Raw genomic sequence first — 57,671 nt, 5'->3', positions numbered from 1 at the left:
GATGGCCGGTGAAAGCCCTCGACGAACTGACCTTCGACAACCGCTTCGCACGCCTGGGCGACGCATTCTCGACCCACGTATTGCCCGAGCCCCTCGACGAGCCGCGCCTGGTCGTCGCGAGCAAGGCGGCCATGGCCCTGCTTGACCTCGACCCGGCCGTGGCCCAAACGCCGGTGTTTGCCGAGCTGTTCGGCGGCCACAAGCTGTGGGCCGAGGCAGAGCCGCGTGCGATGGTGTATTCCGGGCATCAGTTCGGCGGCTACACGCCGCAACTGGGCGATGGCCGCGGGTTGCTGCTGGGCGAGGTCTATAACGAGGCCGGCGAGCATTGGGATTTACACCTCAAGGGCGCCGGGATGACGCCTTACTCGCGCATGGGCGACGGGCGGGCGGTGTTGCGCTCTTCGATTCGTGAATTCCTCGCCTCCGAAGCCCTGCATGCGCTGGGCATCCCCACCAGCCGCGCCCTGTGCGTGATCGGCTCCAGCACGCCGGTATGGCGCGAGAAACAGGAACGCGGCGCAATGGTTTTGCGCCTGGCCCACAGCCACATCCGCTTCGGGCACTTCGAATACTTCTACTACACCAAGAAACCCGAGCAGCAGGCCGAACTGGCCGAACACGTGCTGAACCTGCATTACCCCGAGTGCCGCGAGCAGCCCGAACCTTACCTGGCGATGTTCCGTGAAATCGTCGAGCGCAACGCCGAAATGATCGCCAAATGGCAGGCTTATGGTTTTTGCCACGGCGTGATGAACACCGACAACATGTCGATCCTGGGCATTACCTTCGACTTCGGGCCCTTCGCGTTTCTGGATGATTTTGACGCGCACTTCATCTGCAACCATTCCGACCATGAAGGGCGCTACTCCTTCAGCAACCAGGTGCCGATCGGGCAGTGGAACCTCAGCGCCTTGGCCCAGGCGCTCACGCCGTTCATCAGCGTTGACGCACTGAAAGAAGCCCTCGGCCTGTACCTGCCGCTGTATCAAGCGCACTACCTGGACCTGATGCGCCGCCGGCTGGGGCTAACCACCGCCGAAGAAGACGACCAGACGCTGGTGGAGGGTTTGCTCAAGCTGATGCAAAACAGCGGTGTGGACTACACGCTGTTCTTCCGCCGCCTGGGCGACGAATCGGCGACGTTAGCCGTGGCGCGGTTGCGTGATGACTTTGTCGACATGGCCGGGTTTGATGCCTGGGCCGAGCGGTACAAGGCCCGTGTTGCACGGGATGGGGATTACACCCAGGAACAGCGCCGTGAGCGGATGCATGCGGTGAACCCGCTGTACATCCTGCGCAACTATCTGGCCCAAAACGCCATTGCTGCCGCCGAGGCTGGGGACTACAGCGAAATTCGGCGGCTGCATGAGGTGCTGTCCAAACCGTTTGAGGAACAGGCGGGGATGGAGCAGTACGCGCAGCGGCCGCCGGATTGGGGCAAGCATTTGGAGATTAGTTGTTCGTCGTGACCCCTTAGATAAAGGTCTCCACCGACACCCCGAAACGCTCGGCCAGCCAACGAATCTGGCGCACGTTGAGCTGGCGCTTTCCGCTCAATATCTCTGAGACGACTGATTGCGCCCCAACGCCCGGGAGGTCGCTCTGGGTGAGGTTGTGCTCACGCATCATGTAGCGCAGCACATCGACCCCGCTGGCGACTGGCATTGGGCGATGCTCACGATCATAAGCTTCGATCCAGTCGCTCAGAATGTCGACCAGGCTCATCAGTGGGCTGTCCTCGTCTTCACCCACCAGACTCAATAGCTCGTCCAAGCCGCACACCAGTGCGTCGTAGTCTGCGTCGTTTTCCGGCTTGCGCAGCACAGGCGAAACGAACTGCCAGTGCTCTGCCGCCACTCGCATAAGTGCGCTCATCTGATTTTTTCCTTCCATTTGTTTTTCTCATAATCACGGTGGTCAAGCAGGTGTTTGATGTAAACGCGCTGCATTCGATACTGCACCGACGCAATCAACCTCAGCTTGTTACCGCCAATATCAAATACATGAAATTCACCTACCTTGTCGGTGGCGGGAAACATGGCTTTCATTGCGGCAAAGTCCTTGGGGGCGTTGCGCTTGATCACGCGATACCACTGATCCAGAGCCGTTGCAGAGCGCGGCCATTTTCCTTTTGCTTCCCAGATCCTGCTTTCACTGATGACTCGCATGCAACGTCCTTATCGCATCTTGCTATGGAGGTTAAACCTGAATTCGAGCTATCGCAATTTGCTATAGCCGCAAACAGACCGGTGGCGCACAACAAAAAGCCTAGCCACACCGCTCACGCTGGCGAGAACGAAAATGTGAGCGGATAAGTATCTATATCCTTGATAAACCTCTGTCTCGACACCAAATACCCAACTGGCCAAACCCAGGAGTCTCCGATGTCCGCACCTCTTGTAATCCCCTGCCCACATTGCAACGGCCTCAACCGCATCCCCGGCGAACGCCTGGGTGACGCGCCCAAGTGTGGGCGTTGCAAGCAGTCGGTGTTGCTGAGCAAACCCTTTGATTTGAAACAGGGTGACTATGCCAGCCAGATCAAGGGCGACCTGCCGCTTTTGGTCGATGTGTGGGCCGACTGGTGCGGGCCGTGCAAGTCGTTTGCGCCGGTATTCGAACAGGCCGCCGGGCAGTTGGAAGGCAAGTGCCGGCTGGCGAAGCTGGACAGTGAAGCTAACCAGCACCTGTCGGCGCAGTTGGGGATTCGCTCGATTCCCAGTTTGATTCTGTTCAAGAACGGCCGCGAAGTGGCGCGCCAGAGTGGGGCATTCCCGTTGCCGCAGTTGATGAGCTGGTTGCGTAGCCAGGGGGTGTAAACAGCCCCCCTCAAACAACTCGGTCAATGTGGGAGCCGGCTTGCCTGCGATGCAGGCGACTCGGTCTGCCTGGTACACCGAGGTGATGCCATCGCAGGCAAGCCAGCTCCCACATTAGATGCATTTCATGCGTTAGGTCAGCGGGGCTTCGTGGTCCATCATCTGGCTGACCAGCATGACGCCCAGTTCGCTTAACTGGTGGATGGCCAGCGCTACGTCGCGGTGTTCGCCGGTGAGGTCGTTGGACAGGTTGAGTAGCAAGGTGCGCACCGAAGAGAAGGTTTCGTAGCTGTTGAGCACGAGGGTTTCGGTGGGGAGGTTGGGTGAAACGGTATAGAGGTTAGCCATGGATCGTCTCCGGGTTGGGGAGCCGCAACCAGCCCGCTACTAAACGGAGGGTGGCAGCTGTACGCAGGTTAGTAGACCGGGGAGACGCAACCGGCGCGCTCGAAAGCGCCCTCCGTACAGCCACCATCGAATCCAGGAAGATCCTGATCGACGATTTGCCGTACGTCTCACCACGGGCTACTAAACCCGATCACTGAACATTCAGCGACCGGCAAACCTTAGAGACGCCCATCCAGACGCACAAGCCGGCGGATTCTGGCGTAGCTGTAGGCAAGGTTACAAGGCACAAGCCCAATTGCCAGACCCTTCCTACAGACCCTGTGGGACAAATCCAACTCACCTGCCGAAATGCAATCCAAACTGTGGGAGCTGGCTTGCCTGCGATAACGGTGTTCCAGGCGACACATTGACTCAATGTGCCGCCCTCATCGCGGGCAAGCCCGGCTCCCACAGTGTTCGATGTTGCCTGTGGGGTCAGGCATTTTCCAGCAAGTTATGCAGCTCCACAAACTGCTGCGTCAGCTTATGCCGAGGGTCCAGATGAATCAGCGGCTTGCTCTCCTGGTGCGACTCACGCATACGCACAGAGCTTGCAAGGTACACCGGCAGTACCGGCAGCCCTTCGGCAATCAACTCATCGAGAATCTGCTGCGGCAAACTCGCACGAGCCTGAAATTGGTTGACCACAATGCCTTCCACTTCCAGGCCTTCGTTATGGTCGTCCTTCAGTTCTTCGATCTCTGCTAGCAGGCCATACAAAGCCTGGCGCGAAAAGCTGTCGCAATCGAATGGAATAAGCACGCGATCAGCGGCAATCAGCGCCGAAACCGCATAAAAATTCAGCGCTGGCGGCGTATCCAGGTAAATCCGGTCGTAATCCTCGCTCAACTCATCCAGCAGCTTTCGCAGCTTGTTGATCTTGTGCTTGGCTTCGAGCTTGGGCTGCAGGTCTGCCAGCTCGGCGGTGGCGGTGATCACGTGCAGGTTGTCGAACGGCGTTTCGTAGATATCCACCTTGTTTTTCTTCGAAAACGGCCCGGAAGACAACGTCTGCTTGAAAAAATCCGCGATCCCCATGGGGATGTCGTCGCCCGTCAGCCCGGTGAGGTACTGGGTTGAGTTGGCCTGTGCATCGAGGTCCACCAACAGGGTTCGATAACCTTCGCTGGCGCTGACCGCCGCCAGGTTGCAGGCGATGCTGGACTTGCCCACGCCGCCTTTTTGATTGAACACCACGCGCCGCATGGAAAAACCTCCGTGTATCAATGAATGCCCGAGTGTAGAGCGCAAAAGCGCCCATTAGCTACCTCGTTCATCAGGGCGCCGCATCTGGCTAACAAACAAATAGGAGTGCGCCTATTCCACACTCGATCAGCCATGACCAAGAATCTGTAAGTTCTTCCAACTTAATTTGTGATCAATAGTGAACAAATTTTCACCACTATTTGCTAGAACTCCACGGCACCGGGATAATGCGCGCCATTCGGCCATTGCTCCCTGTCCCGGAATCCGGGGCCATTGGCCGCACATGGAAGCCCGCAGGGGCGGGATAACTTCTCAGTGATCAACTTCAACATCGCCCAATGGCGCGCCTGGGCTCCTGGCCTTGAGAGTGCGGACGACTGGCACGCCTGGTGCCGGGACCCGGTGTTGCTGCCTGCCAGCGAAGCGTCCCCCGATGTGTCATTTTTGCCAGCTATGCAGCGCCGCCGCTTGAGCCGGCTGGCGCGCATGGCGTTCAGCGTCGGCTGGCCGCTGGCCGAGGGCCTTGAAGACCTGCCGCTGGTGTTCATTTCCCGCCACGGCGAAACCCCGCGCACCCTGGACATCCTCAGCGACCTGGCCAACGAGCAGCCGCTGTCGCCCACTCAGTTCAGCCTGTCGGTGCATAACGCGGTGATCGGCCTGTGGTCGATCCTGCGTAATGAAACCAGCGAGATGACCGCCCTCGCCGCCGCCGGCGATGGCCTCGAACACGGCCTGCTCGAAGCCGCCGCGTTGCTCAACGAAGGCGCACCCGCCGTGTTGCTGGTGATCACCGAAGAACAACCGCCCCAAGCCTATGCCAGCTGGATCACGGATGTACCCTTCCCCTACGCCCTCGGCCTGTTGCTCACGCCGGGCGACGAGTGGCAACTGGAACTCACCACCGGCACTGTCCAACTCACTCAAACCCAGTGGCCCCACGCCCTGAACCTGCTGCGCACCCTGCTGACCGATCAGGGCGCCTGCCAACATGCCTGGAAGAACCGAGTATGGAACTGGCAACGCAAGCCCTGACCCACAAGCCACGGCAGGCCTATTACTGGCGCCTGTTTGCCACGGCCCTCAGCTTTTGCCTGTTTGGCATCGGCGGGCTGTGCCTGCGTTTGCTGGTGTTTCCACTGCTCAGTTGCCTGCCGGGCGACGCCAGCCAGCACCAACGGCGTGCACGCCACACCATCAGTTGCCTGTTCTGGTTTTTTATTCGCTTGATGAAGGGCCTGGGCATTCTCACGTACAGCGTCGAGGGTGCCGAAAAGCTTGGCCGCCCTGGCCAGATGATCGTCGCCAACCACCCGTCGCTGATCGACGTGGTGTTCCTGATCGGCCTGATGCGCCAGACCAACTGCGTGGTCAAGCAGAGTCTGTTCCAAAACCCGTTCACCCGCAGCCCGGTGCGCGATGCCGGCTACATCAGCAACGACGGCAGCGCCGACATGCTCGATGCCGCAGCCGACGCCCTGCGCGCCGGCCAGACGCTGATCATCTTTCCCGAAGGCACCCGCACCACGCCCGGCGCGGCGCCGGCCTTTCATCGCGGCGGCGCGGCCATTGCGCTGCGCGGTGCGACAATCATCACGCCAGTGGTGATCAAGGTCAGCCCCACCACCCTGACCAAGGCCGAACCCTGGTATCGCATCCCCCACCGTCGATTTCACTTCAGTTTGCGCGTGGGCGCCGATATAGAGCCACAAGCGTTTGCCGCAGTCGGGCCCGCGCCCCAGGCTTCACGCAAGCTCAACGATCACCTGCATCACTATTTCATTAAGGAGCTCGCCGAAGATGAGCGACCAACACCGCCTTGAGCACGACATAAAGCTGCTGATCATCGAGGCCCTGGGCCTGGAAGACATCAGCCCCGAGGATATTGGCAGCGACCAGACCCTGTTTGGCGAAGGCCTGGGCCTGGACTCGGTCGATGCCCTGGAATTGGGCCTGGCGATCCAGAAAACCTACGGCATCAAAATTGATGCCGACGCCAAGGACACCCGCAATCACTTCACCAACGTGGCCAGCCTTGCGGCGTTCGTCACGGCCCGACAGGCAGCTTGAGACCGTACCATGCAAACTCGTGACGATATTTTCAACACCCTGCGCGACGCCTTGGTGGAACTGTTTGAACTGCCCCCGGAACGCGTCACCTTGGACGCCAACCTGTACCAGGACCTGGAAATCGACAGCATCGACGCCGTGGACCTGATCGACCACATCAAGCGTCAGACCGGCAAGAAAATTGCCGCCGAAGAATTCAAGGCGGTACGCACGGTGAACGACGTGGTAGAGGCGGTGTACCGTCTGGTCCAGCCCGCCGCATGAGCCGGCTGATCGGCCTTGGCCTGTTATTGGCGGGGCTGCTGTACCCCTTCGCGGTGTATTACGGCACCGAGCACTTTGCACCCTGGCAGTTCGGCTTATTGCTGGGCAGCCTGTGGCTGCTGCGCGCGCTCACCGCTGCGCAGCGCCCGGGCAGCCGGTGGATGGCGGTGGTGGTGATCGTGTTTTGCCTGGCGCTGGCCTGGTTCGATAACCCGCAGTGGCTGCGCTGGTACCCGAGCCTTGTCAGCGCGTTTATGCTGGCGCTGTTCGGCCTTAGCCTGAAGTACGGCCCGCCGATGGTCGAGCGCCTGGCGCGCATGACCGACCCGCACCTGCCGCCCCACGCGGTGGTGTATACCCGCCGGGTCACCCTGGTGTGGAGTGTGTTTTTTCTCTGTAATGGCCTGCTCGCCGCCGCGCTCACCCTGTGGGCGCCGCTGAGCTGGTGGACGTTGTACAACGGCCTGATCGCCTACGGGTTGATGGGGCTGTTGTTTGCCGTGGAATGGCTGGTACGACAAAGGGTTCGAGGCCGCGTATGAAAGGGTTGAAACTTGAGCATTTGCTGCTTGAGCCACTGCGGGATCGTGGGGTGACTACCGAGCCCGCCATGAATCACGCGCAACTGTGCGAGCGCTCCTTGAGCCTCGCCGCAGGCTTGCAGGCCCAGGGCATCCGGCGCCTGGCCGTGCACCTGGAAGACGCCGGGCTGCTGGCGATTGCGCTGCTGGCCGCCTGGCGGGCCGGTGCGAGCGTGCTGCTGCCCGCCGACCTGCAACCCCAGACCCGCCAACGCTGGGCCGCTGCCGTGGATGCCTGGCTGGTGGACGCCAGCGACCTGGACGCGCTGTATCAAGCGCCCTTGAGCGCCGCCGCCCTCGACCTGGACAACTGCCAACTGAGCCTGTGCACCTCCGGCTCCAGCGGCGAGCCCAAGCGCATCGACAAGTCCCTGCGCCAGCTGGCCAATGAAGTAGAGGCCTTGGAAGCGCTGTGGGGCGCAGACCTCAAAGGCGCGTGCATCATCGGCAGCGTCGCCACCCAACACATCTACGGTTTGCTGTTTCGCGTGTTGTGGCCGCTGTGCGCCGGTCGCACTTTCGTGCGCAAGCAACTGGCGTTCCCCGAAGACATGCAGCGCGCCAGCCGTGAGCACCCGCAATTTGCCTGGGTTGCCAGCCCGGCGCTGCTTAAGCGCATGGGCGACAACCTTGACTGGCCGGCACTGAGCCAGGTTGCACGGGTGTTTTCCTCCGGTGGCGCGCTGCCGATTGATGCGGCCGGCAGCCTCTACGACCGCTTGCAGCAATGGCCGACAGAAATCCTCGGCAGCTCGGAAACCGGCGGCATCGCCTGGCGCCAGGGCGCGCAGCCCTGGCAGCCGTTTGCAGATGTGCGACTGAGCCAGGATGCCGAGGGCGCTTTACGCATCGCCTCAAAGTACCTGCCTGAAGGGCATATCGAACAAACCGCCGACGCCGCACGCATCCATGCCGATGGCCGGTTTGAACTGCTGGGCCGCCTGGACCGTATCGTCAAGCTGGAAGAAAAACGCATCTCCCTGCCGATGCTGGAACAGGCGCTGATCGCCCATGAATGGGTCGCCGACACCCGCCTGGGCGTGGTGCAGGAAAACCGCGCGTCCCTGGGCGCCGTGGTGGTGCTCAGCGAGGCGGGGCTGCATGCGCTGCGCAACCAGGGGCGCCGCACCCTCACCCAAACCCTGCGCCAGCACCTGAGCCAACATTGCGAAGCCCTGGCCTTGCCGCGCCGCTGGCGTGTGCTGCGCCAATTGCCGCTGAACAGCCAGGGCAAGCTGCCCCAGGCCGATATCGAAGCTTTGTTACTGGCGCCTCGCCCCAAGGGGCCTGAGGTGTTGGCGCAAGTCGAAACCGAAGGTGAATGGACCTTGCAACTGAGCATCCCACCGGACCTGGCGTATTTCAGCGGGCACTTCCCGGTCACCCCGGTTTTGCCGGGGGTGGTGCAGGTGGAATGGGCGTTCAACCTGGGCCAGCAATTGCTCGACCTGCCCACCCGGTTCGCCGGCATGGAAGTGCTCAAGTTCCAGCAACTGGTGCGCCCGGGCGATCACATCGAACTGCACCTGCGCTTTGATCGGGAGCGTAGCAAGCTGTACTTCGCCTATCGCAATGGGGTTGCTGCCTGCTCAAGCGGGCGGATAGTGCTGGAGGCCGCGCATGCATAACCCCTGCGCTTTAATCCCGGTGTACAACCACGAAGCCGCCGTGCCAGCCGTGGTCCACAGTGTGCTGAAAAGCGGCCTGCCCTGCCTCTTGGTCGACGATGGCAGCAGCGCCGCGTGCGCAGCCGTGCTGGCGCAGTTGGCGAGGCTGGACAACGTCACCCTGCTGACCCTGCCCAGCAACCAGGGCAAGGGCGGCGCCGTGATGGCCGGTTTCCGCGAGGCAGCGCGCCTGGGCTACACCCACGCCCTGCAAGTGGACGCCGATGGCCAGCACGACCTGCGCGAAGTCGAGACCTTTATCCACACCTCACGCCAGCACCCCGACGCCGTCATCTGCGGCTACCCCGAATACGACGACAGCGTGCCCAAGGGTCGCCTGTACGCACGTTACCTGACCCACGTTTGGGTGTGGATCAACACCCTGTCGCTTGAGATTCGCGACTCGATGTGCGGCTTTCGCGTGTACCCGCTGGCGCCGACCCTAGCGCTGATGGACTCGGCCTACATCGGCACGCACATGGATTTCGACTCGGACATCCTGGTGCGCCTGGCCTGGCGCAACCAGCCCATGCGCTGGCTGCCCACCCAGGTGTACTACCCCGCCGACGGCCTGTCGCACTTTCGCTTGTTGCGCGACAACCTACGCATCAGCGCCATGCACACGCGGTTGTTCTTCGGCATGCTCGTGCGCGCGCCGATGATCCTGTGGCGACGGTGGCAAGCATGAACGACAGCACCAAGCACTGGGCCGACCGCGAAGAACGCGGCAGCTTCTGGCTGATGAAGTTCACCGCGGTCGCGGTAAAAGTCCTCGGCCGTCGCCTGTTGAGCCCGTTGCTCTACAGCATCGTGTTTTACTTCTTCCTGTTCGGCCGCACCGCACGCCACAGCGCCTGGCAATACCAGCAGCGCCTGGCGCAGTGGAGCGGGCGCGACGACCTGCTGCCGAGCCACCGCACCGTCTTTGCCCAGTTCATGGCTTTTGCCGATTCGCTGCTGGACAAGCTCGACGTGTGGAACGGCAAGCTGCGCCTGGAGCAAATCGAGATCAATGACCCGGCGCAGTTGCGCAGCCAACTGCGTGGCGAGCGCGGGCAAATGCTGGTGGGCGCACACCTGGGCAACCTGGAAGTGTGCCGCGCCCTGGCGGAGATCGGTGAGCAGGTCACCATGAATGTACTGGTGCACACCAAGCACGCCGAGCGTTTCAACCGCCTGCTGGGCGAGGCTGGCGCGACCCATTTACGCCTGATCCAGGTCAGCGAACTGGACCCGGCCACCATGCTGCTGCTCAGCCAGCGCCTGGACGATGGCGAGTGGCTGGCGATTGCCGGCGACCGTATCCCGCTGCACGGCGGGCGCACGGTGCGCGTGGACTTCCTCGGCCATACGGCGGCATTCCCCCAAGGCCCATGGCTGCTGGCGGGCTTACTCAAGTGCCCGGTCAATCTGCTGATGTGCCTCAAGCACCAGGGTCGCTATCGCCTGACCATCGAGCCCTTTGCCGATTTGATCGAATGGAAGCGCAGCACCCGCGAGCAGGTTATCGCCCTGTGGACCGCCCGCTACGCCGCACGCCTGGGCCAGTTCTGCCTGCAAGCGCCCCAACAATGGTTCAACTTTTACCCTTTCTGGAAGACCGATGACCACGCCTCTTGAGCCCATCACCTTTGGTGAACGCCCCCTGCGCATCGAAGACGTGCTGGCCCTGGCCAACCGCCAGGTGCCCACTCGCCTGCAGGACGATGCCGCGTACCGCCAACGCATCGCCAAGGGTGCGCAGTTCCTCGACTCGCTGCTGGACAAGGAAGGCGTGATCTACGGCGTGACCACCGGCTACGGCGACTCCTGTGTGGTGGCAGTGCCGCTGGAGCACGTCGAAGCGTTGCCGCGTCACCTGTACACCTTTCACGGTTGCGGCCTGGGCAAGTTGCTCGACGCCCAAGCCACCCGCGCCGTGTTGGCGGCGCGTTTGCAGTCGCTGTGCCATGGCATGTCGGGTGTTCGCGTGGAGCTGCTGGAACGCCTGCATGCCTTCCTCGAAAACGATGTATTGCCACTGATCCCGGAAGAAGGCTCGGTGGGCGCCAGCGGTGATCTGACGCCGCTGTCCTACGTGGCCGCGACCTTGTCCGGCGAACGTGAAGTGCTGTTCCGCGGCGAACGCCGCCCGGCGGCCGACGTACACCGCGAACTGGGCTGGGAGCCGCTGGTATTGCGGCCCAAGGAAGCCCTGGCACTGATGAACGGCACCGCCGTGATGACTGGCCTGGCCTGCCTGGCCTTTGCCCGCGCCGACTACCTGTTGCAACTGGCCACGCGCATCACCGCGCTCAATGTGGTGGCCCTGCAAGGCAACCCCGAACACTTCGACGAGCGCCTGTTCGCCGCCAAACCACACCCTGGGCAGATGCAAGTCGCCGCGTGGCTGCGCAAGGATCTGGCCATCGACGCGCCCACCGCCCCCCTGCATCGCCTGCAAGACCGTTATTCGTTGCGCTGCGCGCCCCACGTGCTCGGCGTATTGGCGGACAGCCTGAACTGGCTGCGCTCGTTCATCGAGATCGAACTGAACAGCGCCAACGACAACCCGATCATCGACGCCGAAGAAGAACGCGTGCTGCATGGCGGGCACTTCTACGGCGGGCATATCGCCTTCGCCATGGACAGCCTCAAGACCCTGGTCGCCAACGTTGCCGACCTGCTCGACCGCCAGCTCGCACTGTTGGTGGATGTGCGCTACAACCATGGCCTGCCGAGCAACCTGTCGGGCGCCCCGGCTGATCGCGCGATGATCAACCATGGCTTCAAGGCCGTGCAGATCGGCACCAGCGCCTGGACCGCCGAAGCGCTGAAAAACACCATGCCGGCCAGCGTGTTCTCACGCTCTACCGAGTGCCACAACCAGGACAAGGTGAGCATGGGCACCATCGCTGCCCGCGATGCGATCCGCGTGCTGGAGTTGACCGAACAGGTGGCCGCCGCGACCCTGCTCGCCGCCAACCAGGGCGTGTGGCTGCGCGCCCAGGCCGGGGATGCCCGGCCACTGCCGCCGGCGCTGGCCGCGATGCATGCAGAGCTGGCCCAAGACTTTGCGCCGGTCATCGAAGACCGCGCCCTGGAAGGCGAACTGCGCCTGTGCCTGCAACGCATCGCCGCGCAACACTGGAGGCTGCATGCGTAGCCCGGGCGTGTTGCACAGCGACACTGAAATCCTCGTGCCGTTTTTCGACATCGACACCATGAACGTGGTGTGGCACGGGCATTACGTGAAGTACCTGGAAGTGGCGCGCTGTGCGTTGCTGGACAAGATCGGCCATAACTACACGGCGATGCTCGAAGCCGGCTACGCGTGGCCGGTGATCGACATGCAGCTACGCTATGTGCGCGGCGCGACCTTCGGTCAAACGATCAACGTGCGCGCCAGCCTGGTGGAATGGGAGAACCGCTTGAAGGTGAACTACCTGATTACCGACCGGGCCAGCGGCGAGCGCTTGACCCGCGCCAGCACCGTGCAAGTAGCGGTGGACATCGCCAGCCGCGAAATGCAACTGGCCTCGCCCAAGATATTTACCGACGCCGTAGAAAAGGCCCTGAAATGCTGACCCCTGTGGGAGCGGGCTTGCCCGCGAAGATCCTGAGAGCCCTGCTGAGTGTCAGGCAACCCGCGTTATCGTTAACGTCCTTCGCGGGTAAGCCCGCTCCCACAGGGTTCCTGCTCATCCTGTTGTTATGCATTCCCAACTTGGCGAATGCCTTCGACCTGCAGCAGTTGAGCGATCAGCTTGCCAAACCCTCCGTGATCCACGGCCACTTCACCCAGGAAAAACACCTGCGCGCCCTGCCCCAGCCGCTAGTGAGCAAAGGCACCTTCGTGCTCGCCAAGGATCACGGCCTGCTGTGGCTGTTGAAAACCCCGCTGCAACAGGACTACCGCATTACAGCTCAAGGCATTGCCCGCCGCGACGCCAATGGCTGGCAACTGCTGCCAAACAAGAGTGCCGGCGCCGAACAGAATCGTTTGTTCCTGGCGGTACTGCAGGGTGACAGCAGTGGCCTGCAACGCGACTTCGACCTGCAACTGCAAGGTGAGGCCCAACAGTGGAAGCTCACGCTGACCCCACGCTCGCTGCTGCTCAAGCAAGTGTTCACCCAGATCACTATCGACGGCGGCGCGCTGGTGCACAGCATTGAACTGCTGGAAACCCAAGGCGACAGCACGCTGCTGCGCATGCAGGACAGTACCGCCGACCAGCCGTTGAGCGATGCGGAGCAACACGACTTTGCCCAGTGAACGCCTGCTGCCGCGCCTGTTCCTGACCCTGCTGGTGGCCGTGCTGGCCCTGGCCGGCTGGCAGTGGCGTGATGGCGCGCCGTTGTCGGCCAACCTGATGGAGCTGGTGCCCGGCAGCACGCCAGACGCCCTGGAGCTGCAAGCCGAACAACGCATGCAAGAGCCGCTCAACCGCGAAATGCTGGTACTGGTGGGGCATGCCGACCGTCAGCAAGCGGTGGCCGTGGCGCAGCAACTGGGTGAACGCTGGCAGGCCAGCGGCCTGTTTGAAAAGGTGCAGTGGAACCTGCAAGCCGACTTGCCAGCATTGCGCGAGCAACTGCTGCGTGGGCGTTTGTCGATGCTCTCGTCCAAGGACCGCGAACAACTGACCCAACAGCCTGAGGCGTTCATCCAGCAACGCGTGCAATCGCTGTTCGACCCCTTCACAGGTTTCAGCCTGGTGCCCAGCCAGGACGATTGGCTCGGCCTGACAGGGCGCATCCAGAACAGCCAACCGCAACACGGCGCGGTGCAAATGGACATCGGCAGCGGCGCCTTGATCGCCGATGCCGACGGCAAGAGTTGGGTGCTGCTGCGGGCGCGCACTACCGGCAACGCCTTCGATATGAAACTGCCACTGCAAGTGGCGGACTTGCTGAAGGCCAGCCGCGAGCAAGCCGGCGCACACGGCGCGCAACTGCTCGCTGCCAGCGGTTTGCTCTATGCGGCCAACGGGCAACAACAGGCCACTCGGGAAATGACCTGGGTCGGCGGCGGCGCCACCTTGGGCATCCTGTTATTGCTGTTGCTGGCGTTCCGGCGCTGGCGGGTGTTGCTGGCGTTCGTGCCGGTGCTGGTGGGCATGCTGTTTGGCGCGGTGGCGTGCGTGGCGCTGTTTGGGCATATGCATGTGATGACCCTGGTGCTGGGTTCCAGCCTGATCGGCGTAGCGGTGGATTACCCGCTGCATTACCTGTCCAAAAGCTGGAGCCTGCAGCCGTGGCGCAGTTGGCCGGCGTTGCGCCTGACCCTGCCGGGGCTGAGCCTGAGCCTGGCCACCAGTGCTATCGGCTACCTGGCGCTGGCCTGGACGCCGTTCCCGGCGCTGACACAGATTGCGGTGTTCTCCGCTGCCGGTTTGGTCGGTGCCTATTTGTGCGCCGTGTGCCTGTTGCCCGCGCTGCTCAAGGGCGTGGAACTGCGCCCGGCGCAATGGCCGCTGCGTGTCGCCCAAAGCCTATGGCAGCTACGCACGGCCCTGCTCAAACACGTGCCCGGTTCGGTACTGCTGGTGTGGGTGCTGCTGTTCTGCACTGCAGGCCTGTGGCAACTGAACACTAAAAACGATATCCGCCAATGGATCGGTGCGCCGCCGCAGTTGCTACAGGAAGCCCAGGCCGTGGCGCGCATCACCGGGTTCCAGCCCACCAGCCAGTTTTTCCTGGTGCGGGCGGACAATCAGCAGCAGTTGCTGGAACGCCAGGCCGCCCTGGGCAAACGCTTGGATCAGTTGGTGCAGATGGACAAGCTCCAGGGCTATTTGGCGCTCAATCAACTGGTCAACCTCCCCGATGAGCAACAACAGCTGCGCGAGGCGCTGAGCAACCTGGCGCCATACTGGCAACCGCTACTGGACCTCGGCGTGCCCCTCACTGCCCTGCAAGCCGAAGTGGCGCAGTTGCAGGCGCTGCCCACCGCAGACATCGACGCCGCACTGCGAGGCCCGCTGGCCGAGCCCTGGCGGACGCTGTGGCTCGGCCCGGTGAACGGCGGCGTGGCGGCCATGGTCAGCCTGCAAGGCTTGAACAACCCGGCGTTGCTACGGGTGCAGGCGCTGGACTTGCCCGGCGTGCAGCTGGTGGATCGCCTGGGTGACTTGAACCGGGTGTTTGCCGACACGCAGATCAGCGCTGCCGAATTGAAGTTGCTGTCTTGCGTGCTGATCGTGCTATTGCTGATTGCGCCCTTCGGCGTTGGCGGCGCCTTGCGTATCGTCGCCCTGCCGCTGCTGGCCGCGTTGTGCAGCCTGGCCAGCCTCGGTTGGCTGGGCCAGCCACTGACCCTGTTCAGTCTGTTTGGCCTGTTGCTGGTCACGGCCATCAGCGTTGACTATGCGATTTTGATGCGCGAGCAGATCGGCGGTCCCGCCGTCAGCCTGTTGGGAACACTGCTGGCGGCGCTGACGACCTGGTTGTCGTTCGGCCTGCTGGCGGTCTCCAGTACACCGGCCGTGAGCAATTTCGGCTTGTCGGTCAGCCTGGGCCTGGCGTTCAGCTTTATGCTGGCGCCCTGGGCCGGCAGGCAGAAACACGCCTTATGAATGTGATTAGCGCCCATGCGGCAAGGAGCCCTCGTGCCCACAGTTGAAATGGAACGTCGCCAGGTGGTGGTGATCGGTGCCGGGCCTTCCGGTGCCATCGCGGCCGCGCTGTTAAAGCGCAAAGGGCATGATGTATTGATCATCGAGCGCGAGCATTTCCCGCGCTTCTCGATTGGCGAAAGCCTGCTGTCACACTGCATCGATTTTATCGAAGAAGCCGGCATGCTCGACGCAGTGCAAGCGGCAGGCTTCCAGGTCAAAACCGGCGCGGCCTTCGCCTGGGGCGAGCGCTACAGCGCCTTTGATTTCAGCGACACCTTCAGCAACGGCAAGCCCACCACCTTCCAGGTGCAGCGCGGCGAGTTCGACAAATTGCTGGCCGACCAGGCGGCGCTGCAAGGCGTGGAAATCCGCTATGGCCAAACCATTGTCGGCGTGGATTTTTCTGCCGAGAGCCGGTATTTGCATGTGCGCCGCCAGAATGGCAGTGAGTACCACCTCAAGGCCAGGTTCGTGCTCGATGCCAGTGGCTATGGCCGTGTGTTGCCACGCCTGCTGGACCTGGAAGCACCGTCGAATTTCCCGCTGCGCCAGGCCGTATTCACCCACGTCGAAGACCGTATCGAACACCCAGGCTTTGACCGCAGCAAAATCCTGGTGACCACTCACCCGACCCAGCGCGACATCTGGTTCTGGACCATCCCGTTCAGTAACGGCCGTTGCTCGGTGGGCGTGGTCGCGGCCAAGGAGCATTTCGAGGGCGCCGACAGCGACCTCGACGCCTGCCTGCGCTGCTTTATCGAGCAAACCCCAAGCCTGTCCGGCGTGCTGCAAAATGCCGTGTGGGACACCCCGGCGCGCACGATCGGCGGCTACGCGGCCAACGTCAAAACCCTGCACGGCCCAGGTTTTGCGCTGCTGGGCAACGCGGCGGAATTCCTCGACCCGGTGTTCTCTTCCGGCGTGACCATTGCCATGCGTTCGGCGAGCATGGCCGCGGGTGTGCTGCACCGCCAATTGAGCGGCGAAACGGTGGACTGGCAAACCGAGTTTGCCGAGCCGCTCAAGCGCGGTGTCGATACCTTCCGTTGCTACGTCGAAGGCTGGTATGCGGGCACGTTCCAGGACGTGATTTTCCATCCTGGCAGTTCACCGGAGATTCGCCGCATGATCAGCTCAATCCTGGCCGGTTACGCCTGGGATGAACGCAACCCGTTTGTCAGCGAGCCGAAGCGGCGCTTGCGGATGTTGTCGGATATTTGTGCGAGTGAAGCGGTATGAGCAGCCCTGGCGTTGAAAAAAACTACCTGAGTCAAAACTACGTCGAAGAAACCAAGTTCGGTTTCTGGTTCCTGCGCAGCCATACCTGGCAGCATCACGTGTTGCGCGTGGCGATCAATGACCTGCGCAGCCTGTTCAGCGAGCCGCTACCGGTGGCGCCGGTGTTGTTGGATGCTGGTTGCGGCCAGGGCAAATCCTTCCAGTTGCTGCATCAGGTGTTCGCACCTTCGCGCCTGATCGGCCTGGATGCCGACCCCCACAGCCTGGCACTGAGCCGCGAAGAAGCTGCGCGCCTGGGGCTGGACGTCGAACTGATCGGCAGCGACTGCGCGACCCTCAACGTGCCGGATGCCAGCGTCGATATCCTGTTCTGCCACCAGACCTTCCATCATCTGGTGGAACAACATCGCGCACTCAAGGAGTTCTATCGGGTGCTCAAGCCGGGCGGCTATCTGCTGTTTGCCGAATCCACCGAAGCCTACATCGACACCTGGGTGATTCGCTGGCTGTTCCGCCACCCGATGCATGTGCAAAAGAGCGCCGAAGAGTACTTGGAGATGCTGCGCGAGCAGGGCTTTGAGTTCGCTGCACAGAACATTTCGTACCCTTACTTGTGGTGGAGCCGTTCCAGTGACTTCGGCCTGCTGGAACGCTGGGGCCTGCGCAAGGCACCACCCGTGGGCCAGCGCGAGGAAACCCTGGTCAACTGCGTAGCGCGTAAACCTGTGGAGAATGCGGCCCCATGATGCGCCTGCTGTTGATAAGTTGCCTGCTGCTGCTCGGCGCCTGCGCCAGCCAGGCACCGTTGCCGGAAAAAACCCCGGCCCTGGCCTTGCCGATGCAACTGCATGTGCAGCGCCTGGCGGACGGCCAGAGCCAGGACTGGCTGCTGGTGATCCAGCGCGAAGGCCGCGCGATTCGCTGGTCGATGATGGACCCGCTGGGCATTCCCCAGGCCCGGCAAAAACTGCTTGATGGGCAGTGGCAGGCCGACGGGTTGCTGCCGCCCAATCCCCAGGCACGGGAGTTGTTTGCCGCGCTGCTGTTTGCCCTGACCCCGGCTGGTGATGTGCCCGCGTTGTATCCGCACGCTCAGGCGATGGACCTGACGCGCACGCTGCCGAGCCACTGGCAAATCATCTATCAGTCTTCCGAGGTGTTCAGCGTGAACATGGCCGGCCAGCCGCTGAGTTACCGCATCACCCCGCTGGGTGTGAGCCGATGACCGCCTACCTCAATGCCCTTGGCGTGATCTGTGCCCTTGGCCGTGGCCAGGCCGAGGTCAGCCGTAACCTGTTCGCCGGCGATTGCTCAGGCATGCGCGCCGAAAGCGGCTGGGTGCCGGAGCGCGTAGTGCCGGTGGCCGCCGTACAGGGCGAGCTGGCAAGCCTGCCCCCAGAGCTGGCCGAGCAAAGCAGCCGCAATAACCAGTTGCTGCTGGAAGCGGCGCTGCAGATCAAGGATGAGATTCGTCAGGCCATCCAGACCTACGGCCCTGGCCGGGTCGGGGTTGTGCTCGGCACCAGCACGTCGGGCATTGACGAAGCCAGCCGTGGCATTGCCCATTACCTGCAAAACACGCAGTTCCCCGCTGACTACGATTACCAGCAACAGGAACTCAGCGCCCCGGCCAACTTCCTCGCCGACTGGTTGAACGTGAGCGGCCCGGCCTATGTGATTTCCACCGCCTGCACCTCCAGCGCCCGTGCATTGATGAGCGCCCAGCGCCTGTTGGACCTGGGGGTGTGCGATGCGGTGATCTGCGGCGGCGTGGACAGCCTGTGCAAGCTGACGCTGAACGGGTTTACCGCGCTGGAAGCCGTGTCTGCGGAGCGCTGTAATCCGTTCTCGGTGAACCGCAACGGCATCAATATCGGTGAAGCGGCGGTGCTGTTCCTGATGAGCCGCGAGCCGGCCCCCATCGCCTTGCTGGGCAGCGGCGCCAGTTGCGACGCGCACCATATCTCTGCGCCCGAGCCCAGCGGCAAGGGCGCGTTGCTGGCCATGCGCAAGGCCCTGGCCAGTGCAAAGCTTTCGCCCGAGCAGATCGGCTACCTGAACCTGCACGGCACCGCAACCCAACACAACGACGCCATGGAAAGCCTGGCGGTCGCCAGCCTGTTTCCAGGCGGCGTCGCCTGCTCATCGACCAAGCCCATGACCGGCCACACCCTCGGCGCTGCCGGGGCACTGGAAGCCGCGTTCTGCTGGCTGAGCCTGACCCATCGCCTGCTGCCACCCCACGTATGGGACGGCCACCCCGACCCGGCGCTGCCCGCGTTGCAATGGGCGCGCAGCGGCGACAGCTTGAAAAAACCCTGCCTGATGAGCAACTCGTTTGCCTTCGGCGGTAACAATGTCAGCCTGATAATCGCAGAGGCCCCATGATCGATTGGCCACTTGCCGAACTGCTGCCCCATGCGGGCGACATGATCCTGATCGACCAGGTGCTGTCGTTCGATGAAGAGCAGATCCGCACCCGCGTCACCGTCAAGCCCGGCGGCCTGTTCAACCGTGCTGACGGCAGCCTGCCCGCCTGGGTCGGCATCGAGCTGATGGCGCAAAGCGTCGCCGCCTATGCCGGTTGCCATGCGCGCCAGCAAGGCAAGGCCGTGGAGCTGGGTTTCCTGTTGGGCACACGTAAGTTCGAGTGCAACGTGGAGCACTTTCCGGCCGGCCTCGAGCTGAATATCCACGGCCTGCGCTCCCTGGAAGACGACAACGGCATGGGCGTGTTCGAATGCCACCTCACCGGCGACGGTATCCAGGCCAGCGCGCGCTTGAACGTATTTCGACCGCCCCAGGCGGCCAACTATTTAGCTGAATCGAAGGACGAAACGCCATGACTGAATCCGTACTGGTCACCGGCTCCAGCCGTGGCATCGGCCGCGCCATTGCCCTGCGCCTGGCCCAGGCCGGCCATGACATCGTGCTGCATTGCCGCAGCGGCCGTGCCGAAGCCGACGCGGTACAGCTCGAGGTCCAAGCCCTGGGGCGCAAGGCCCGCGTGCTGCAGTTCGACGTGGCGGATCGCGCTGCATGCAAAGAGATCCTTGAGGCCGATGTGGAGCAGCATGGCGCCTATTACGGCGTGGTGCTCAATGCCGGCCTGACCCGCGACGGCGCCTTCCCTGCCCTGTCGGAAGACGATTGGGATGTGGTGATGCGCACCAACCTGGATGGTTTCTACAACGTGCTGCACCCGGTGATGATGCCGATGATTCGCCGCCGCGCCGCCGGGCGCATCGTGTGCATCACCTCGGTGTCCGGGCTGATCGGCAACCGCGGCCAGGTCAACTACAGCGCCTCCAAAGCCGGCTTGATCGGCGCAGCCAAGGCGCTGGCCATCGAGCTGGGCAAGCGCAAGATCACCGTCAACTGCGTGGCGCCGGGCCTGATCGACACCGCGATGCTGGATGAAAACGTACCGGTAGAAGAACTGATGAAAATGATCCCGGCCCAGCGCATGGGCACGCCGGACGAAGTCGCTGGCGCCGTGAACTTCCTGATGTCCGCCGAAGCCGGCTATATCACGCGCCAGGTGCTGGCCGTGAACGGGGGCCTGTGCTGATGAAGCGCGTTGTCGTCACCGGCATGGCCGGCGTGACCTCCCTGGGCAGCGACTGGGACACCATCGCCGCGAACTTTCGCGCCAACCGCAGCGGCATCCGGCGCATGGATGAGTGGGACCGTTTCACCGAGTTGAACACGCGCCTGGCCGGCCCTATCGACGATTTCGTCGTGCCCGCGCACTGGACGCGCAAGCAGCTGCGCAGCATGGGCCGCGTCTCGCGCCTGGCGGTGTGGGCAGCAGAGCAGGCCTTGCAGGACGCCGGCTTGCTCGGTGACGAGTCGATCAAGGACGGGCGCATGGGCGTGGCCTGTGGTTCGTCCACCGGCAGCACCGATGAGATCAAGGCGTTCGGTAATATGCTGCTCAACTCGGTGGCCGAGGGGCTCAATGCCAACTCTTATGTGCGCATGATGCCGCACACCACGGCGGCGAATATCAGCATCTTTTTTGGCCTCACCGGCCGGCTGATTCCCACCTCCAGCGCCTGCACCAGCGGCAGCCAGGGCATTGGCTACGCCTATGAGGCGATCAAGTTCGGGCGTCTGCCGTTGATGCTCGCAGGCGGCGCGGAAGAACTGTGCCCCACCGAAGCCATGGTGTTCGATGCGTTGTACGCCACCAGCCTGAAAAACGATGCGCCGCAAACCAGCCCGCGCCCCTACGACAGCGGCCGCGACGGCCTGGTGATCGGTGAAGGTGGCGGCATGTTGGTACTGGAAGAATTGGAGCACGCGTTGGCGCGAGGCGCGCATATTCACGCGGAACTGGTCGGTTTCGGCAGCAACGCCGACGGCCAGCACACCACCCGCCCGGAACAGAAAACCATGCGCCGCGCCATGGAGCTGGCCCTGGAGGACGCAGGTCTTGAACCGTCCGCCATCGGCTACGTGAACGGCCACGGCACCGCCACCGACCAGGGCGACATTGCTGAAACCCTGGCCACCAGCAGCCTGTTTGGCAGCCGCATGCCGATCAGTTCGCAGAAGAGTTTCCTGGGGCACACCCTGGGCGCGTGCGGGGCGCTGGAGTCGTGGTTCAGCATCGAGATGATGAACCGCGACCAGTACGTGCACACCTTCAACCTGGACGCGGTCGACCCGCAATGCGGCGAGCTGGACTACCTGCAAGGTGGCTTTCGCCAGATGCACAACGACTACGTGATGAACAACAACTTTGCCTTCGGCGGCGTCAACACCTCGTTGATCTTCCGCCGCTGGGCCTGACTTTTTAATCGACTGGAGAAAACGGAATGTCTTCCCTGCTACGCGCTACCCTGATCACCCTGGCCCTGCTGACCACGGCTGGCTGCACCAGCAAACCGGTGCTCAACACCCAGCACGAGTTACCGGCCACAAGCCAGGTCAGCGAAGAAAAAATGAAGCAAGTGATCGTCGCCGCTCTGCAAAAACGCGAGTGGACGGTACAACGCCTGAGCCCACAACTGGTGCAGGCCGAGATCACCGTGCGCGGCCAGTTCTACGCCGCCATCGACATCCGCTACACCCGCAACAGCTACGCCATCACCTACCGCGACAGCCGCGACCTGGGCTACAAGGACGGCAAGATCCATCGCAACTACAACCGTTGGGTGAGCATGCTGGATCGGGATATTCTGGCGGGGCTGCGTACTTACAGCGTGAATGAAGCAAATACTTCGCCCCAAAACTGACCCCCCTGTGGCGAGGGAGCTTGCGCCCGCGCCACAGGTTATTGAGCGGCCTTACGCGTCAACAACTCCACAAACCCTTTCGCCATCGGCGTTTGCGCGCCCTTACGCTGCACCAGCCACACCGCCGTCACCGCCTGCGGGTCGAGCAAGGTGCGATAGACCACGCCGTCAATGCGGATGCGCTGGTAAGACGCCGGCAACACCGACACCCCCAACCCCGCCGCCACCAGGCCGATGATGGTCATTGCTTCCCCTGCTTCCTGGGCAAAGTGCGGGCTGAACCCGGCGTCGCGGGCCAGGTTGAGCAACTGCGCGTACAAGCCGCTGCCGTAACTGCGCGGGAAGAACACAAAAGGCTCCTCGGCCAATTGCTCCAGGTGCAAGCCGCGCTCGCTGCCGTGGGCCAATGGGTGGCCGGCGCTCAGTACCGCGACTAATGGCTCGCGCATCAACTCGATCACGTTCAGTGAGTCGGGCAAGGGCAAAGGCCGCATCAACCCAACCTGAATCGACTCGTCCACCAGCGACTCGGCCACTTGGGTGCTGCTCATTTCTTGCAGGTTCAGATGCACCGCCGGGAATGCCTGGCGGAAGGCAAAGATCGCCTGGGGAATGCTGGCGTTGAACGGCGCAGACGAGGTGAAGCCGATCTTCAATTCACCCAGTTCCCCCAACTGCGCACGCCGCGCCACATCTGCCGCCTTGTCGACCTGGGCCAGTACCAAGCGTGCCTCTTGCAAGAACAAGCGCCCTGCCTCGCTCAGCTCGACCCGACGATTGGTGCGCTCGAACAAGCGTGCGCCCAGCTCGTGTTCCAGCGCCTGGATCTGCTGGCTCAGGGGTGGCTGCGAGATGCCCAGCACCTGCGCGGCGCGGCCGAAGTGCAGTTCTTCGGCAACGGCGATGAAGTAGCGCAAATGGCGGAATTCCATGCAAGCCTCATTAGGTCGTAAAAACTATCAAACAGGTCGAACAATATATTGGAAAGAATCATTAGCCAGCTATATTCTTTTTTGCATTGTCAGTCCTGGCAGACTTTCCTCCCCGAGGTCCCCCGTGAATCCTGCTGTTGCTCCACTTGCCCAACACACCCCGCCCTCAGCCCTCGATGAGGTGGTGGCGCAGCTTAATGACGCGTACATCGAAAAAGGCACGCCGATGTTCATGCGCACGGTGCTGGCGCTGTTCTCCGGCGGCTTCGCCACGTTTGCCTTGTTGTATTGCGTGCAGCCGATGATGCCGGCGCTGTCCCATGAATTTTCCATCAATGCGGCGCAAAGCAGCCTGATTCTGTCCGTCGCCACCGCGATGCTCGCCTGCGGCCTGCTGATCACCGGGCCGATATCCGACAGGCTGGGGCGCAAGCCGGTGATGGTTGCCGCGTTGTTCTGTGCGGCGCTGGCCACCATCGCCAGCGGCTTGATGCCGAGCTGGGAGGGCATCCTGTTGATGCGCGCACTGGTGGGCCTGTCCTTGAGCGGCCTGGCCGCCGTGGCCATGACCTACCTCAGCGAAGAGATCCACCCGCAGCACATCGGCCTGGCCATGGGCCTGTATATCGGCGGCAATGCGATTGGCGGCATGAGCGGGCGCCTGATCATCGGCGTATTGATCGACTTCGTCAGTTGGCACACCGCAATGCTGATCATCGGTGCCCTGGCGTTGATCGCTGCCACGGTGTTCTGGAAGATCCTCCCCGAATCGCGCAACTTCCGCGCCAGCAGCCTCAAGCCGCGCAGCCTGGTGGACGGCTTCGTCATGCACTTCAAGGACGCCGGCCTACCGTGGCTGTTCCTTGAAGCCTTCCTGCTGATGGGCGCCTTCGTGACGATGTTCAACTACATCGGCTATCGCCTGCTGGCCTCACCCTATGAGCTGAGCCAGGCGGTGGTCGGCCTGCTATCAGTGGTGTACCTGTCGGGCATCTACAGCTCGGCCAAGATCGGCTCCCTGGCCGACCGCCTCGGTCGCCGTCGGGTGCTGTGGGCTACCATCGTGCTGATGCTCGCCGGCATCGCCCTGACACTGTTCACCCCGTTGTGGCTGGTGGTGCCAGGCATGCTGGTGTTCACCTTCGGGTTCTTCGGCGCCCACTCGGTCGCCAGCAGCTGGATCGGCCGCCGTGCGGTGAAAGCCAAGGGGCAGGCGTCGTCGCTCTACTTGTTCTGCTACTACGTGGGGTCGAGCATTGCCGGGACGGCGGGAGGGTTCTTCTGGCATTTTGCCGGGTGGAACGGGATTGGCGGATTCATTATCGCGCTACTGATCGGCGCGTTGCTGGTGGCGTTGAAGCTGGCGAAGTTGCCGCCACTGGGGAATATGCAGACCTGACGCGATTGGCTTTATGTGGGAGCTGGCTTGCCTGCGATGGCGGTGTTGAATTCGCCGCCGCCATCGCAGGCAAGCCAGCTCCCACAGTTTGTTTTGCGTTTTACTCGTGGTACTGCGCCGACAGTTCGTGCACTGCGCGCAAGAACGCACCCGCGTGCTCCGGGTTCACTTCCGGGGTGATACCGTGGCCAAGGTTGAACACGTGGCCACTGCCTTTGCCGTAGCTAGCCAGGATGCGCCCTACTTCGGCGCGGATCGCTTCTGGCTTGGCGTACAGCACGGTCGGGTCCATGTTGCCTTGCAGGGCCACCTGGTTGCCGACGCGACGGCGCGCTTCGCCGAGGTCACAGGTCCAATCCAGGCCCAGTGCATCCGCGCCCGCGTCGGCGATGCTTTCCAGCCACAGGCCGCCGCCTTTGGTGAACATGATCACCGGCACCTTGCGGCCTTCGTGTTCACGGATCAGGCCGCTGACGATCTTGCGCATGTAGGCCAGGGAGAATTCCTGGTACGCCGCCGCCGACAGGTTGCCGCCCCAGGTATCGAAGATCTGCACCGCTTGCGCACCGGCCATGATCTGGCCGTTGAGGTAGGACGTGACCGACTGCGCCAGCTTGTCCAGCAACAGGTGCATGGCTTGCGGGTTGTCGTAGAGCATGGCCTTGGTCTTGCGGAAGTCTTTCGACGAGCCGCCTTCGACCATGTAGGTGGCCAGGGTCCATGGGCTGCCGGAGAAGCCGATCAGCGGCACGCGGCCGTTGAGCTCGCGGCGGATGGTGCTCACGGCGTCCATCACGTAGCCCAGGTCTTTGTGTGGATCAGGGATCGGCAGGGCTTCGATATCGGCCAGGGTGCTGACGACCTTCTTGAAACGCGGGCCTTCGCCGGTTTCGAAGTACAGGCCTTGGCCCATGGCGTCGGGGATGGTGAGGATATCGGAGAAGAGGATGGCCGCGTCCAGTTGTGGGTAGCGGTCCAGCGGCTGCATCGTGACTTCGCAGGCGAACTCCGGGTTCATGCACAGGCTCATGAAATCGCCCGCATTGGCGCGACTGGCGCGGTATTCCGGCAGGTAGCGACCAGCTTGACGCATCATCCACACCGGGGTGACGTCTACGGGTTGCTTGAGCAGGGCACGAAGGAAACGGTCGTTCTTGAGGGCAGTCATGTCGGCATCCGCAAAAAAAGTGCGGGCATTTTCTCAGAGCGCGACGCAAAAGGCACGGAATGCACCGTGCCTTTTGTCTATCGGGTCAATTTGTCGCGGCAATGCCGCCGCAGGATCGTTCCCACGCTCCGCGTGGTAACGCCTCCTGTGACGCTCCGCGTCATGCTGTTCGGGACGCGGAGCGTCCCTGGCGGCATTCCCACGCGGAGCGTGGGAACGATCATCAGACTTGCAGGTAGTCCAGGATGCCTTCGGCGGCGTTACGGCCTTCGAAGATCGCGGTGACCACCAGGTCAGACCCGCGCACCATGTCGCCACCGGCGAAGATTTTCGGGTTGCTGGTCTGGTGCTTGTACTGGCCTTGTTCCGGGGCTACAACGCGGCCCTGGCTGTCGGTCTGGATTTCGAACTGCTCAAACCACGGCGCCGGGCTTGGGCGGAAGCCGAAGGCGATGACCACGGCGTCGGCCGGGATGATCTCTTCGGAACCCGGGATCGGCTCGGGGCTGCGACGCCCACGGGCATCCGGTTCGCCGAGACGGGTCTCGACCACCTTCACACCTTCCACACGGTCTTCACCGACAATAGCGATCGGCTGGCGGTTGTAGAGGAATTTCACGCCTTCTTCCTTGGCGTTCTTCACCTCTTTGCGCGAGCCGGGCATGTTGGCTTCGTCACGGCGATAAGCACAGGTCACCGACTTGGCGCCCTGGCGGATCGAGGTGCGGTTGCAGTCCATCGCGGTGTCGCCACCGCCCAGCACCACGACCTTCTTGCCCTTCATGTCGACGAAATCTTCCGGCGACTTTTCAAAGCCCAGGTTGCGGTTGACGTTGGCGATCAGGAAGTCGAGCGCGTCATACACGCCTGGCAAGTCCTCACCGGCAAAGCCGCCCTTCATGTAGGTGTAGGTGCCCATGCCCATGAACACCGCATCGTATTCGGCGAGCAGTTGCTCCATGGTAATGTCTTTGCCGATTTCGGTATTGAGACGGAACTCGATACCCATGCCGGTGAACACTTCACGACGGTGGCTCAGTACAGTTTTTTCCAGCTTGAATTCAGGAATACCGAAGGTCAGCAGGCCACCGATTTCCGGATTCTTGTCGAACACCACCGGAGTCACGCCGCCACGCACCAACACGTCGGCACACCCAAGGCCCGCCGGGCCTGCGCCGATGATCGCGACGCGCTTGCCAGTCGGCTTGACCTTGGACATGTCCGGGCGCCAGCCCATGGCGAACGCCGTATCGGTGATGTACTTCTCCACCGAGCCGATGGTCACCGCGCCGAAACCGTCGTTGAGGGTGCAGGCCCCTTCACACAAGCGGTCTTGCGGGCACACCCGGCCGCAGACTTCCGGCAGGGTGTTGGTCTGGTGCGACAACTCGGCGGCGGCGAGGATGTTGCCCTCGGCCACCAGTTTGAGCCAGTTGGGAATGAAGTTGTGCACCGGGCACTTCCATTCGCAATACGGGTTACCGCACCCCAGGCAGCGGTGGGCCTGGTCGGCCGAGTGTTGGGGTTTGAAGGGTTCGTAGATCTCCACGAACTCTTTCTTGCGTTGACGCAACAGTTTCTTCTTCGGATCTTTGCGCCCGACATCGATGAACTGGAAGTCGTTATTCAGACGTTCAGCCATGTTAAAACCTCATCAAACTGTTCAGACGCATATCACTGCGGGTTGGCACGGATGCTGGAAAGCAACGATTTCAGGTTGGCAGCCTTGGGCTTGACCAGCCAGAAACGACGCAGGTAATCATCGAGGTTTTCGGCGAGGTTGCGACCCCATTCGCTGCCGGTTTCCTCGACGTACTCGTCCAGCACGTGCTGCAAGTGGTTCCGGTAGGATTCCATGGCTTCGCCGCTGATGCGCTGGATCTCGACCAACTCGTGGTTGACCTTGTCGACGAAGGTGTTGTCCTGGTCGAGCACGTAGGCGAAACCGCCGGTCATGCCCGAACCGAAGTTGTAACCGGTCTTGCCCAGTACTGCGACAAAGCCTCCGGTCATGTACTCGCAGCAGTGATCGCCAGTGCCTTCCACCACGGTGTGGGCACCGGAGTTACGCACGGCGAAACGCTCACCGGCAGTACCTGCGGCAAACAGCTTGCCACCGGTGGCGCCGTACAAGCAGGTGTTGCCGATGATGGCACTGTCCTGGGTCTTGTACACGCTGCCAGCCGGCGGGACGATGACCAGCTTGCCGCCGGTCATGCCCTTGCCCACGTAGTCGTTGGCGTCGCCTTCCAGGTACATGTGCAGGCCACCGGCGTTCCACACGCCGAAGCTCTGGCCCGCAGTGCCCTTGAAGCGGAAGGTAATCGGCGCTTTCGCCATGCCCTGGTTGCCGTGCTTGCGCGCGATTTCGCCGGAGATGCGTGCGCCGATGGAACGGTCGCAGTTGCAGATATCCAGCGCGAATTCGCCACCGCTGGCGTCGTTGATCGAGGAGCCGGCCATTTCGACCATTTTCTCGGCCAGCAGGCCTTTGTCGAACGGTGGGTTGCGGTCCACCTGGCAGAATTGTGGCTTGTCTGCCGGGATGTGATCGCTGCCCAACAGCGGCGTGAGGTCCAGATGTTGTTGCTTGGCGGTCTGGCCTTCGAGGATGTCCAACAGGTCGGTGCGACCGATCAGCTCTTCCAGCGAACGTACGCCCAGCTTGGCCAGCCACTCACGGGTTTCTTCGGCGACGTAGGTGAAGAAATTCACCACCATGTCGACGGTGCCGATGTAGTGATCCTTGCGCAGTTTTTCGTTCTGAGTCGCTACGCCGGTAGCGCAGTTGTTCAGGTGGCAGATACGCAGGTATTTGCAGCCCAGGGCGATCATGGGCGCAGTGCCGAAGCCGAAGCTTTCGGCGCCGAGGATCGCGGCCTTGATCACATCGAGGCCGGTTTTCAGGCCGCCGTCGGTCTGTACTCGCACCTTGCCGCGCAGATCGTTGCCGCGCAGGGTCTGGTGGGTTTCGGCCAGGCCGAGTTCCCACGGTGCACCGGCGTACTTGATCGAGGTCAGCGGCGAAGCGCCGGTGCCGCCATCGTAGCCGGAGATGGTGATCAGGTCGGCATAGGCCTTGGCCACACCGGCGGCGATGGTGCCGACGCCGGCTTCTGCCACCAGTTTCACCGAGACCAGGGCCTGCGGGTTGACTTGTTTGAGGTCGAAGATCAGCTGCGACAAGTCTTCAATCGAGTAGATGTCGTGGTGCGGCGGTGGCGAAATAAGGGTCACGCCCGGTACGGCGTAACGCAGCTTGGCGATCAGGCCGTTGACCTTGCCGCCTGGCAGTTGACCACCCTCACCCGGCTTGGCGCCTTGGGCCACCTTGATCTGCAGCACCTCGGCATTCACCAGGTACTCCGGGGTCACGCCGAAACGGCCGGTGGCCACCTGCTTGATTTTCGAGCTTTTGAGCGTGCCATAGCGCGCCGGGTCTTCGCCGCCTTCGCCGGAGTTGGAACGCGCACCCAGGCGGTTCATGGCTTCGGCCAGGGCCTCGTGAGCTTCCGGCGACAAGGCGCCCAGGGAAATACCGGCGGAGTCGAAGCGCTTGAGGATCGACTCCAGCGGCTCGACCTGGCTGATGTCCATCGGCGTGTCCAGGGTCTTCACCTTGAACAGGTCGCGGATCATCGACACCGGGCGGTTATCCACCAGGCTCGTGTATTCCTTGAACTTGGCGTAGTCGCCCTGCTGCACAGCGGCTTGCAGGGTGTTGACCACGTCCGGGTTGTAGGCGTGGTATTCACCACCGTGCACGAACTTGAGCAGGCCACCTTGCTGAATCGGCTTGCGCGCGCTCCAGGCTTCGGCGGCCAGGGCTTTCTGTTCGGCTTCGATGTCGACGAAACGCGCGCCCTTGATGCGGCTCGGCACGCCACGGAAACTCAGCTCGCAGACTTCTTCGGACAAGCCGATGGCTTCGAACAACTGCGCGCCGCGGTACGAGGTGACGGTGGAGATGCCCATCTTCGACAGGATCTTCAGCAGGCCCTTGGTGATGCCCTTGCGGTAGTTCTTGAACACCTCATAGAGGTCGCCCAGCACTTCACCGGTACGGATCAGGTCACCCAGCACTTCATACGCGAGGAACGGGTACACCGCCGAAGCGCCGAAACCGATCAGCACCGCAAAGTGATGCGGGTCGCGGGCGGTGGCGGTTTCCACGAGGATGTTGGAGTCGCAACGCAGGCCTTTTTCGGTCAAGCGGTGGTGCACCGCACCGGTCGCCAGGGATGCGTGGATCGGCAACTTGCCCGGCGCGATGTGGCGGTCGGTGAGTACGATCTGGGTACGACCGGCCCGCACAGCTTCTTCAGCCTGGTCAGCAACGTTACGCACCGCGGCTTCAAGGCCCAGGCTCTCGTCGTAGTTCAGGTCGATGATCTGGCGGTCGAAGCCTGGACGCTCCAGGGTCATCAGCGAACGCCACTTGGCCGGGGAAATGACCGGCGAGCTGAGGATCACGCGCGAGGCATGCTCAGGCGATTCCTGGAAGATGTTGCGCTCGGCGCCGAGGCACACTTCCAGGGACATCACGATGGCTTCACGCAGCGGGTCGATCGGTGGGTTGGTCACCTGAGCGAACTGCTGGCGGAAATAATCGTACGGCGTGCGCACGCGCTGGGACAGCACGGCCATTGGCGTGTCGTCGCCCATGGAGCCGACGGCTTCGTAGCCTTGCTCACCGAGGGGGCGCAGCACCTGGTCGCGCTCCTCGAACGTGACCTGGTACATCTTCATGTATTGCTTGAGCTGGTCGACGTCATAGAAAGCCGAACCGTGGTCGTTGTCTTCCATGGTCGCCTGGATGCGCAGGGCGTTCTTGCGCAGCCATTGCTTGTACGGGTGACGCGACTTCAAACGGTTGTCGATGGCGTCGGTGTCGAGGATCTGCCCGGTTTCGGTGTCCACGGCCAGGATCTGGCCAGGGCCGACACGGCCTTTGGCGATCACGTCTTCCGGCTTGTAGTCCCACACGCCGATTTCCGAGGCGAGGGTGATGAAACCGTTGGTGGTGGTCACCCAACGCGCCGGGCGCAGGCCGTTACGGTCGAGCAGGCACACCGCGTAGCGGCCGTCGGTCATGACCACGCCGGCCGGCCCGTCCCACGGCTCCATGTGCATCGAGTTGTACTCGTAGAACGCACGCAGGTCCGGGTCCATAGTCTCGACGTTCTGCCACGCAGGCGGAATGATCATGCGCACGCCACGGAACAGGTCGATGCCGCCGGTAACCATCAGCTCAAGCATGTTGTCCATGCTGGAGGAGTCGGAACCCACGCGGTTGACCAGCGGGCCGAGCTCTTCGAGGTCCATCAAGTCGTTGGCGAACTTGGTGCGCCGGGCCTGGGCCCAGTTGCGGTTGCCGGTGATGGTATTGATCTCGCCGTTGTGGGCGAGGAAGCGGAATGGCTGGGCCAGCGGCCATTTCGGCAAGGTGTTGGTGGAGAAGCGCTGGTGGAACACGCAGATCGCGGTTTGCAGGCGCTCATCGCTCAGGTCTGGATAGAAGGCGGTGAGGTCCGCCGGCATCATCAGGCCTTTATAAATGATGGTCTTGTGGGAAAAGCTGCAGATGTAGTGGTCGGTGTCGGCGGCGTTGAGCACCGACGAACGACGACGGGACGTGAACAGCTTGATCGCCATGTCCTGGTCGCTCAGGCCATCGCCTGCGATGAACACTTGTTCGATCTGCGGCAGGCGCTCCAGGGCCAGGCGGCCGAGCACGCTGGTGTCGATGGGCACTTTGCGCCAGCCGACGATCTGCAGGCCGGCGGCGGCGATCTCGCGGTTCATGTTCTCGCGAGCGGCTTCGGCTTTTACCGGGTCCTGGTTGAAAAACACCATACCCACGGCGTACTGCTTGGGCAGTTCAACCGCAAATTGCTCTTTAGCGACAGCGCGCAGGAACTGGTCGGGCTTTTGAATCAGCAAGCCACAGCCGTCACCGGTCTTGCCGTCGGCGTTGATCCCACCGCGGTGGGTCATGCAGGTCAGGGCCTCGATGGCCGTTTGCAAAAGGGTATGACTGGGTTCGCCCTGCATGTGGGCTATCAGGCCGAAACCGCAGTTATCCTTGAATTCATCGGGTTGGTACAGACCTGCTTTCATAGACACTTTCTCACCAGGCTGCCTCTTTTACCGAGGCAAATTTCTTTTCAATTCAACCGGTTACCTTCCACGCCGAACGTACGCCGGCTTAGCGGGGGCAAAAGGGAGGTCATTGTACACACCGACACAGACGCTCACAAATTTAGCGACGAAATGTCGCAAATCTATGTCGCATTTATGAAAGGTTTAAAGCGATATGCTGTGCTAGTCAAAACTTTTTTAATTCTGACCGCTACGACTCAAAAGCTACTGTGGCGCAGACACCACAAAGCGCGCGGCCTGTAAGGGCAGCACGCACTTGCGGATTTTTTTGAGGTGCCGGGAGGGCGGCCTGGGTAAGGCCGCCGGATCTTCAGCGAGTTGCTGCCAGTTCTTGTTGAACGCTGGCAACAGTGCGAGGCCAAGGTTTACCAGCCTGAACCTTCGCTGGCAAGGCTTTGATGGCAGAATCGGCTGCGGCGCGGCTTGGGAAGCTGCCGTAGGTGATCACGTAGAGAGGCTTGCCGTTGAGCACTTTCTTGAAATAACGGTACTGGCCGCCCTGCTCTTTGACGAACGCCTGAGCGTTGGCTTCGGAGCTGGTGCCGAGGATCTGTACCACAAAGTTGCCGGTAGGCTGGCTGCTGTACCAGCTGCTGCCAGCAGCGCCGGCCTTGGCAACGGTGGCGGCTGGTTTTTCCGCAGGCTTGGCAGCCGGGGCTGGTTTGGCGGCTGGCGCCGGTGCAACAGGCTTGGTCACCGGAGCAGGCTTGGCGGTGGCAACGGTCGGCGCCGGAGTCGGAGCTGGCTTGGCGACCGGAGCAACCGGCGTCGCTGGCACACCGGCCGGTACGCCTGCAGGTGGTGCGGTGGTGGTCACGGTCGGCGGCGTAGCGCTGGAGCCTTCCACCGGCACGCCATCGTCACCTTCGGAGATGCCGCCAGCTTCTTCGGCCAGCGGGCCGCGCATCACAGGTTGGCCGACCATCGGCAGGTTGGTCGGTTGGCCGGAGTTGGCAAATTCGACGTTTGGCGTGGGCTTGCCCAGTGGCAACTGCGCCTGTTCGGTTGGCGCGCCGGTGGTTGTCGGTGCTTTGTTACGGCCCGGGATCAACCAGGCGGCGGCAACAGCGACCACAACAACGGCGGAAATAGCCAATACGTGCTTCTTAGGCATAGTGAACCCCATCTTTGGACGCTTGACCGCAGAGCGGCTGGCAATCATGGCTTCGATCATGGCATCGCGGGCAACCTGGTTGATGTTTCCAGGCCAGCCATCGGAGCTTTCGTGAATATCAGAGATCTGCGCAGCGGTGAAAAGTTCGATACCCGCCCCGGCGCCTTCAAGGCGCTGTGCCAGGTATTCGCGGGTTTCTTCCTCTTCGTACGGCTGCAACTCGATGACGTGGAACAGCTCCTGCTCACCACTGATCTGCTCCAGATCGGCGATCAGCGACGACTCACCGAACAGGAACACATGCGGGCGACCTTCCGGCGTACCCGCCGCCAGCGCCAGCAGCGCTTCGAGGGCGGACTCGTCGAGCTGCTCGGCATCGTCTACCAGCAGGTAGACTTCCTGGCCGGTCAGGCCCAACTGCACCACTTGCTTGAGAATCGCGTTCGGCTCGGCATTGGAGACGTCCAACGCCTGCGCCACCTGGCGCAGTACGCCGGCCGCATCACCGGCACCGCGGGCCGATACCACCACGCTCTGCACCGATTGTTTGTTGGTGCTGGCCACCAGCGCCTGGCGCAGCAAGGTCTTGCCGCTGCCCAGAGGGCCGGTGACCACCAGCAGCAACTGGCTGTAGCGCGCGAGGTGATGCAACTGCCCAAGCACCGGTTTGCGCTGGGCGGGGAAGAATTTGAAACCCGGCACCCGTGGAGCAAAGGGGTCGTGGCTCAAGTGGTAATGGCCGAGGAACGCCTCGTCGGCATGCAAACTAGTCATCGGGTCTTATTAACCTTTGAGCTGGGCCAGGGCGCGGTAATCCGCTCCCAGCGTGGCCTGTAGAATCTCTTTTGGATAATCGTCGGTCACCACGGCTTCGCCCATGTGGCGCAGCAGTACCAGTCGAAGTCGACCGTCGATCACTTTCTTGTCTATCGCCATATGTTCAAGGAAATCCGCCTCGGTCATCTCCGCAGGCGGAACAACCGGCAAACCGGCGCGCTGGAACAGGCGGATGCCGCGATCACGCTCTTGGGCGCTGATCCAGCCCAGGCGCTGCGACATCTCCAATGCCATCACCGTGCCAGCCGCTACGGCTTCCCCATGCAACCACACACCATAGCCCATGTGCGTTTCGATCGCATGGCCGAAGGTGTGGCCCAGGTTCAGCGTGGCCCGCACGCCGGACTCGCGCTCGTCGGCATTGACCACCAGTGCCTTGGCCGCGCAGGAGCGGGAAATCGCTTCGGTGAGCGCCACCTGGTCGAGGCCGCGCAAGGCGTCCATGTGCTCTTCCAGCCAGGTCAGGAACGGCTCATCGCAGATCAGCCCGTACTTGATGACTTCCGCCAGGCCCGCCGACAACTCGCGCGGCGGCAAGGTGTTGAGGGTAGCGGTGTCGATCAGCACAGCTTGGGGCTGATAGAACGCGCCGACCATGTTCTTGCCCAGCGGGTGGTTGATACCGGTCTTGCCACCCACCGACGAGTCGACTTGGGACAGCAAGGTGGTCGGCACCTGGATAAAGTCCACGCCGCGCTGGTAGCAGGCCGCAGCAAAACCGGCCATATCGCCAATCACACCGCCGCCCAGGGCGACCACGGTGGTTCGACGGTCATGGCGCGCGGTCAGCAGGCCATCAAAGATCAGTTGCAGGGTTTCCCAGTTTTTGTGGGCTTCGCCGTCAGGCAACACCACGGAGATCACCGAGTACGCCGCCAGGCTGCGGCTCAAACGCTCAAGATACAGCGGCGCAACCGTTTCGTTGGAGATGATCGCCACCTGCCGGCCGGCAATATGCGGCGCAAGCAGTTCGGGCTGGTCCAACAGACCTGCGCCAATGTGGATCGGGTAGCTGCGCTCGCCTAGATCGACCTTAAGTGTCTGCATGTGTCCCCGCGTTGAAGATGGAGTGACGACCGGCACTGTCGATATCTCGACACCGCTTGGTGGCTCTACGCCATACCTTACAAGGTGATGGCGCGCCGCCGAGAATAGCGCATTTCGGGCCAGGCTTTAACGGGGTGGCAACCGTTGCAGGCGCTCAAGGATGTCGAGTACGACCATCCGAGGTGGCCGCTCATCGGTTTCTACCACCAGATCGGCGATTTCCCGATACAGCGGATCGCGCAGCGCCAGCAGGTCCCGCAGGGTTTTGGCCGGGTCGGCGGTGCGCAGCAACGGGCGATTGCGATCACGGGCGGTACGGCCCACCTGCTGCTCGACGGACGCGTGCAAATACACCACCCGACCACCGGCATGCAGCGCCCGACGGTTTTCATCGCGCATGACAGCGCCACCGCCGGTCGCCAATACCACGCCATCGCAGCCGCACAGCTCGGCAATCATCGCCTGCTCGCGGTCACGAAAGCCCAGCTCGCCTTCTTTATCGAAGATCCATGGGATATTGGCACCCGTGCGCAATTCAATTTCCTTGTCGGAATCTTTGAATGGCAGGCGCAGCTCTTTGGCCAGCAAACGGCCGATGGTGCTTTTTCCAGCCCCCATCGGCCCTACAAGAATCAAATTTCGCACAGAATCAACGACTCACAGCAATCGCCTGGTTATTCATGATACGCGGAGTCAGGAATACCAGCAGCTCGGATTTTTTCTCCGCCAGCACATCGCGCCGGAAAAGGCGGCCAAGATACGGCACATCGCCCAAAAATGGCACTTTATCTACCACTTTGCTTTGGGTATTGGAGAAAACCCCGCCAATGACGATGGTCTCGCCATCCCTGACCAGAACCTTGGCGTTGACCTCGTTTTTCTTGATCGGCGGCACGTCATTGAGGCGGTTCAGGTAGTCGGGCTCATCCTTGGTGACCTTGACCGCCATGATCACATGGTCGTCGGGGGTGATTTGCGGCGTGACTTCAAGCGACAGCGAAGCCTCTTTGAACGACACCGAGGTGGCGCCCTGGGAGGTGGATTCCTGGTAAGGAATCTCGGTGCCCTTGAGGATGCGTGCAGTCTCTTTGTCGGAGGTGACGACCTTGGGCTGCGAGACGATCTCACCGTTGCCGGTTTTTTCCATGGCAGTCAGCTCAAGGTCCAGCAACAGGTTGTCGGTGATATAGGCGATCCCCAGGCCCGAGGTTCCGGCCAGCGCCCCCAAGTCGACAAAGGGTGAACTGGGCGGGTTTTGCGGCGGCTCGGCGCCGTCTTCCTGCGGCTTGGCAATACCCCCAATGCCGCCGTGGCCGCGTGTGAGCCGCCCACCCCAGCGCACACCCAGGCTTTTGTCGTAGTCGACATTGGCCTCCACAATTCGCGCCTCGATCATGACCTGGCGTACCGGGATATCCAACTGCGCCACGATGCGCCGCAGCTCTTCGAGCCGCTCGCCAGTCTGGTAGGCAATGATGTTGTTGGTGCGGTCATCCACCGCCACCGAACCGCGCTCATCGGTGGCGCCCTCAAAGCCGGTCACCGACTGAAACAGCTTGGCCAGGTCGGCGGCCTTGGCGTAATTGACCTGCAGCAGCTCCCGCCGCAAGGGCGCCAGTTCGGCCATCTGCTTGCGCGACTCCAGCATCAACAGCTCGCGAGCGGCCAATTCATCGGCGGGCGCCACCAGCAACACGCCCGCCTTGACCCGCTTGTCCAAGCCCTTGGTTTGCAGCACCAGGTCCAGCGCTTGGTCCCAGGGCACATCCTTGAGCCGCAGAGTGATCGAGCCCTGCACCTCATCACTGGTCACCAGGTTGAGCCCGGCGACATCGGCGATTTGCTGCAATACCGCGCGCAGGTCGATTTCCTGGAAGTTCAGAGTCAGTTTGGCGCCTGTATAGCTGACCGACGAGGCACTGTCGGGCGGCGGCAGTTGGATCAGGTCCAGGCGATTGGGCACAGCAGCAGCCATCGGTGCCGTGAACGCTATCCATAGCGCCACACCGAAGGACGAGAAGGTCCTTTTCATTGTTTGATTCCGTTATGAGTTGACGTTCAGCACAAGGGTTCGCGGGCGTTGCAACCAAGCGCCCTGTCCATCGGGAAACAGCTCCACCAGCTCGACAGCCGCGTCCTGGATGGCCGTGACCTGGCCATGATCCGGCCCCAGGTAATCACCCACCGCCAGTCGATACACCCTGGCTCCAGCGCGCAGCAAGGCGAAAGCCTGCATACCCCTGGACAGCGTGCCGACCATTTCGAACTGTTCCAGGCGCATACCCTCCAACAGCCCCCGTGGCCGGGTGAAATCCGGTGCAAGAGCGGGCCGGCCAGGCACATGGACTACTTGCAAGGCAGGCGGCTTGAACGGGTCGCGCAGGGACGACGGGGCGTAGCCAAATGGCGGCCCGGGATCGAGTACCTGACGGGCCTTGCCGTTTTGCAGGGTGCCACGATAGGTCTTGGCGAGCATGTTCAGACGCAGCAAGGCGCCCTGATGCCCAAGCGTAACGTCCTGCACGGTAACTACCCGAGGCAACCCACCCAAGGCACCGACAAACGTCGCCAGGTCGTGGTAAGCCCCGGAGGCGCTTATCTGCATGGGTTGTTCGATATAAAGCTGCCGAGGTATTTCATCCAGCACACTGATGCCTTCAACCCACACCCCATGGGCAGCCGCCAGCCGGGCGAGGTCTTCCAGCATGGCTGGCACCTCGGGCTCGCCGGGCAATTGCCCGAGAAGGCTGGCAACATTGTCTTCCATGCTCCGCACCTGCTGGGTGCGCAGTTCAAGGCTGGCGGCCAAGCCGGTCTTTTCTGTGAGTTGCTGCTGCAGCGCCTGCTCCCGCGCCTCAAGCCCGTGCAATCGCTCCCGCTGCGGCCCCCCATGCGAAACTTCACCTATCGCCAGCACCACGCCGGCCAGCGCACAGCCGAGCAGCACCTTGCCCGGCAGGGACCATTTAGCAGCGTTGTCAGAGAGCATGGAAAAATCGAGCCTGGGCAGGCTCATGGTTGCGCCTCGCTGGATTCCCCCTGGCGCACCATCAGCTGGAATTCACTTTCACCGCGCGCACCTTCGGCCTGCACGCGCTGCAGGCGGGTCGAACTGGAGCCCTGGGCTGGCTTGAGCTGCTGCATCAAACGGGCGATATCCTGGTTGCTTTCAGCTGTGCCGCGAATGCTGATGGTGTCGCCGTTTGCGACCACCTCATGCAGATGGACACCTTCAGGCACCGCACGAGCCAATTGCTCGAACAATCGAGCCCCGGAAGAGCGGGCATCATGCAGGTCCTGCACCACCTTCATGCGTTCGGCCAGTTGCTGGCTTCGCTCCTGAAGATCGTCGATGGTCTTGATGCGCGAGTCCTGGGTGGCGATGTGCTCTTCCAGGCGGCTGTTGCGGCTTACCTGCCGGTCTATCGCCTGGTCGATCACTTGATCAGCCAACCACAATGCCGCGAGCGCCACGCAGGCAAACGCCAGCAATAGCACCAACAGGTATTTGCGCCTGCGCTGCGCCAGGGCCTGGCGCCAAGGCAAAAGATTGATTCGTGTCATCCAGCGAAACTCCTCAGGGCCAGCCCGCAAGCCACTCCCATCCCTTGGGCATCCAAGGCCCATTGTGCACCATCGACTCTATGACCCGGCGTGAAGCTGGCAAAATCCTGAAGGCAAGCGCGCTGCAATGCAAACCCTTCTACATCGACCACTCGCGGCACCAGCCCCGCCAGGGCCAAAACCGCCTCGCGCGCTTCGACCTGCTCGCGCAGGCACGCCGCCAGCATCACCTCTACCCACTGCGGGCCTTGAGCCGATGGCCCTTGAACCTGAAAGTCGATGGCCACTTCATCCAATGGATAAGGGATGAACTGGTCGGCTTCCATCTGGACCTTCCAGGCCATTTCCTCGTCGCTGAGGCCGGCGTCCATGTCAATCAGCCGGGTAATCACCGACGGGCCTGCAACCGCCACGGCAGCGTATCGGGCCGAGGACCCCAATCTCGACCGCGCCTGTTGCAGCACCCGCCCCACGGTTTCAAGGTCCAGCAGGGTGCCATCGACCACCGCGTGGGGCGGCAAAACTTGCGTGACGTAGCCCTGGACGCTGAAACCGCCGGATGAACGGCCCAGTTCGATCAACTTGATACCGCTGTCATTGATATCGACCCCCAACACCGTGTCGACTTTTCGCCTGAAATATCCCTTTCCCATAAAACTCCCCAAAACTTTCCCTGTCATACCGGCTGTCATCTCGCCTGATTGCTGCCAGGCACCTTGCATTCGGTCGGCTTGTTCAAGGCTCGCGAATGACGCCCCAAGCCGAAAAATGCTTTAATGCCCAGCGTTTTTTCCCGCTTTTTATCTGCTGCCCGGGTCGATCCATCGTTTGCCATGCATGCCCCGACGCGTAACTCTTTCTTTTCTCTGGAAATCCAAAAGCCTTGATTCGTCTGCTGAAGTTTTTCGGGTACTCCATTGTCGCCATCGTCTGCGGGCTGATGCTCGTATTCAGCGGGGCCTACCTCTACCTTAGTCCGGGTTTGCCCTCCGTAGAGGCCCTCAGAAGTATCCAGTTGCAGATTCCTTTGCGGGTCTACAGCAGCGATGAAAAACTGATCGCGGAGTTCGGCGAAATGCGCCGCACACCGATCCGTTTTGCCGACATTCCGCCCAATTTCATCAGCGCATTGCTGTCCGCCGAAGACGATAATTTCGCCAACCACTACGGCGTAGATCCCAGCAGCCTGGTGCGCGCAGCCACGCAATTGGTAAAAAGCGGACACATTCAATCCGGCGGCAGCACCATCACCATGCAGGTGGCGAAGAACTTCTTCCTTACCAGCGAGCGCAGCTTTTCCCGCAAGGCCACCGAAATCCTGCTGGCGCTGCAGATCGAACGCCAGCTGACCAAGGATGAAATCCTCGAGCTGTACGTCAACAAGATTTACCTGGGCAACCGCGCCTACGGCATTGAGGCCGCGTCGCAGGTCTACTACGGCAAGTCAATTCGTGACGCCAGCCTGGCGCAAATGGCAATGATTGCTGGCCTGCCCAAGGCGCCGTCGCGCTTCAACCCGCTGGCCAACCCGGCGCGCAGTAAAGAACGCCGCGACTGGATCCTGGGCCGCATGTACAAGCTGGGCAAGATCGACCAGGCCGCTTATGAAAGCGCCGTGGCCGAACCGCTGAATGCCAGCTATCACGTGCCGACGCCGGAAGTGAATGCACCCTATATCGCTGAAATGGCCCGCGCCGAGATGGTCGGCCGTTATGGCAGCGAGGCCTACACCGAAGGTTTCCGCGTGACCACGACGGTGCCGAGCAATTTGCAGGAAATCGCCAACCATTCGGTACATGAAGGCCTGATCACTTATGACCAGCGTCACGGCTACCGCGGCCCCGAGTCGCGCCTGCCGGGCAAGACCCTGAGTGCCTGGACCACCGAATTGGGCAAACAGCGTTCGATCAGCGGCCTGGACCCGGCCATCGTTACCCAGGTATCGAAAGACGGCATCCAAGTGCTGACCCGCTCTGGCGAAGCCCATGTAGCCTGGGACAGCATGAAGTGGGCACGCCCGTTCCTGAACACCAACAGCATGGGCCCGATGCCCAAGCAGCCCTCCGACGTGGCCCAGGTGGGCGATTTGATCCGCGTGCAACGCCAGAAGGATGACAGCCTCAAATTCAGCCAGGTGCCGCTCGCCCAGGGCGCCCTGGTGTCCCTGGACCCGCAGAACGGTGCAATCCGCGCGCTGGTCGGCGGTTTTGCCTTCGAGCAGAGCAACTACAACCGCGCCACCCAGGCCAAGCGCCAGCCAGGCTCCAGCTTCAAGCCGTTTGTCTACAGTGCCGCGCTGGACAACGGCTACACCGCCGCCAGCCTGGTCAACGACGCACCAATCGTGTTTGTCGATGAATACCTGGACAAGGTCTGGCGCCCGAAGAACGACACCAACACCTTCCTCGGCCCGATCCGCATCCGCGAGGCGCTGTACAAGTCGCGCAACCTGGTGTCGATCCGCCTGCTGCAGGCGATGGGCGTAGGCAAGACCATCGACTACATGACGCGCTTTGGCTTCGCCAAGTCTGACCTGCCGCCGAACCTGTCCCTGGCCCTGGGTACCGCAACCCTCACGCCAATGGAAATCGCCACCGGCTGGAGCACCTTTGCCAACGGCGGCTACAAGATCGCGCCGTACCTGATCGATAAGATCGAAAGCCGCAATGGCGACACCCTGTTCACCGCCAACCCACCACGGGTACCCGGCGATGTGGTCAATGGCGTGGCCGCCACCGACGGGCTCGCAGCACCGAGCAACGGCGGTATCACCATCGAGCCGACGCCAGGCACGCCAGCGGCCGCAAACGCCGGCGCACCCGCTGAACCGCAAGCGCCAGCAGTTGCCGAGCGCATCGTGGATGGCCGTACCACTTATATCCTCAACAGCATCCTGCAAGACGTGATCAAGAAGGGCACCGGCCGCCGCGCACTGGCCCTGGGCCGTGCGGATATCGCCGGCAAGACCGGTACTACCAACGAATCCAAGGACGCCTGGTTCTCCGGTTACAACGGCGACTACGTGACCACCGTGTGGACCGGCTATGACCAACCGGAAAGCCTGGGCCGCCGCGAATTCGGTGGCACTGTCGCCCTGCCGATCTGGATGAGCTACATGGGCGCAGCCCTCAAGGACAAGCCGCTGCACACCCAGCCGGAACCGGAAGGCATCCTTAGCCTGCGCATCGACCCCATCAGTGGCCGCGCGGCCTCCCCAAGCACACCGAATGCGTACTTCGAGCTGTTCAAGAGTGAAGACACGCCGCCGTCGGTCAACGAACTGGGCAACGGTGTGGTGCCGGGCAGCCCGCTGCCGGCGGATGAAGGCGCGCCGATCGATTTGTTCTGACCTGATCACGCTGATCGGCCGATCGTTCCCACGCTCCGCGTGGGAATGCATCCTGTGACGCTCTGCGTCACGACCTTAAAAGCCGACGCGGAGCGTCCAGGTGGGCATTCCCACGCGGAGCGTGGGAACGATCAGCCATAGGCGCTCGCTACCCACAAAAAAGCCCCGACTGATCACTCAGCCGGGGCTTTTTTGTGGGTGCGCTACAACAGCTTAGCCGTTGAACACATCATCCACGCTTTGCAGCGGGTAGTTCTTCGGATACGGCAGGGTGGCCACACCGGTCTCGATAGCGGCCTTGGCCACGGCATCGGAGATCAGGGTGATCAGGCGCTTGTCCATTGGTTTGGGAATGATGTACTCACGACCGAATTCCAGCTTGGCGCCACCGTAGGCGTCGCACACGTCCTGAGGTACCGGCAGCTTGGCCAGCTCACGCAGGGCGTTGGCAGCAGCCACTTTCATTTCTTCGTTGATGCGCTTGGCGCGAACGTCCAGGGCACCACGGAAGATGAACGGGAAGCCCAATACGTTGTTGACCTGGTTCGGGTAGTCCGAACGGCCGGTGGCCATGATCACGTCGCTGCGGGTGGCGTGGGCCAGCTCAGGAGCGATTTCCGGATCCGGGTTGGAGCAGGCGAACACGATAGGGTTCGGCGCCATGGATTTGAGGCCTTCAGCGCTCAGCAGGTTCGGGCCGGACAGGCCAACGAACACGTCGGCACCGTCGAGGGCGTCAGCCAGGGTGCGCTTGGAGGACGGGTGGGCGAACATCGCCTTGTACTGGTTCAGGTCGGTACGCTCGGACTGGATCACGCCCTTGCTGTCGACCATGTAGATGTTTTCCAGCTTGGCGCCCATGCTGATGATCAGCTTCATGCAGGAAATGGCTGCGGCACCGGCGCCCAGGCAGACGATTTTCGCCTCGCCCAGGGTTTTGCCAGCGATTTCCAGGGCGTTGATCATGCCGGCTGCGGTAACGATCGCGGTGCCGTGCTGGTCATCGTGGAATACCGGAATGTCGCACTGCTCGATCAGGGCCTTTTCAATCTCGAAGCACTCAGGTGCCTTGATGTCTTCCAGGTTGATGCCACCGAACGTGATGGAAATGCGCTTGACGGTGTCGATGAACGCCTGCGGGCTTTCGGAATCGACTTCGATGTCGAAAACGTCGATGCCGGCAAAGCGCTTGAACAGCACGCCCTTACCTTCCATGACTGGCTTGGAAGCCAATGGGCCGAGGTTACCCAGGCCAAGAATCGCGGTGCCATCGGAAATCACTGCAACCAGGTTGCCTTTGCCGGTGTACTTGTACGCCAGCTCTGGGTCACGGGCGATTTCACGTACGGGTTCGGCAACACCAGGGCTGTAGGCCAGCGACAGGTCGCGGGCTGTGGCAGTGGCTTTGGTGAGCTCTACACTCAGCTTTCCTGGACGAGGATTGGCATGGTATTCGAGAGCGGCAGTTTTCAAATCAGACATATCGGCATTCCGCTTTTACTGTTGGTCGACGGACCGCCGAGGATACGCGTGTCGTAAAGTCCCTACAAGACTGGGCAGTCACAGGTGTCAAGGGCCCTGGGCTACGACTTTTGGCCAAGAGCCACGGGATACAAGGGCTCAACTGTTCACAATCGAAATAAAAAATGTCTACAATTTTTTATTCAAAGCGCCGATTTCAGCATGCCAGGGTCGGTTATTGGCAACAGCCAGCGTGCTTGGCCTTTTTTCAGGCTGCCACGGCGGGCGCGATCCTGCACCCAGCCACGCGCCTCCAGGGTGCGGCCTTGCAGACCATTGAGCATGGCCGTATCGAATTGGCTGATCAACTCGGGCGCAATGCGTAATACCAGTGAACCCTGCAGTTCAATCCAGATTCCGCCGCGATTGCGCTCAACCTTGCTGACCCGACCAGCCACCAGGGCAAACCCGGAGCGCTTGAGATTGGCCACGCTTTGCACCGGCGATTGGCGCCACAGGCCGAGCCGTGCCTGGCGAGCGCTGTTTTCGGCCGCCTGCTGGCAGGCAACCAGGTCGACATTCGGCGCGACGCCCACTTGGTACCCCAAGCCCTCGGCCAGCAGTTGCGCCTCCAGGTTCTCGCCATTGGCGCCGTAGAGGTGAGCCAGGGTGCGCCCGTAATGGTCTTTGCCTTCGCGCCCCGGCACCAGGCCGACGCGCCCATCACTGGCCTTGACCAATGCCTGCAGGCGCTGGCGCGCGGCGACGGCAAATGGCTCGTCAGGGCGACCCTTCTTGCCGGTTTCCGGCGCGTTGAGGCCGATCATGCGTACGCTGCGACCATCCTTGAGCCGCACCGTGTCGCCATCCACCACACGCTGCACCTCGACCCGGGCGATGGCCGCCGGGGCGGGGCAGAATGCTTGGGCCTGGGCGGTCGCCAACCAAATCCCAGGCACAAAAAAGGCGCCCACAAGGGACGCCTTTTTCAACAGCGGGTAAAAGCCCATAAGGCTCTTGAACCTTACTCTGCTGGAGTAGCAGGCTTCTTGCCGAAAGCACCAAAGCGATCTGCGAAGCGCTGTACGCGGCCGCCGGTGTCCAGAGTTTTCTGCTTACCGGTGTAGAACGGGTGGCACTCGTTGCATACGTCAGTACCCAGTGGCTTGCACAGGTTCGAACGAGTTTCGAACTTGTTGCCGCAGCTGCAGGTAACTACGATGGTTTCGTACGCTGGATGGATATCGGCTTTCATGGCACTTCCTCAGGCTAGCGTGCCGCCACTCGACACTATTGTCGAATACCGCACGTAATTAGGCCGCGGATTCTACCAGACCTTTTTAATCGCGCAAGCGACGGTAATGGCCGAAAACTCCCTTTCATCAGAAATTCCTGGCACTGCGCCGTCAATGTGGGAGCCGGGCTTGCCCGCGAAGGCGGTGTGTCAGTCACTGCATTTGTTACTGCACCAGCGCTTTCGCAGGCAAGCCAGCTCCCACAGAAGGCTGAGCCGTCCTGGAGATCCGATCCCAGTACTGGAGACGTGACACCCCCGGTCTGCTAGGCTCGCGCCCCTGCGCCACCGCTTGCCTATATAGATGAGACTCCTCGCGTGCCCGACGCCATTTTGCGCCTAGCCCTGCCCTCGCCCCTGCGCCGCCTGTTCGATTACCGGGCCCCGCCCGGCGTGTCGCGTGCGCAGTTGCAGCCGGGCATGCGCGTGCGCGTGCCGTTCGGGCGCAGGGAACTGATCGGTATTCTGGTGGAAGTCACCGACCACAGCGAAGTGCCTGCCGAAAAGCTCAAGCCGGCGATTGCCTTGCTCGACGCCACGCCGCCGCTGCCGCCCGCACTGTTCAAGCTGTGCCTGTGGACCGCGCAGTATTACCAACACAGCCTGGGCGATACCTTGAGCTGGGCGCTGCCTGTGCTGCTGCGCCAGGGCGAACTGGCCGAAGCGCGCCAGGAGCGTTTCTGGTCGATGGTGCCCGGCGCCCGCCTCGACGACCCGCGCATCGCTCGCGCCCCGCGCCAGCGTGAGGCCCTGGCCACCTTGGCGCAGCATCCCCACGGCGTGGCCCACCAGCTATTAAGCAAGCTGATGCTGAGCAAAGACAGCCTCGACCTGCTGCTGGCCAAAGGCCTGGTGCAGGTGGAAATCCGCAAGCACGCCCCGGACCCGCGCCACGAACATTGGCTGGCCCAGCCGGAGTTGCCGCTCAACCCCGAGCAACGCGCCGCGTATGAGGCGATTCGCGCCGGTTTCGACAGTTTCCACGCGTTCCTGCTGGCCGGCGTCACCGGCAGTGGCAAGACCGAAGTCTATTTGCAACTGATCCGCGAGACCCTGCAGGCCGGCAAGCAGGCACTGGTGCTGATCCCGGAGATCAACCTGGGCCCGCAGACCGTGGCGCGTTTCGAACAGCGCTTCAATGCCCGTATCGCCCTGGTGCACTCGGCAGTCAATGACCGTGAACGCCTGGAGTCGTGGCTGGCAGCGCGGGACGGCGAGGCCGACATTATTATCGGCACGCGTTCAGCACTGTTCACGCCGATGAAAAACCCCGGGCTGATCATCGTCGACGAGGAGCACGATGGCTCCTATAAACAGCAGGAAGGTTTGCGCTACCACGCCCGCGACCTCGCGCTGGTGCGCGCCCGCCAGGAAGACATCCCGATTGTGCTGGGCTCGGCAACGCCTTCCCTGGAAAGCCTGCATAACGCCTACACCGGCCGTTACGGGCTGCTGCGCTTGAACGAGCGCGCCGGTGGCGCCAAACAACCGCGCTTCCTGCGCCTGGACGTGAAAAGCCGCCCGCTGGACAGCGGGATTTCCGGCCCGATGCAACAGGCGATCGGCCAGACCCTCGCCGCCGGCCAGCAGGTATTGGTGTTTCTCAACCGCCGCGGCTTTGCCCCAACGCTGCTGTGCCATGACTGCGGCTGGATGTCTGGGTGCGAGCGCTGCGATGCGCGCATGACCGTGCACCAGCGCCACGGCGAGTTGCGCTGCCATCACTGCGGCCATGTGGAACGGGTACCGCGCCATTGCCCGCAGTGCGGCAAGGTGGACCTGCGGCCCGTGGGCGCCGGCACCGAGCGCGCCGAAGAACGCCTGGGCATTCTGTTCCCGGATTACCCGGTGCTGCGGGTCGACCGCGACAGCACGTCGCGCAAAGACGCCATGAACCAACTGTTCACCACCATCCACAAGGGCCAACCGTGCATCCTGGTGGGCACGCAGATGCTTGCCAAAGGGCATCACTTCCCACGGGTGACCCTCGTGTCGATCCTGAATGCCGATGGCGGGCTGTTCTCCGGCGATTTTCGCGCCAGCGAACGCATGGCGCAGTTGATCGTGCAGGTGGCGGGGCGCGCCGGGCGGGCCGAAGAGCCAGGCCGGGTGATTATCCAGACGCACCTGGCCGACCACCCGCTGCTGATTCAACTGACGGAACAGGGCTACTTTGCCTTCGCCGAACAGGCCTTGAGCGAACGCCGCGCCGCTGGCCTGCCGCCCTTTGCGCACCTGGCGCTGCTGCGTGCCGAGGCCCACAAGCCCGGTCAGGCTGAAGGCTTTCTTGATGAAGCCTGTAGCGCCGCCGAACGTTTATTGGGCGAGTTGGCCCTCAGCGGCATCGAATTACTCGGCCCGGTGCCAGCGCCCATGGAGCGGCGCGCCGGACGTTATCGCGCTCAGCTACTCTTGCAGGCAACCTCGCGCGCGCCGCTGCATCGGCTATTAAATCGCTGGATGCTTGAGCTGGAGCAACTGCCCAGCGGCCGGCAGGTGCGATGGTCGTTGGATGTAGACCCGGTAGATTTGTATTGAGGGTAATTACGTCATCGCAGGCAAGCCAGCTCCCACATTATGAAATGTGAATACCCTTAAATGTGGGAGCGGGCTTGCCCGCGAAGAGGCCCGCAGGTCCGCCATATAGTCTGAACGGTTGGCAAGCCCGCCCTCGCCACGGATAATGCCCAGTTTTTCCACCTGCGCATCGCGCGCCGCCGCTTGCGGTCGAAAGAGAACACCATGAAAGACACCATTCGCCAGCTGATCCAACAAGCCCTCACCCAACTCGTCAACGAAGGTGTGTTGCCTGAAGGCCTGTCGCCGGCGATCCAGGTGGAGAACACCCGCGACAAGACCCATGGCGACTTCGCCAGCAACATCGCGATGATGCTGTCCAAGCCCGCCGGCATGAAACAGCGCGACCTGGCCGAAAAAATCATCGCAGCCCTGCCGGCTGACGCCAGTGTCACCAAGGCCGAAATCGCCGGCCCTGGTTTTATCAACTTCTTCCAGAACACCCAGGCCCTGGCGTTGCGCCTGGATGCCGCCCTGGCCGATGCCCGCATCGGTGCTCGCAAGGCCGGCGACAGCCAGCGCGTGGTCATTGACCTTTCGGCGCCGAACCTGGCCAAGGAAATGCACGTGGGCCACCTGCGCTCCACCATCATTGGCGACGGCGTGGCACGGGTGCTGGAGTTTCTCGGCGACACCGTGATCCGCCAGAACCACGTGGGCGACTGGGGTACCCAGTTCGGCATGCTGATGGCCTACCTGCAAGAAAACCCGATCACCAGCAACGAACTGGCCGACCTGGAAAACTTCTACCGTGCCGCCAAAAAGCGGTTCGACGAGTCTGAAGAGTTTGCCGACCGCGCCCGGGGCCTGGTGGTCAAGCTGCAAGCCGGCGACGAAGAGTGCCTGGCGCTGTGGAACCGCTTCCGTGAAATTTCCCTGTCCCACTGCCAGGAAATCTACGAGCTGCTCAACGTGAAACTGACCATGGCCGACGTGATGGGCGAAAGCGCCTATAACGACGACCTGATCAACGTGGTCAACGACCTCAAGGCCAAGGGCCTGCTGGTCGAGAGCAACGGCGCCCAGTGCGTGTTCCTCGAAGAATTCAAGACCGCCGACGGCGAGCCGCTGCCGGTGATCATCGTCAAGGCCGATGGCGGCTACCTCTACGCCACCACTGACCTGGCCGCCGTGCGTTACCGCAGTGGCGTGCTCAAGGCTGACCGTGCGCTGTACTTCGTCGACCAGCGCCAGGCCCTGCACTTCCAGCAGGTGTTCGAAGTGGCGCGCCGCGCTGGTTTCGTCACCCACCCGATGCACATGGAGCACATGGGCTTTGGCACCATGAACGGCGCCGATGGCCGCCCCTTCAAGACCCGCGACGGCGGCACCGTGAAGCTGATCGACCTGCTGACCGAAGCCCAGGAGCGTGCCTACAACCTGGTGAAGGAAAAGAACCCGGAGCTGGCCGAGGCCGACCTGCGCAACATTGCCCGCGTGGTGGGCATTGGCGCGGTGAAATACGCCGACCTGTCCAAGCACCGCACCAGCGACTACAGCTTCAACTTCGACCTGATGCTCAATTTCGAAGGCAACACCGCACCGTACCTGCTGTACGCCTACACCCGCGTGGCCGGGGTATTCCGCAAACTGGGCAAGGACTTCAGCGAAGTCCAAGGCCAGATCGCGCTGGACGCCGCCCATGAACAGGAACTGGCGGCCAAGCTCGCGCAATTTGGCGAAGTGCTCAACAGCGTTGGCGAAAAAGGCACGCCGCACATCCTGTGCACCTATTTGTACGAAGTGGCCGGCCTGTTCTCCAGTTTCTACGAGAACTGCCCGATCCTGACCGCCGACGACGAAGCCCAGAAACAAAGTCGCCTGCGCCTTGCCGCATTGGCTGGACGCACCCTCAAGCAAGGCCTGGAACTCTTGGGCCTGGAAACTCTGGAGCGTATGTAAGTTGGCTGCCAAGAAAAAACCTGCACCCAAGCGCGGCGCCAGCCGCTACCAGGCCCCGGCGAAGCAACCGATTCCGGGTTGGCTGTGGATGGCCATCGGCCTTACGGTCGGCGCATTTATCGTGTTTCTGATGAAGCTGGAGCCCGGCCAGGGCGATGACGTCAAGCGCGTCAAACAGGAGCAGCAAAAGGCCACGAAAATCGCCGAAGCCAACAAGACCGCGCCGAGCCCGACTGCACCGGTAAAGCCCAAGTACGACTTCTACACGCTGCTGCCGGAGTCGGAAGTGATCGTGCCGCCTGACGCCGTGCCGGAAAAAACCCTGCCGACGCCACAGGTGCCGACCACGCCGGTAACCCCAGCAGAAGCGGCGAAAATCGACACCGCGCGCGCCCAGGCCGCGCTGGCCGGCATCACGCCGCCGCCAGCACCGCCCGTGGCAGCCACCAAGGCTGCGCCGGTGACCAAGTTCTTCCTGCAAGCGGGTTCGTTCCCGAAACAGGCGGATGCGGACCGTGTACGCGCACAGATCATTCTGTTGGGCCAGTCGGTATCGGTGGAGTCTGGCACGGTGAAGGACGCGACCTGGTATCGCGTATTGGTGGGGCCGTTCAGCAACCGTGAACAGCTGACCGTGGCGCAAAAGCAATTGGCCGGCGCAGGGTTTAGCAACCTGTTGTTACAACAACGCCAGAGCCGCTGACGCATACCCACTGATCGTTCCCACGCTCCGCGTGGGAACGTGCCCCTTGACGCTTTGCGTCACAGAGCAGGCGCAGAGCGCCCAAGGCGGCATTACCACGCGGAGCGTGGGAACGATCACCACTCGTCCGCCCTGCCTTCCTACGGTTGAAATCCCCCTCGCCACCCCCATATGAGTTTCCATCAGGGCATTTTCGCCCCGCTGCGTGGAGACTCTCCCCTTGACCACCATCGTTTCAGTACGTCGCCACGGCAAAGTTGTCATGGGCGGCGACGGCCAGGTTTCCCTGGGCAACACCGTGATGAAAGGCAACGCCAAGAAAGTGCGCCGCCTGTACCACGGCCAGGTGCTTGCCGGCTTCGCAGGCGCAACCGCCGACGCCTTTACCCTGTTCGAGCGTTTCGAAGGCCAGCTTGAGAAACACCAGGGTCACCTGGTGCGCGCCGCTGTGGAACTAGCCAAAGAATGGCGCACCGACCGCTCCCTCAGCCGCCTGGAGGCCATGCTCGCGGTTGCGAACAAAGACGCTTCCCTGATCATCACTGGCAACGGCGACGTGGTTGAACCCGAGCATGGCCTGATCGCCATGGGTTCCGGCGGCGGCTACGCCCAGGCTGCGGCCAGCGCGCTGTTGAAGAAAACCGACCTGTCGGCCCGTGAAATCGTCGAGACCGCCCTGGGTATCGCTGGCGATATCTGCGTGTTCACCAACCACAACCAGACCATTGAGGAGCAGGACCTCGCCGAGTAAGCCCTGGGCTTATTCAGGCTTGAGGCCGCCAAACACTATGTCCATGACTCCCCGCGAAATCGTCCATGAACTCAATCGCCATATCATCGGCCAGGACGATGCCAAGCGCGCCGTTGCCATTGCGCTGCGTAACCGCTGGCGCCGGATGCAACTGCCGGAAGAACTGCGCGTTGAAGTAACGCCCAAGAACATCCTGATGATCGGCCCCACCGGCGTGGGTAAAACCGAGATCGCCCGGCGCCTGGCCAAACTGGCCAATGCACCGTTCATCAAGGTCGAAGCGACCAAGTTCACCGAAGTCGGCTATGTGGGCCGCGATGTCGAGTCGATCATTCGTGACCTGGCTGACGCCGCCCTGAAGATGCTGCGCGAACAGGAAGTAACCAAGGTCAGCCACCGCGCCGAAGACGCCGCTGAAGAGCGCATCCTCGACGCCCTTTTGCCACCGGCACGCATGGGTTTCAACGAAGACGCCGCACCGGCTACCGATTCCAACACTCGCCAGCTGTTCCGCAAGCGCCTGCGTGAAGGCCAGCTGGATGACAAGGAAATCGAGATCGAAGTGGCTGAAGTGTCCGGCGTGGATATTTCTGCCCCGCCTGGCATGGAAGAAATGACCAGCCAGCTGCAGAACCTGTTCGCCAACATGGGCAAGGGCAAGAAGAAAAGCCGCAAGCTCAAGGTGAAAGAGGCGCTCAAGCTGGTGCGCGACGAAGAAGCCGGGCGCCTGGTCAATGAGGAAGAACTCAAGGCCAAGGCCCTGGAAGCGGTCGAGCAACATGGCATCGTGTTTATCGACGAGATCGACAAAGTGGCCAAGCGCGGCAACTCCGGCGGCGTGGATGTGTCCCGCGAAGGCGTGCAGCGCGATTTGCTGCCGCTGATCGAGGGCTGCACGGTCAACACCAAGCTGGGCATGGTCAAGACTGACCACATCCTGTTTATCGCCTCCGGTGCTTTCCACCTGAGCAAGCCCAGCGACCTGGTGCCCGAGCTGCAAGGCCGTTTGCCGATTCGGGTGGAGCTCAAGGCGCTGACGCCGGGCGACTTCGAGCGCATCCTCAGCGAGCCGCATGCCTCGCTCACCGAGCAGTACCGCGAGTTGCTGAAAACCGAAGGGCTGGGTATCGAATTCCAGGCAGACGGGATCAAGCGCCTGGCGGAGATCGCCTGGCAGGTCAACGAGAAGACCGAGAACATCGGTGCCCGTCGCCTGCATACCTTGCTTGAGCGCCTGCTGGAGGAAGTGTCCTTCAGCGCCGGCGACATGGCCGGTGCGCAGAATGGCGAAGCGATCAAGATCGATGCCGAGTATGTGAACAGCCACTTGGGCGAATTGGCGCAGAACGAAGACTTGTCTCGTTATATCCTGTAAGCCTCACTCAATGTGAGAGTGGCTTGTGTGGGAGCTGGCTTGCCTGCGATAGCATCACCTCAGTGTTCCTGAAACACCGAGGTGCCTGCATCGCGGGCAAGCCCAGCTCCCACATTGGTCCCTCTCACATTTTGAGCCGGTTCCTACAGGGTTATCTCCAATGTCGAAATTTCCTACCGCAGTAAACCTGCACAAAACCTCCAACACCCTCGGCCTGACCTACGGGCCGGATGAAACCTACCAGTTGCCCGCCGAATTCCTGCGGGTGCACTCACCTTCCGCCGAGGTCCAGGGCCACGGCAAACCCATCCTGCAATTCGGCAAGCTCAACGTCCGGTTGATCAAGCTGGAACCGGCCGGCCAGTACGCACTGAAATTGACCTTCGACGACGGTCATGACAGCGGACTGTTCACCTGGGACTACCTCTATCAATTGGCCGTACGTCAGGAGGCTTTGTGGGCCGACTACCTGGCCGAGCTCAAAGCCGCTGGAAAAACCCGCGATCCGAGTGAGTCGGTCGTGCGGCTGATGCTCTAGCCCAAGGGTCTTGCTGTTTAGAGCGCATTTTCTAATTTCATCTGCTTGAATGCCCTGTCGCGTGGCCAACGATTGGCCCGCTTGCGAAAAAAAATAAACTCGGGTAACCAATGGAGCTGGCAAGTTCCCTGCATTTGACGATGCGGTATCAACGGTCACCCGAGTCGCAGTACCAGGCTGGTGTCGTGTATCGAAATTGGGTGCGCAGCAATCGCCGGTACTCGTCTTTCGGACAATGGAGCGTCGTAGATGAGTAACAAGAATAACGATGACTTGAAACGCCAGGCCTCGGAAAACACCCTGGGGTTGAACCCGATCATCGCGTTACGCAAAAAGGACTTATTGGCCTCGGCCAAGATGGTGCTGACCCAAGCCATCAAGCAACCGTTGCACAGCGTCAAGCACGTCGCCCACTTTGGCGTTGAATTGAAGAATGTGATGTTCGGAAAATCCGCACTGGTGCCCGAGGGCGACGACCGTCGCTTCAACGACCCGGCCTGGAGCCAGAACCCGCTCTACAAACGTTATTTGCAGACTTACCTGGCGTGGCGCAAGGAACTTCACGACTGGATCGACGACAGCAACCTGTCGGCACAAGACATCAGCCGCGGCCACTTCGTGATCAACCTGATGACCGAAGCCATGGCCCCCACCAACAGCGCGGCCAACCCGGCGGCGGTCAAACGCTTCTTTGAAACCGGCGGTAAAAGCCTGCTCGACGGCCTGTCCCACCTGGCCAAGGACATGGTGCATAACGGCGGCATGCCCAGCCAGGTCAACATGGGCGCCTTCGAAGTCGGCAAGACCCTGGGCACCAGCGAAGGCGCGGTGGTGTTTCGCAACGATGTGCTGGAGCTGATCCAGTACAAGCCCATTACCGAACAGGTACACGAACGCCCGCTGCTGGTGGTGCCGCCGCAGATCAACAAGTTCTACGTCTTCGACCTGTGCCCGGATAAAAGCCTGGCGCGCTTCTGCCTGCGCAATGGCCAGCAGACCTTTATCGTCAGTTGGCGCAACCCCACCAAGGCACAGCGCGAATGGGGGCTGTCCACCTATATCGAGGCGCTGAAGGAAGCGGTCGAGGTGGTCACGGAGATTACCGGCAGCAAAGACGTGAATATGCTCGGCGCCTGCTCCGGCGGCATCACCTGCACCGCGCTGTTGGGCCACTACGCGGCGCTGGGGCAGAAGAAGGTCAACGCCCTGACCCTGCTGGTGAGCGTGCTGGATACCACCTTGGACACCCAGGTGGCGCTGTTTGTGGATGAACAGACGTTGGAAGCGGCCAAGCGCCACTCTTACCAGGCCGGCGTGCTGGAAGGCCGTGACATGGCCAAGGTCTTTGCCTGGATGCGCCCCAACGACCTGATCTGGAACTATTGGGTCAACAACTACCTGCTGGGCAACGAGCCGCCGGTATTCGACATCCTGTTCTGGAACAACGACACCACCCGCTTGCCGGCGGCGTTCCATGGCGACCTGATCGAACTGTTCAAAAACAACCCACTGGTACGCCCCAACGCTCTGGAAGTGTGCGGCACGCCTATCGACCTCAAGCAGGTCACCGCCGATATCTATTCCCTGGCCGGCACCAACGACCACATCACGCCGTGGCAGTCCTGCTACAAGTCAGCGCAGTTGTTCGGTGGCAAGGTCGAGTTTGTGCTGTCCAGCAGTGGGCATATCCAGAGCATCCTCAACCCGCCGGGCAACCCCAAGGCGCGTTACCAGACCAGCGAGGGCTTGGCCGGCAGTGCGCTGGAGTGGCAGGAAGATGCGACCAAGCACACCGATTCGTGGTGGCTGCATTGGCAGGTGTGGCAGGCGGAACGGGCGGGGAAACTGAAAAAAGCCCCGACGACATTAGGCAATAAAACCTATGCCGCCGCCGAAGCGGCGCCGGGTACCTATGTACATGAACGCTAGGCATTCTTGTGATTGAAATGAGATCAGATGTGGGAGCTGGCTTGCCTGCGATAGCAATGGGCCTGCTCACTAATCGCGGCCTGAAAGAATGCCATCGCAGGCAAGCCAGCTCCCACACTGACCGAGTTCCTACAGACCAATAGCACCACTTCACAGGGCTTGAGCATGCCGCAACCGTTCATCTTCCGTACCATCGACCTGGATGGCCAGACCATCCGCACGGCGGTGCGTCCGGGCAAGCCGCACTTGACGCCCCTGCTGATCTTCAACGGCATCGGCGCCAACCTTGAGCTGGTGTTTCCGTTCGTCCAGGCCCTGGACCCGGACCTGGAAGTGATCGCCTTCGACGTGCCCGGCGTGGGCGGTTCCTCGACGCCGAACCGGCCCTACCGTTTCCCCGGCCTGGCCAAGCTCACCGCACGCATGCTCGACTACCTGGACTACGGCCAAGTGAACGCCGTGGGCGTGTCCTGGGGCGGCGCGCTGGCCCAGCAGTTCGCCTATGACTACCCCGAGCGCTGCAAGAAATTGATCCTGGCAGCCACCGCAGCCGGTGCCTTCATGGTGCCGGGCAAACCGAAAGTCTTGTGGCTGATGGCAAGCCCCAGGCGTTATATCCAACCGTCCCATGTGGTGCGCATTGCGCCGATGATTTATGGCGGCTCGTTCCGCCGTGATTCCAAACTGGCCGCCGAACACGCCAGCAAAGTGCGCTCGGCCGGCAAGCTGGGTTACTACTGGCAGTTGTTTGCCGGGTTGGGCTGGACCAGCATTCACTGGCTGCACAAGATCCGCCAGCCCACCCTGGTGCTGGCCGGCGACGATGACCCGCTGATCCCGCTGGTCAACATGCGCCTGCTCGCCTGGCGCATCCCCAATGCACAGTTGCACATCATCGATGACGGCCACCTGTTCCTGATCACCCGGGCCGAAGCCGTGGCGCCGATCATCATGAAGTTTCTCGAAGAGGAGCGCCTGCGCGCCGTGATACATCCGCGACCGGCGGTGTGAAGGAACACACCACCGCGCAACTTGCCAGGAACCGACTATGGTTCTGGATTGGCGTGCCTGCTTGATGTCTTGACGAAGGAGTGTTGGCTCATGCGAGAAAGACCCGTGACGAACCCGGCGCCCACCCCCGCTACGTTCATCAACGCACAAAATGCGATCACCGGCCTGCGTGGCCGGGACTTGCTGTCGACCCTGCGTACCGTGGCCGCGCATGGCCTGCGCAACCCGGTGCACACCGCCCGCCACGCCCTGGCCCTGAGCGGCCAACTGGGCCGCGTGCTGCTGGGTGAGACCGTGCACGAACCCAACCCCAGGGACCATCGCTTCAGCGACCCCACCTGGAAGCTCAACCCGCTGTACCGCCGCAGCTTGCAAGCCTATCTGAGCTGGCAAAAACAGACACGGCAGTGGATCGATGACAGCGCCCTCAGTGACGATGATCGCGCCCGCGCGCAGTTCGCCTTCGCCCTGCTCAACGATGCCGTGTCCCCTTCCAACACCCTGCTCAACCCGCTGGCGATCAAGGAGTTGCTCAACTCCGGCGGCAACAGCGTAGTGCGTGGCGTGAGTAATTTGTTCGAAGACCTGCTGCACAACAACGGTTTGCCGCGCCAGGTCAGCAAGCACGCTTTCGAAGTGGGCAAGACCGTGGCGACCACGCCCGGTTCGGTGGTGTTTCGCAATGAGCTGCTGGAGCTGATCCAATACAAGCCCATGAGCGAAAAACAGTACGCCAAGCCACTGCTGGTGGTGCCGCCGCAAATCAACAAGTACTACATCTTCGACCTGAGCCCGGCCAACAGCTTTGTGCAATACGCGCTCAAAAACGGCCTGCAGACCTTTATGGTCAGCTGGCGTAACCCGGACGTGCGGCATCGCGAATGGGGCCTGTCCACCTACGTGGCGGCGCTGGAGGAAGCGCTCAACGTGTGCCGGGCCATCACCGGCGCCCGCGAGGTCAACCTGATGGGCGCCTGCGCTGGCGGCCTGACCATCGCCGCGCTGCAAGGCCACCTGCAAGCCAAGCGCCAGTTGCGGCGCATCTCCAGCGCCAGTTACCTGGTGAGCCTGCTGGACAGCCAGATCGACAGCCCCGCAACCTTGTTCGCCGATGAGCAAACCCTGGAGGCCGCCAAGCGCCGCTCCTACCAGCAAGGCGTGCTGGATGGTCGCGACATGGCCAAGGTGTTTGCCTGGATGCGCCCAAACGACCTGATCTGGAATTACTGGATCAACAATTACCTGCTGGGCAAGGAACCGCCGGCATTCGACATCCTGTACTGGAACAACGACAACACCCGCCTGCCCGCCGCCTTGCACGGCGACCTGCTGGACTTCTTCAAGCACAACCCCCTGAGCCATCCCGGTGGGCTGGAGGTGTGCGGCACGCCCATCGACTTGCGCAAGGTCGCGGTGGACAGCTTCAGCGTGGCCGGGATCAACGATCACATCACCCCGTGGGATGCGGTGTACCGCTCCACGCAACTGCTGGGTGGCGAGCGGCGCTTTGTGCTGTCCAACAGCGGGCATATCCAGAGCATCCTCAACCCGCCGGGCAACCCCAAGGCCAACTACGTCGAGAACCCCAAGCTGAGCAGCGACCCGCGCGCCTGGTATTACGACGCCCAGCACGTCGAGGGCAGTTGGTGGCCGCAGTGGCTGGAGTGGGTGCAAAAACGCTCCGGTGTACAACGCGAAACTCTCACCGCCCTGGGCAACCAGAATTACCCACCGATGGAAGCGGCGCCGGGCACTTACGTGCGGGTGCGCTGAGCTCAGCGATCAACTTTAAGAAGACTGGATGAAGACCCGCGACCGTATCCTTGAATGTGCCCTGCAGTTGTTCAACCACAAGGGCGAACCGAACGTATCGACCATGGAGGTGGCCAATGAAATGGGGATCAGCCCCGGCAACCTCTACTATCACTTCCACGGCAAGGAGCCCTTGGTGCTCGGGTTGTTCGAGCGTTTTCAGTGTGAGCTGGCGCCACTGCTGGACCCTCCCGCCGATGCGCAACTGGAGGCCGAGGATTACTGGCTGTTCCTGCACCTGATTGTCGAGCGCATGGCCCACTACCGCTTCCTGTTCCAGGACCTGTCGAACCTGGCCGGGCGCTTGCCCAAGCTGGCCAAGGGGATCCGTCACTTGCTCACGGCGCTCAAGCGCACATTGGCGTCATTGCTTGCGCGGTTGAAGGCGGCTGGGCAACTGGTCAGTGATACCCAGGCGTTGGGGCAACTGGTGGAGCAGATCACCCTGACGTTGCTGTTTTCCCTGGATTACCAACGGATTCTGGACCGTGAAGGTGAAGTGCGGGTGGTGGTGTACCAGATCATGATGCTGGTGGCGCCGCATCTGCTGCCGACGGCGCGGCAGGCGACCGAGAAGTTCGCCTTGAAGTACCTGGATGACGTTGATTAAACATGTAGGAGCGAGCTTGCTCGCGAAAAACGTCAACGATAACGGGGGCTTCCTGAAT

At 62.1% G+C, this 57,671-nt stretch carries 52 protein-coding genes; 34 read left to right on the top strand and 18 right to left on the bottom strand.

What is annotated here, in order from left to right:
• Positions 1–8 precede the first annotated feature (8 nt).
• Complete coding sequence (locus E1K68_RS03050; RefSeq protein WP_003187965.1) at positions 9–1,472, top strand: protein adenylyltransferase SelO; 1,464 nt, start codon at positions 9–11, stop codon at positions 1,470–1,472.
• A 4-nt stretch (positions 1,473–1,476) separates the two neighbouring features.
• On the opposite strand, the gene E1K68_RS03045 is transcribed toward E1K68_RS03050, so the two are convergent.
• Positions 1,477–1,878, bottom strand: a complete 402-nt coding sequence (locus E1K68_RS03045) for a transcriptional regulator (protein WP_003187963.1) — start codon at positions 1,876–1,878, stop codon at positions 1,477–1,479.
• Positions 1,875–2,171, bottom strand: a complete 297-nt coding sequence (locus E1K68_RS03040) for a type II toxin-antitoxin system HigB family toxin (protein WP_003187960.1) — start codon at positions 2,169–2,171, stop codon at positions 1,875–1,877. The genes E1K68_RS03045 and E1K68_RS03040 overlap by 4 nt, the downstream gene beginning before the upstream one ends.
• A 216-nt stretch (positions 2,172–2,387) precedes the next feature.
• On the opposite strand from E1K68_RS03040, the gene trxC reads away from it, so the two are divergent.
• Entirely contained in the window at positions 2,388–2,822 is a 435-nt protein-coding gene (gene trxC, locus E1K68_RS03035) for a thioredoxin TrxC (RefSeq protein WP_169913018.1), read from the top strand.
• 132 nt (positions 2,823–2,954) lie between these two features.
• On the opposite strand, the gene E1K68_RS03030 is transcribed toward trxC, so the two are convergent.
• On the bottom strand, positions 2,955–3,170 hold the full coding sequence (locus tag E1K68_RS03030; protein ID WP_212613763.1) for a DUF6124 family protein: 216 nt from the start codon (positions 3,168–3,170) through the stop codon (positions 2,955–2,957).
• A gap of 474 nt (positions 3,171–3,644) precedes the next feature.
• Positions 3,645–4,415, bottom strand: coding sequence for a ParA family protein (locus E1K68_RS03025; RefSeq protein ID WP_020301660.1), 771 nt, complete (start codon positions 4,413–4,415; stop codon positions 3,645–3,647).
• Between the two features lie 315 nt (positions 4,416–4,730).
• On the opposite strand from E1K68_RS03025, the gene E1K68_RS03020 reads away from it, so the two are divergent.
• Genes E1K68_RS03020 through E1K68_RS02925 form a run of 20 tightly spaced genes read left to right on the top strand, consistent with a single transcriptional unit; the run spans position 4,731 to position 22,078 of the window.
• Positions 4,731–5,450, top strand: coding sequence for a beta-ketoacyl synthase chain length factor (locus E1K68_RS03020; RefSeq protein ID WP_003187954.1), 720 nt, complete (start codon positions 4,731–4,733; stop codon positions 5,448–5,450).
• Positions 5,426–6,238 carry a lysophospholipid acyltransferase family protein gene (locus E1K68_RS03015; protein WP_003187953.1) on the top strand — a complete coding sequence of 271 codons (813 nt, stop codon included), beginning with the start codon at positions 5,426–5,428 and terminating at the stop codon, positions 6,236–6,238. Before E1K68_RS03020 ends, E1K68_RS03015 begins: the two co-directional genes overlap by 25 nt.
• The gene (locus E1K68_RS03010) at positions 6,216–6,485 is read left to right on the top strand and encodes a phosphopantetheine-binding protein (protein WP_003187951.1); all 270 of its coding nucleotides are present in this window, start codon (positions 6,216–6,218) and stop codon (positions 6,483–6,485) included. The genes E1K68_RS03015 and E1K68_RS03010 overlap by 23 nt, the downstream gene beginning before the upstream one ends.
• Before the next feature lie 9 nt (positions 6,486–6,494).
• Positions 6,495–6,749, top strand: a complete 255-nt coding sequence (locus E1K68_RS03005; protein WP_003187949.1) for an acyl carrier protein — start codon at positions 6,495–6,497, stop codon at positions 6,747–6,749.
• Positions 6,746–7,291 carry a membrane protein gene (locus E1K68_RS03000; RefSeq protein ID WP_034134724.1) on the top strand — a complete coding sequence of 182 codons (546 nt, stop codon included), beginning with the start codon at positions 6,746–6,748 and terminating at the stop codon, positions 7,289–7,291. Before E1K68_RS03005 ends, E1K68_RS03000 begins: the two co-directional genes overlap by 4 nt.
• On the top strand, positions 7,288–8,958 hold the full coding sequence (locus E1K68_RS02995) for an AMP-binding protein (RefSeq protein ID WP_212613762.1): 1,671 nt from the start codon (positions 7,288–7,290) through the stop codon (positions 8,956–8,958). Before E1K68_RS03000 ends, E1K68_RS02995 begins: the two co-directional genes overlap by 4 nt.
• Entirely contained in the window at positions 8,951–9,685 is a 735-nt protein-coding gene (locus E1K68_RS02990) for a glycosyltransferase family 2 protein (RefSeq protein ID WP_212613761.1), read from the top strand. Before E1K68_RS02995 ends, E1K68_RS02990 begins: the two co-directional genes overlap by 8 nt.
• Entirely contained in the window at positions 9,682–10,617 is a 936-nt protein-coding gene (locus E1K68_RS02985; RefSeq protein WP_003187943.1) for a glycosyl transferase, read from the top strand. Before E1K68_RS02990 ends, E1K68_RS02985 begins: the two co-directional genes overlap by 4 nt.
• Positions 10,601–12,142: an aromatic amino acid ammonia-lyase gene (locus E1K68_RS02980; RefSeq protein ID WP_212613760.1), complete on the top strand. Its 1,542-nt coding sequence runs from the start codon at positions 10,601–10,603 to the stop codon at positions 12,140–12,142. The genes E1K68_RS02985 and E1K68_RS02980 overlap by 17 nt, the downstream gene beginning before the upstream one ends.
• Complete coding sequence (locus tag E1K68_RS02975) at positions 12,135–12,563, top strand: acyl-CoA thioesterase (protein ID WP_057709589.1); 429 nt, start codon at positions 12,135–12,137, stop codon at positions 12,561–12,563. Before E1K68_RS02980 ends, E1K68_RS02975 begins: the two co-directional genes overlap by 8 nt.
• Entirely contained in the window at positions 12,557–13,252 is a 696-nt protein-coding gene (locus tag E1K68_RS02970; RefSeq protein ID WP_094774357.1) for an outer membrane lipoprotein carrier protein LolA, read from the top strand. The genes E1K68_RS02975 and E1K68_RS02970 overlap by 7 nt, the downstream gene beginning before the upstream one ends.
• Complete coding sequence (locus E1K68_RS02965) at positions 13,224–15,554, top strand: MMPL family transporter (protein ID WP_212613759.1); 2,331 nt, start codon at positions 13,224–13,226, stop codon at positions 15,552–15,554. Before E1K68_RS02970 ends, E1K68_RS02965 begins: the two co-directional genes overlap by 29 nt.
• Positions 15,555–15,587: 33 nt before the next feature.
• Entirely contained in the window at positions 15,588–16,835 is a 1,248-nt protein-coding gene (locus E1K68_RS02960) for an NAD(P)/FAD-dependent oxidoreductase (protein WP_212613758.1), read from the top strand.
• Positions 16,832–17,581: a class I SAM-dependent methyltransferase gene (locus E1K68_RS02955; RefSeq protein ID WP_034134715.1), complete on the top strand. Its 750-nt coding sequence runs from the start codon at positions 16,832–16,834 to the stop codon at positions 17,579–17,581. Before E1K68_RS02960 ends, E1K68_RS02955 begins: the two co-directional genes overlap by 4 nt.
• Positions 17,578–18,060 carry a hypothetical protein gene (locus tag E1K68_RS02950; RefSeq protein ID WP_212613757.1) on the top strand — a complete coding sequence of 161 codons (483 nt, stop codon included), beginning with the start codon at positions 17,578–17,580 and terminating at the stop codon, positions 18,058–18,060. Before E1K68_RS02955 ends, E1K68_RS02950 begins: the two co-directional genes overlap by 4 nt.
• Positions 18,057–19,223: a beta-ketoacyl-[acyl-carrier-protein] synthase family protein gene (locus E1K68_RS02945; RefSeq protein WP_212613756.1), complete on the top strand. Its 1,167-nt coding sequence runs from the start codon at positions 18,057–18,059 to the stop codon at positions 19,221–19,223. Before E1K68_RS02950 ends, E1K68_RS02945 begins: the two co-directional genes overlap by 4 nt.
• On the top strand, positions 19,220–19,681 hold the full coding sequence (locus E1K68_RS02940; RefSeq protein ID WP_212613755.1) for a hotdog family protein: 462 nt from the start codon (positions 19,220–19,222) through the stop codon (positions 19,679–19,681). Before E1K68_RS02945 ends, E1K68_RS02940 begins: the two co-directional genes overlap by 4 nt.
• Complete coding sequence (gene fabG / locus E1K68_RS02935; protein WP_003187929.1) at positions 19,678–20,406, top strand: 3-oxoacyl-ACP reductase FabG; 729 nt, start codon at positions 19,678–19,680, stop codon at positions 20,404–20,406. Before E1K68_RS02940 ends, fabG begins: the two co-directional genes overlap by 4 nt.
• On the top strand, positions 20,406–21,632 hold the full coding sequence (locus E1K68_RS02930) for a beta-ketoacyl-ACP synthase (RefSeq protein ID WP_003187928.1): 1,227 nt from the start codon (positions 20,406–20,408) through the stop codon (positions 21,630–21,632). The genes fabG and E1K68_RS02930 overlap by 1 nt, the downstream gene beginning before the upstream one ends.
• Positions 21,633–21,658: 26 nt before the next feature.
• Positions 21,659–22,078, top strand: a complete 420-nt coding sequence (locus tag E1K68_RS02925) for a hypothetical protein (RefSeq protein WP_003187927.1) — start codon at positions 21,659–21,661, stop codon at positions 22,076–22,078.
• A gap of 38 nt (positions 22,079–22,116) precedes the next feature.
• Here E1K68_RS02925 and E1K68_RS02920 read toward each other — a convergent pair whose 3' ends face one another.
• Positions 22,117–23,010: a LysR family transcriptional regulator gene (locus tag E1K68_RS02920; protein ID WP_014716587.1), complete on the bottom strand. Its 894-nt coding sequence runs from the start codon at positions 23,008–23,010 to the stop codon at positions 22,117–22,119.
• Positions 23,011–23,134: 124 nt separating this feature from the next.
• On the opposite strand from E1K68_RS02920, the gene E1K68_RS02915 reads away from it, so the two are divergent.
• Positions 23,135–24,409 carry an MFS transporter gene (locus E1K68_RS02915; protein WP_034134712.1) on the top strand — a complete coding sequence of 425 codons (1,275 nt, stop codon included), beginning with the start codon at positions 23,135–23,137 and terminating at the stop codon, positions 24,407–24,409.
• A gap of 100 nt (positions 24,410–24,509) precedes the next feature.
• On the opposite strand, the gene hemE is transcribed toward E1K68_RS02915, so the two are convergent.
• The 10 genes from hemE to pilM all read right to left on the bottom strand — a co-directional run bounded on the left by hemE (position 24,510) and on the right by pilM (position 38,954).
• Positions 24,510–25,577: a uroporphyrinogen decarboxylase gene (hemE, locus tag E1K68_RS02910; RefSeq protein WP_003187922.1), complete on the bottom strand. Its 1,068-nt coding sequence runs from the start codon at positions 25,575–25,577 to the stop codon at positions 24,510–24,512.
• A 223-nt stretch (positions 25,578–25,800) separates the two neighbouring features.
• The gene (locus E1K68_RS02905; protein WP_003187920.1) at positions 25,801–27,219 is read right to left on the bottom strand and encodes an FAD-dependent oxidoreductase; all 1,419 of its coding nucleotides are present in this window, start codon (positions 27,217–27,219) and stop codon (positions 25,801–25,803) included.
• 32 nt (positions 27,220–27,251) lie between these two features.
• Positions 27,252–31,697: a glutamate synthase large subunit gene (gltB, locus tag E1K68_RS02900; protein WP_057709583.1), complete on the bottom strand. Its 4,446-nt coding sequence runs from the start codon at positions 31,695–31,697 to the stop codon at positions 27,252–27,254.
• 352 nt (positions 31,698–32,049) lie between these two features.
• The gene (locus E1K68_RS02895) at positions 32,050–33,627 is read right to left on the bottom strand and encodes an AAA family ATPase (protein ID WP_057709582.1); all 1,578 of its coding nucleotides are present in this window, start codon (positions 33,625–33,627) and stop codon (positions 32,050–32,052) included.
• A gap of 9 nt (positions 33,628–33,636) precedes the next feature.
• On the bottom strand, positions 33,637–34,737 hold the full coding sequence (gene aroB, locus E1K68_RS02890) for a 3-dehydroquinate synthase (protein WP_032893944.1): 1,101 nt from the start codon (positions 34,735–34,737) through the stop codon (positions 33,637–33,639).
• Positions 34,738–34,863: 126 nt separating this feature from the next.
• Entirely contained in the window at positions 34,864–35,382 is a 519-nt protein-coding gene (gene aroK / locus E1K68_RS02885) for a shikimate kinase AroK (protein ID WP_003187914.1), read from the bottom strand.
• Positions 35,383–35,386: 4 nt separating this feature from the next.
• Positions 35,387–36,712, bottom strand: coding sequence for a type IV pilus secretin PilQ family protein (locus E1K68_RS02880; protein WP_212614870.1), 1,326 nt, complete (start codon positions 36,710–36,712; stop codon positions 35,387–35,389).
• Positions 36,713–36,781: 69 nt separating this feature from the next.
• Entirely contained in the window at positions 36,782–37,753 is a 972-nt protein-coding gene (locus E1K68_RS02875) for a pilus assembly protein PilP (protein ID WP_212613754.1), read from the bottom strand.
• Positions 37,750–38,301: a PilN domain-containing protein gene (locus E1K68_RS02870; protein WP_003187909.1), complete on the bottom strand. Its 552-nt coding sequence runs from the start codon at positions 38,299–38,301 to the stop codon at positions 37,750–37,752. The genes E1K68_RS02875 and E1K68_RS02870 overlap by 4 nt, the downstream gene beginning before the upstream one ends.
• Positions 38,298–38,954, bottom strand: coding sequence for a type IV pilus assembly protein PilM (pilM, locus tag E1K68_RS02865; RefSeq protein WP_032900974.1), 657 nt, complete (start codon positions 38,952–38,954; stop codon positions 38,298–38,300). Before pilM ends, E1K68_RS02870 begins: the two co-directional genes overlap by 4 nt.
• 230 nt (positions 38,955–39,184) lie before the next feature.
• Between pilM and E1K68_RS02860 the strand changes: the two genes are divergently transcribed.
• Entirely contained in the window at positions 39,185–41,650 is a 2,466-nt protein-coding gene (locus E1K68_RS02860; protein ID WP_003187907.1) for a penicillin-binding protein 1A, read from the top strand.
• A gap of 213 nt (positions 41,651–41,863) precedes the next feature.
• On the opposite strand, the gene E1K68_RS02855 is transcribed toward E1K68_RS02860, so the two are convergent.
• The 3 genes from E1K68_RS02855 to rpmE form a co-directional block, all read right to left on the bottom strand.
• Positions 41,864–43,132, bottom strand: a complete 1,269-nt coding sequence (locus E1K68_RS02855) for a malic enzyme-like NAD(P)-binding protein (RefSeq protein ID WP_003187906.1) — start codon at positions 43,130–43,132, stop codon at positions 41,864–41,866.
• Between the two features lie 182 nt (positions 43,133–43,314).
• Entirely contained in the window at positions 43,315–44,121 is an 807-nt protein-coding gene (locus E1K68_RS02850; protein ID WP_003187905.1) for a thermonuclease family protein, read from the bottom strand.
• A gap of 14 nt (positions 44,122–44,135) precedes the next feature.
• On the bottom strand, positions 44,136–44,366 hold the full coding sequence (gene rpmE, locus E1K68_RS02845) for a 50S ribosomal protein L31 (RefSeq protein ID WP_003187904.1): 231 nt from the start codon (positions 44,364–44,366) through the stop codon (positions 44,136–44,138).
• Positions 44,367–44,723: 357 nt separating this feature from the next.
• Here rpmE and E1K68_RS02840 point away from each other — a divergent pair, with 357 nt between their 5' ends.
• From E1K68_RS02840 to E1K68_RS02795, 10 genes are all read left to right on the top strand, one after another.
• Positions 44,724–46,943 (top strand): primosomal protein N', encoded by a 2,220-nt coding sequence (locus E1K68_RS02840; RefSeq protein ID WP_212613753.1) that lies wholly within the window; start codon positions 44,724–44,726, stop codon positions 46,941–46,943.
• A gap of 204 nt (positions 46,944–47,147) precedes the next feature.
• Entirely contained in the window at positions 47,148–48,884 is a 1,737-nt protein-coding gene (argS, locus tag E1K68_RS02835; protein WP_212613752.1) for an arginine--tRNA ligase, read from the top strand.
• Position 48,885: 1 nt separating this feature from the next.
• Positions 48,886–49,587, top strand: coding sequence for an SPOR domain-containing protein (locus E1K68_RS02830; RefSeq protein WP_003187899.1), 702 nt, complete (start codon positions 48,886–48,888; stop codon positions 49,585–49,587).
• Between the two features lie 220 nt (positions 49,588–49,807).
• The gene (gene hslV, locus E1K68_RS02825) at positions 49,808–50,338 is read left to right on the top strand and encodes an ATP-dependent protease subunit HslV (protein ID WP_003171209.1); all 531 of its coding nucleotides are present in this window, start codon (positions 49,808–49,810) and stop codon (positions 50,336–50,338) included.
• 37 nt (positions 50,339–50,375) lie between these two features.
• Positions 50,376–51,713: an ATP-dependent protease ATPase subunit HslU gene (hslU, locus tag E1K68_RS02820; RefSeq protein WP_094774367.1), complete on the top strand. Its 1,338-nt coding sequence runs from the start codon at positions 50,376–50,378 to the stop codon at positions 51,711–51,713.
• Positions 51,714–51,873: 160 nt separating this feature from the next.
• Positions 51,874–52,251: a DUF971 domain-containing protein gene (locus tag E1K68_RS02815; protein ID WP_003187897.1), complete on the top strand. Its 378-nt coding sequence runs from the start codon at positions 51,874–51,876 to the stop codon at positions 52,249–52,251.
• A 249-nt stretch (positions 52,252–52,500) separates the two neighbouring features.
• Positions 52,501–54,180, top strand: coding sequence for a class II poly(R)-hydroxyalkanoic acid synthase (gene phaC, locus E1K68_RS02810; RefSeq protein ID WP_034134705.1), 1,680 nt, complete (start codon positions 52,501–52,503; stop codon positions 54,178–54,180).
• Between the two features lie 165 nt (positions 54,181–54,345).
• The gene (gene phaZ, locus E1K68_RS02805) at positions 54,346–55,191 is read left to right on the top strand and encodes a poly(3-hydroxyalkanoate) depolymerase (RefSeq protein WP_003187895.1); all 846 of its coding nucleotides are present in this window, start codon (positions 54,346–54,348) and stop codon (positions 55,189–55,191) included.
• Positions 55,192–55,281: 90 nt separating this feature from the next.
• Entirely contained in the window at positions 55,282–56,964 is a 1,683-nt protein-coding gene (gene phaC, locus E1K68_RS02800) for a class II poly(R)-hydroxyalkanoic acid synthase (protein ID WP_003187894.1), read from the top strand.
• Positions 56,965–56,992: 28 nt separating this feature from the next.
• On the top strand, positions 56,993–57,613 hold the full coding sequence (locus E1K68_RS02795; RefSeq protein WP_212613751.1) for a TetR/AcrR family transcriptional regulator: 621 nt from the start codon (positions 56,993–56,995) through the stop codon (positions 57,611–57,613).
• The last annotated feature ends 58 nt before the right edge of the window (positions 57,614–57,671 follow it).

Source organism: Pseudomonas sp. B2021 (assembly GCF_018135665.1).
GTDB lineage: Bacteria > Pseudomonadota > Gammaproteobacteria > Pseudomonadales > Pseudomonadaceae > Aquipseudomonas > Aquipseudomonas lactis.
This window is presented reverse-complemented; position numbering and strand designations above follow the sequence as displayed.

Excerpts from the sequence above, each read along its gene's own strand:
- E1K68_RS02795 (WP_212613751.1), top strand. The coding sequence starts at position 56,993 with ATGAAGACCCGCGACCGTATCCTTGAATGTGCCCTGCAGTTGTTCAAC.
- E1K68_RS02930 (WP_003187928.1), top strand. The coding sequence starts at position 20,406 with ATGAAGCGCGTTGTCGTCACCGGCATGGCCGGCGTGACCTCCCTGGGC.
- fabG (WP_003187929.1), top strand. The coding sequence starts at position 19,678 with ATGACTGAATCCGTACTGGTCACCGGCTCCAGCCGTGGCATCGGCCGC.
- E1K68_RS02920 (WP_014716587.1), bottom strand. The coding sequence starts at position 23,010 with ATGGAATTCCGCCATTTGCGCTACTTCATCGCCGTTGCCGAAGAACTG.
- E1K68_RS02875 (WP_212613754.1), bottom strand. The coding sequence starts at position 37,753 with ATGAGCCTGCCCAGGCTCGATTTTTCCATGCTCTCTGACAACGCTGCT.
- E1K68_RS03010 (WP_003187951.1), top strand. The coding sequence starts at position 6,216 with ATGAGCGACCAACACCGCCTTGAGCACGACATAAAGCTGCTGATCATC.
- E1K68_RS03015 (WP_003187953.1), top strand. The coding sequence starts at position 5,426 with ATGGAACTGGCAACGCAAGCCCTGACCCACAAGCCACGGCAGGCCTAT.
- pilM (WP_032900974.1), bottom strand. The coding sequence starts at position 38,954 with ATGGGAAAGGGATATTTCAGGCGAAAAGTCGACACGGTGTTGGGGGTC.
- argS (WP_212613752.1), top strand. The coding sequence starts at position 47,148 with ATGAAAGACACCATTCGCCAGCTGATCCAACAAGCCCTCACCCAACTC.
- E1K68_RS02980 (WP_212613760.1), top strand. The coding sequence starts at position 10,601 with ATGACCACGCCTCTTGAGCCCATCACCTTTGGTGAACGCCCCCTGCGC.
- phaC (WP_003187894.1), top strand. The coding sequence starts at position 55,282 with ATGCGAGAAAGACCCGTGACGAACCCGGCGCCCACCCCCGCTACGTTC.
- E1K68_RS02925 (WP_003187927.1), top strand. The coding sequence starts at position 21,659 with ATGTCTTCCCTGCTACGCGCTACCCTGATCACCCTGGCCCTGCTGACC.
- E1K68_RS02850 (WP_003187905.1), bottom strand. The coding sequence starts at position 44,121 with ATGGGCTTTTACCCGCTGTTGAAAAAGGCGTCCCTTGTGGGCGCCTTT.
- E1K68_RS03030 (WP_212613763.1), bottom strand. The coding sequence starts at position 3,170 with ATGGCTAACCTCTATACCGTTTCACCCAACCTCCCCACCGAAACCCTC.
- E1K68_RS02855 (WP_003187906.1), bottom strand. The coding sequence starts at position 43,132 with ATGTCTGATTTGAAAACTGCCGCTCTCGAATACCATGCCAATCCTCGT.
- rpmE (WP_003187904.1), bottom strand. The coding sequence starts at position 44,366 with ATGAAAGCCGATATCCATCCAGCGTACGAAACCATCGTAGTTACCTGC.
- E1K68_RS02990 (WP_212613761.1), top strand. The coding sequence starts at position 8,951 with ATGCATAACCCCTGCGCTTTAATCCCGGTGTACAACCACGAAGCCGCC.
- E1K68_RS02995 (WP_212613762.1), top strand. The coding sequence starts at position 7,288 with ATGAAAGGGTTGAAACTTGAGCATTTGCTGCTTGAGCCACTGCGGGAT.
- E1K68_RS02985 (WP_003187943.1), top strand. The coding sequence starts at position 9,682 with ATGAACGACAGCACCAAGCACTGGGCCGACCGCGAAGAACGCGGCAGC.
- E1K68_RS02950 (WP_212613757.1), top strand. The coding sequence starts at position 17,578 with ATGATGCGCCTGCTGTTGATAAGTTGCCTGCTGCTGCTCGGCGCCTGC.
- trxC (WP_169913018.1), top strand. The coding sequence starts at position 2,388 with ATGTCCGCACCTCTTGTAATCCCCTGCCCACATTGCAACGGCCTCAAC.
- E1K68_RS02955 (WP_034134715.1), top strand. The coding sequence starts at position 16,832 with ATGAGCAGCCCTGGCGTTGAAAAAAACTACCTGAGTCAAAACTACGTC.
- E1K68_RS03040 (WP_003187960.1), bottom strand. The coding sequence starts at position 2,171 with ATGCGAGTCATCAGTGAAAGCAGGATCTGGGAAGCAAAAGGAAAATGG.
- E1K68_RS02940 (WP_212613755.1), top strand. The coding sequence starts at position 19,220 with ATGATCGATTGGCCACTTGCCGAACTGCTGCCCCATGCGGGCGACATG.
- E1K68_RS03045 (WP_003187963.1), bottom strand. The coding sequence starts at position 1,878 with ATGAGCGCACTTATGCGAGTGGCGGCAGAGCACTGGCAGTTCGTTTCG.
- E1K68_RS02945 (WP_212613756.1), top strand. The coding sequence starts at position 18,057 with ATGACCGCCTACCTCAATGCCCTTGGCGTGATCTGTGCCCTTGGCCGT.
- phaC (WP_034134705.1), top strand. The coding sequence starts at position 52,501 with ATGAGTAACAAGAATAACGATGACTTGAAACGCCAGGCCTCGGAAAAC.
- E1K68_RS02815 (WP_003187897.1), top strand. The coding sequence starts at position 51,874 with ATGTCGAAATTTCCTACCGCAGTAAACCTGCACAAAACCTCCAACACC.
- hslU (WP_094774367.1), top strand. The coding sequence starts at position 50,376 with ATGTCCATGACTCCCCGCGAAATCGTCCATGAACTCAATCGCCATATC.
- E1K68_RS03005 (WP_003187949.1), top strand. The coding sequence starts at position 6,495 with ATGCAAACTCGTGACGATATTTTCAACACCCTGCGCGACGCCTTGGTG.
- E1K68_RS02880 (WP_212614870.1), bottom strand. The coding sequence starts at position 36,712 with ATGGCTGCTGCTGTGCCCAATCGCCTGGACCTGATCCAACTGCCGCCG.
- E1K68_RS02970 (WP_094774357.1), top strand. The coding sequence starts at position 12,557 with ATGCTGACCCCTGTGGGAGCGGGCTTGCCCGCGAAGATCCTGAGAGCC.
- gltB (WP_057709583.1), bottom strand. The coding sequence starts at position 31,697 with ATGAAAGCAGGTCTGTACCAACCCGATGAATTCAAGGATAACTGCGGT.
- phaZ (WP_003187895.1), top strand. The coding sequence starts at position 54,346 with ATGCCGCAACCGTTCATCTTCCGTACCATCGACCTGGATGGCCAGACC.
- E1K68_RS03025 (WP_020301660.1), bottom strand. The coding sequence starts at position 4,415 with ATGCGGCGCGTGGTGTTCAATCAAAAAGGCGGCGTGGGCAAGTCCAGC.
- E1K68_RS02965 (WP_212613759.1), top strand. The coding sequence starts at position 13,224 with ATGCGGAGCAACACGACTTTGCCCAGTGAACGCCTGCTGCCGCGCCTG.
- E1K68_RS02870 (WP_003187909.1), bottom strand. The coding sequence starts at position 38,301 with ATGACACGAATCAATCTTTTGCCTTGGCGCCAGGCCCTGGCGCAGCGC.
- hemE (WP_003187922.1), bottom strand. The coding sequence starts at position 25,577 with ATGACTGCCCTCAAGAACGACCGTTTCCTTCGTGCCCTGCTCAAGCAA.
- E1K68_RS02975 (WP_057709589.1), top strand. The coding sequence starts at position 12,135 with ATGCGTAGCCCGGGCGTGTTGCACAGCGACACTGAAATCCTCGTGCCG.
- aroB (WP_032893944.1), bottom strand. The coding sequence starts at position 34,737 with ATGCAGACACTTAAGGTCGATCTAGGCGAGCGCAGCTACCCGATCCAC.
- E1K68_RS03000 (WP_034134724.1), top strand. The coding sequence starts at position 6,746 with ATGAGCCGGCTGATCGGCCTTGGCCTGTTATTGGCGGGGCTGCTGTAC.
- E1K68_RS02895 (WP_057709582.1), bottom strand. The coding sequence starts at position 33,627 with ATGACTAGTTTGCATGCCGACGAGGCGTTCCTCGGCCATTACCACTTG.
- E1K68_RS02905 (WP_003187920.1), bottom strand. The coding sequence starts at position 27,219 with ATGGCTGAACGTCTGAATAACGACTTCCAGTTCATCGATGTCGGGCGC.